56 protein-coding genes, 1 tRNA gene and 1 pseudogene (2 of these 58 only partly in view) are annotated in these 57,671 nt (G+C 62.0%); 31 read left to right on the forward strand and 27 right to left on the reverse strand.

Translation table 11 applies throughout. The features are described from left to right. The 6 genes from acs (AB7C87_RS01360) to AB7C87_RS01385 form a co-directional block, all read left to right on the forward strand. A protein-coding gene (gene acs / locus AB7C87_RS01360; protein ID WP_369727606.1) for an acetate--CoA ligase crosses the window boundary here: on the forward strand, positions 1–1,035 show its 3' portion. Its footprint begins 942 nt before the window's first position; only the last 1,035 of its 1,977 coding nucleotides appear in the window; its start codon lies off the left edge, out of view; the stop codon is at positions 1,033–1,035. A gap of 166 nt (positions 1,036–1,201) precedes the next feature. Next, positions 1,202–3,406, forward strand: coding sequence for a bacterio-opsin activator domain-containing protein (locus AB7C87_RS01365; RefSeq protein WP_369727607.1), 2,205 nt, complete (start codon positions 1,202–1,204; stop codon positions 3,404–3,406). A 297-nt stretch (positions 3,407–3,703) separates the two neighbouring features. Next, positions 3,704–5,680 carry an acetate--CoA ligase gene (gene acs, locus AB7C87_RS01370; protein ID WP_369727608.1) on the forward strand — a complete coding sequence of 659 codons (1,977 nt, stop codon included), beginning with the start codon at positions 3,704–3,706 and terminating at the stop codon, positions 5,678–5,680. Between the two features lie 52 nt (positions 5,681–5,732). Continuing rightward, positions 5,733–6,134 (forward strand): DUF4212 domain-containing protein, encoded by a 402-nt coding sequence (locus AB7C87_RS01375; protein ID WP_369727609.1) that lies wholly within the window; start codon positions 5,733–5,735, stop codon positions 6,132–6,134. Then, positions 6,134–7,819: a solute symporter family protein gene (locus AB7C87_RS01380; RefSeq protein ID WP_369727610.1), complete on the forward strand. Its 1,686-nt coding sequence runs from the start codon at positions 6,134–6,136 to the stop codon at positions 7,817–7,819. Before AB7C87_RS01375 ends, AB7C87_RS01380 begins: the two co-directional genes overlap by 1 nt. Before the next feature lie 2 nt (positions 7,820–7,821). Further along, positions 7,822–8,283 (forward strand): universal stress protein, encoded by a 462-nt coding sequence (locus AB7C87_RS01385; RefSeq protein ID WP_369727611.1) that lies wholly within the window; start codon positions 7,822–7,824, stop codon positions 8,281–8,283. A gap of 116 nt (positions 8,284–8,399) precedes the next feature. Here AB7C87_RS01385 and AB7C87_RS01390 read toward each other — a convergent pair whose 3' ends face one another. Continuing rightward, positions 8,400–8,630: a DUF8119 family protein gene (locus AB7C87_RS01390; RefSeq protein ID WP_369727612.1), complete on the reverse strand. Its 231-nt coding sequence runs from the start codon at positions 8,628–8,630 to the stop codon at positions 8,400–8,402. A gap of 116 nt (positions 8,631–8,746) precedes the next feature. Between AB7C87_RS01390 and AB7C87_RS01395 the strand changes: the two genes are divergently transcribed. The 8 genes from AB7C87_RS01395 (at position 8,747) to AB7C87_RS01430 (ending at position 13,138) form a co-directional block, all read left to right on the forward strand. Continuing rightward, a complete protein-coding gene (locus AB7C87_RS01395) occupies positions 8,747–9,298 on the forward strand; it encodes a tRNA (cytidine(56)-2'-O)-methyltransferase (protein ID WP_369727613.1) in 552 nt (183 codons plus the stop codon). 185 nt (positions 9,299–9,483) lie between these two features. Further along, the gene (locus tag AB7C87_RS01400) at positions 9,484–9,732 is read left to right on the forward strand and encodes a hypothetical protein (protein WP_369727614.1); all 249 of its coding nucleotides are present in this window, start codon (positions 9,484–9,486) and stop codon (positions 9,730–9,732) included. Between the two features lie 81 nt (positions 9,733–9,813). After that, positions 9,814–10,053 carry a hypothetical protein gene (locus AB7C87_RS01405; RefSeq protein ID WP_369727615.1) on the forward strand — a complete coding sequence of 80 codons (240 nt, stop codon included), beginning with the start codon at positions 9,814–9,816 and terminating at the stop codon, positions 10,051–10,053. 210 nt (positions 10,054–10,263) lie between these two features. Continuing rightward, the gene (locus tag AB7C87_RS01410; RefSeq protein ID WP_369727616.1) at positions 10,264–10,473 is read left to right on the forward strand and encodes a hypothetical protein; all 210 of its coding nucleotides are present in this window, start codon (positions 10,264–10,266) and stop codon (positions 10,471–10,473) included. Between the two features lie 279 nt (positions 10,474–10,752). Then, the gene (locus tag AB7C87_RS01415; protein ID WP_369727617.1) at positions 10,753–11,007 is read left to right on the forward strand and encodes an amphi-Trp domain-containing protein; all 255 of its coding nucleotides are present in this window, start codon (positions 10,753–10,755) and stop codon (positions 11,005–11,007) included. A gap of 130 nt (positions 11,008–11,137) precedes the next feature. Then, a complete protein-coding gene (locus AB7C87_RS01420; protein WP_369727618.1) occupies positions 11,138–11,662 on the forward strand; it encodes a transcription factor in 525 nt (174 codons plus the stop codon). Further along, positions 11,662–12,363 (forward strand): DUF2110 family protein, encoded by a 702-nt coding sequence (locus AB7C87_RS01425; RefSeq protein ID WP_369727619.1) that lies wholly within the window; start codon positions 11,662–11,664, stop codon positions 12,361–12,363. Before AB7C87_RS01420 ends, AB7C87_RS01425 begins: the two co-directional genes overlap by 1 nt. A 1-nt stretch (position 12,364) precedes the next feature. After that, a complete protein-coding gene (locus AB7C87_RS01430) occupies positions 12,365–13,138 on the forward strand; it encodes a DUF5803 family protein (RefSeq protein ID WP_369727620.1) in 774 nt (257 codons plus the stop codon). 116 nt (positions 13,139–13,254) lie between these two features. On the opposite strand, the gene AB7C87_RS01435 is transcribed toward AB7C87_RS01430, so the two are convergent. Next, positions 13,255–13,716, reverse strand: a complete 462-nt coding sequence (locus AB7C87_RS01435; RefSeq protein WP_369727621.1) for a chemotaxis protein CheW — start codon at positions 13,714–13,716, stop codon at positions 13,255–13,257. Positions 13,717–13,840: 124 nt separating this feature from the next. On the opposite strand from AB7C87_RS01435, the gene AB7C87_RS01440 reads away from it, so the two are divergent. The 9 genes from AB7C87_RS01440 (at position 13,841) to AB7C87_RS01480 (ending at position 24,589) form a co-directional block, all read left to right on the forward strand. Then, entirely contained in the window at positions 13,841–14,581 is a 741-nt protein-coding gene (locus tag AB7C87_RS01440) for a chemotaxis protein CheW (protein ID WP_369727622.1), read from the forward strand. Positions 14,582–14,728: 147 nt separating this feature from the next. Beyond that, positions 14,729–15,091 (forward strand): chemotaxis protein CheY, encoded by a 363-nt coding sequence (cheY, locus tag AB7C87_RS01445; protein WP_369727623.1) that lies wholly within the window; start codon positions 14,729–14,731, stop codon positions 15,089–15,091. After that, positions 15,088–16,266: a chemotaxis-specific protein-glutamate methyltransferase CheB gene (gene cheB, locus AB7C87_RS01450; RefSeq protein WP_369727624.1), complete on the forward strand. Its 1,179-nt coding sequence runs from the start codon at positions 15,088–15,090 to the stop codon at positions 16,264–16,266. Before cheY ends, cheB begins: the two co-directional genes overlap by 4 nt. Then, complete coding sequence (locus AB7C87_RS01455) at positions 16,259–20,005, forward strand: ATP-binding protein (protein WP_369727625.1); 3,747 nt, start codon at positions 16,259–16,261, stop codon at positions 20,003–20,005. The genes cheB and AB7C87_RS01455 overlap by 8 nt, the downstream gene beginning before the upstream one ends. Before the next feature lie 28 nt (positions 20,006–20,033). Then, positions 20,034–20,639 (forward strand): chemotaxis protein CheC, encoded by a 606-nt coding sequence (locus tag AB7C87_RS01460; RefSeq protein WP_149080464.1) that lies wholly within the window; start codon positions 20,034–20,036, stop codon positions 20,637–20,639. Further along, a complete protein-coding gene (locus tag AB7C87_RS01465; RefSeq protein WP_369727626.1) occupies positions 20,636–21,895 on the forward strand; it encodes a chemotaxis protein CheC in 1,260 nt (419 codons plus the stop codon). Before AB7C87_RS01460 ends, AB7C87_RS01465 begins: the two co-directional genes overlap by 4 nt. Next, complete coding sequence (locus AB7C87_RS01470) at positions 21,892–22,410, forward strand: chemotaxis protein CheD (protein WP_369727627.1); 519 nt, start codon at positions 21,892–21,894, stop codon at positions 22,408–22,410. The genes AB7C87_RS01465 and AB7C87_RS01470 overlap by 4 nt, the downstream gene beginning before the upstream one ends. After that, positions 22,407–23,258: a CheR family methyltransferase gene (locus AB7C87_RS01475; RefSeq protein ID WP_369727628.1), complete on the forward strand. Its 852-nt coding sequence runs from the start codon at positions 22,407–22,409 to the stop codon at positions 23,256–23,258. The genes AB7C87_RS01470 and AB7C87_RS01475 overlap by 4 nt, the downstream gene beginning before the upstream one ends. A gap of 68 nt (positions 23,259–23,326) precedes the next feature. Further along, positions 23,327–24,589, forward strand: coding sequence for a hypothetical protein (locus tag AB7C87_RS01480; RefSeq protein ID WP_369727629.1), 1,263 nt, complete (start codon positions 23,327–23,329; stop codon positions 24,587–24,589). Here AB7C87_RS01480 and AB7C87_RS01485 read toward each other — a convergent pair. The 14 genes and pseudogenes from AB7C87_RS01485 to tatA form a co-directional block, all read right to left on the reverse strand. Next, positions 24,565–25,317, reverse strand: a complete 753-nt coding sequence (locus AB7C87_RS01485) for a DUF7289 family protein (protein WP_369727630.1) — start codon at positions 25,315–25,317, stop codon at positions 24,565–24,567. The two genes, AB7C87_RS01480 and AB7C87_RS01485, sit on opposite strands and share 25 nt — an antisense overlap. A 50-nt stretch (positions 25,318–25,367) precedes the next feature. Further along, positions 25,368–25,838 carry a DUF7266 family protein gene (locus tag AB7C87_RS01490; RefSeq protein ID WP_369727631.1) on the reverse strand — a complete coding sequence of 157 codons (471 nt, stop codon included), beginning with the start codon at positions 25,836–25,838 and terminating at the stop codon, positions 25,368–25,370. Continuing rightward, positions 25,835–26,746, reverse strand: a complete 912-nt coding sequence (locus tag AB7C87_RS01495; RefSeq protein WP_369727632.1) for a hypothetical protein — start codon at positions 26,744–26,746, stop codon at positions 25,835–25,837. The genes AB7C87_RS01490 and AB7C87_RS01495 overlap by 4 nt, the downstream gene beginning before the upstream one ends. Continuing rightward, positions 26,740–27,381: a DUF7288 family protein gene (locus AB7C87_RS01500; protein WP_369727633.1), complete on the reverse strand. Its 642-nt coding sequence runs from the start codon at positions 27,379–27,381 to the stop codon at positions 26,740–26,742. Before AB7C87_RS01500 ends, AB7C87_RS01495 begins: the two co-directional genes overlap by 7 nt. A gap of 1 nt (position 27,382) precedes the next feature. After that, on the reverse strand, positions 27,383–27,934 hold the full coding sequence (locus AB7C87_RS01505) for a DUF7287 family protein (RefSeq protein ID WP_369727634.1): 552 nt from the start codon (positions 27,932–27,934) through the stop codon (positions 27,383–27,385). Position 27,935: 1 nt separating this feature from the next. Next, entirely contained in the window at positions 27,936–30,005 is a 2,070-nt protein-coding gene (locus AB7C87_RS01510) for a type II secretion system F family protein (protein WP_369727635.1), read from the reverse strand. A 281-nt stretch (positions 30,006–30,286) separates the two neighbouring features. Then, a pseudogene (locus AB7C87_RS01515) lies at positions 30,287–33,368 on the reverse strand (type II/IV secretion system ATPase subunit); the annotation flags it as partial. Positions 33,369–33,741: 373 nt separating this feature from the next. Further along, positions 33,742–35,907 (reverse strand): dipeptide ABC transporter ATP-binding protein, encoded by a 2,166-nt coding sequence (locus tag AB7C87_RS01520; RefSeq protein ID WP_369727636.1) that lies wholly within the window; start codon positions 35,905–35,907, stop codon positions 33,742–33,744. Positions 35,908–35,909: 2 nt separating this feature from the next. Next, complete coding sequence (nikC, locus tag AB7C87_RS01525) at positions 35,910–36,758, reverse strand: nickel transporter permease (protein WP_369728369.1); 849 nt, start codon at positions 36,756–36,758, stop codon at positions 35,910–35,912. Between the two features lie 47 nt (positions 36,759–36,805). Beyond that, positions 36,806–37,756 (reverse strand): nickel ABC transporter permease, encoded by a 951-nt coding sequence (gene nikB, locus AB7C87_RS01530; protein WP_369727637.1) that lies wholly within the window; start codon positions 37,754–37,756, stop codon positions 36,806–36,808. A 103-nt stretch (positions 37,757–37,859) separates the two neighbouring features. Beyond that, entirely contained in the window at positions 37,860–38,762 is a 903-nt protein-coding gene (locus AB7C87_RS01535) for a class I SAM-dependent methyltransferase (protein WP_369727638.1), read from the reverse strand. A 373-nt stretch (positions 38,763–39,135) separates the two neighbouring features. After that, a complete protein-coding gene (locus AB7C87_RS01540; RefSeq protein WP_369727639.1) occupies positions 39,136–40,614 on the reverse strand; it encodes an ABC transporter substrate-binding protein in 1,479 nt (492 codons plus the stop codon). 382 nt (positions 40,615–40,996) lie between these two features. Next, positions 40,997–41,069, reverse strand: a tRNA-Arg gene (locus tag AB7C87_RS01545). A gap of 15 nt (positions 41,070–41,084) precedes the next feature. Further along, positions 41,085–41,393 (reverse strand): twin-arginine translocase TatA/TatE family subunit, encoded by a 309-nt coding sequence (tatA, locus tag AB7C87_RS01550; protein ID WP_369727640.1) that lies wholly within the window; start codon positions 41,391–41,393, stop codon positions 41,085–41,087. A 246-nt stretch (positions 41,394–41,639) separates the two neighbouring features. Between tatA and AB7C87_RS01555 the strand changes: the two genes are divergently transcribed. Both AB7C87_RS01555 and AB7C87_RS01560 read left to right on the forward strand, forming a co-directional pair. After that, positions 41,640–42,116: a redoxin domain-containing protein gene (locus AB7C87_RS01555; RefSeq protein ID WP_369727641.1), complete on the forward strand. Its 477-nt coding sequence runs from the start codon at positions 41,640–41,642 to the stop codon at positions 42,114–42,116. 124 nt (positions 42,117–42,240) lie between these two features. Further along, positions 42,241–43,056: an HD domain-containing protein gene (locus AB7C87_RS01560; protein WP_369727642.1), complete on the forward strand. Its 816-nt coding sequence runs from the start codon at positions 42,241–42,243 to the stop codon at positions 43,054–43,056. Here AB7C87_RS01560 and AB7C87_RS01565 read toward each other — a convergent pair. Further along, on the reverse strand, positions 43,053–43,280 hold the full coding sequence (locus tag AB7C87_RS01565) for a MarR family transcriptional regulator (RefSeq protein WP_369727643.1): 228 nt from the start codon (positions 43,278–43,280) through the stop codon (positions 43,053–43,055). The genes AB7C87_RS01560 and AB7C87_RS01565 overlap by 4 nt on opposite strands. Positions 43,281–43,487: 207 nt before the next feature. On the opposite strand from AB7C87_RS01565, the gene AB7C87_RS01570 reads away from it, so the two are divergent. Beyond that, a complete protein-coding gene (locus tag AB7C87_RS01570) occupies positions 43,488–43,682 on the forward strand; it encodes a XapX domain-containing protein (protein ID WP_369727644.1) in 195 nt (64 codons plus the stop codon). A 299-nt stretch (positions 43,683–43,981) separates the two neighbouring features. Here the strand turns inward: AB7C87_RS01570 and AB7C87_RS01575 are convergent, their stop codons facing one another. The 5 genes from AB7C87_RS01575 to AB7C87_RS01595 form a co-directional block, all read right to left on the reverse strand. Further along, positions 43,982–45,817 carry an FAD-binding protein gene (locus AB7C87_RS01575; protein WP_369727645.1) on the reverse strand — a complete coding sequence of 612 codons (1,836 nt, stop codon included), beginning with the start codon at positions 45,815–45,817 and terminating at the stop codon, positions 43,982–43,984. Between the two features lies 1 nt (position 45,818). Beyond that, positions 45,819–46,694, reverse strand: coding sequence for a succinate dehydrogenase/fumarate reductase iron-sulfur subunit (locus tag AB7C87_RS01580; protein WP_369727646.1), 876 nt, complete (start codon positions 46,692–46,694; stop codon positions 45,819–45,821). Position 46,695: 1 nt separating this feature from the next. Then, positions 46,696–47,064 (reverse strand): succinate dehydrogenase/fumarate reductase transmembrane subunit, encoded by a 369-nt coding sequence (locus AB7C87_RS01585; RefSeq protein ID WP_369727647.1) that lies wholly within the window; start codon positions 47,062–47,064, stop codon positions 46,696–46,698. Next, the gene (sdhC, locus tag AB7C87_RS01590) at positions 47,064–47,495 is read right to left on the reverse strand and encodes a succinate dehydrogenase, cytochrome b556 subunit (RefSeq protein ID WP_369727648.1); all 432 of its coding nucleotides are present in this window, start codon (positions 47,493–47,495) and stop codon (positions 47,064–47,066) included. The genes AB7C87_RS01585 and sdhC overlap by 1 nt, the downstream gene beginning before the upstream one ends. A gap of 177 nt (positions 47,496–47,672) precedes the next feature. Then, positions 47,673–48,758: a succinylglutamate desuccinylase/aspartoacylase family protein gene (locus AB7C87_RS01595; protein ID WP_369727649.1), complete on the reverse strand. Its 1,086-nt coding sequence runs from the start codon at positions 48,756–48,758 to the stop codon at positions 47,673–47,675. Positions 48,759–49,026: 268 nt separating this feature from the next. Between AB7C87_RS01595 and AB7C87_RS01600 the strand changes: the two genes are divergently transcribed. From AB7C87_RS01600 to AB7C87_RS01615, 4 genes are all read left to right on the forward strand, one after another. Beyond that, on the forward strand, positions 49,027–49,776 hold the full coding sequence (locus AB7C87_RS01600) for a GNAT family N-acetyltransferase (RefSeq protein ID WP_369727650.1): 750 nt from the start codon (positions 49,027–49,029) through the stop codon (positions 49,774–49,776). 358 nt (positions 49,777–50,134) lie between these two features. Beyond that, on the forward strand, positions 50,135–51,604 hold the full coding sequence (locus AB7C87_RS01605) for a flippase (RefSeq protein WP_369727651.1): 1,470 nt from the start codon (positions 50,135–50,137) through the stop codon (positions 51,602–51,604). A 156-nt stretch (positions 51,605–51,760) separates the two neighbouring features. After that, positions 51,761–53,104 (forward strand): RimK family alpha-L-glutamate ligase, encoded by a 1,344-nt coding sequence (locus tag AB7C87_RS01610; protein ID WP_369727652.1) that lies wholly within the window; start codon positions 51,761–51,763, stop codon positions 53,102–53,104. Between the two features lie 126 nt (positions 53,105–53,230). Beyond that, complete coding sequence (locus tag AB7C87_RS01615; protein ID WP_369727653.1) at positions 53,231–53,464, forward strand: PRC-barrel domain-containing protein; 234 nt, start codon at positions 53,231–53,233, stop codon at positions 53,462–53,464. A gap of 60 nt (positions 53,465–53,524) precedes the next feature. Here the strand turns inward: AB7C87_RS01615 and AB7C87_RS01620 are convergent, their stop codons facing one another. The 4 genes from AB7C87_RS01620 to proC are packed head-to-tail and all read right to left on the reverse strand — an operon-like array spanning position 53,525 to position 56,925. Further along, the gene (locus AB7C87_RS01620) at positions 53,525–53,950 is read right to left on the reverse strand and encodes a hypothetical protein (RefSeq protein WP_369727654.1); all 426 of its coding nucleotides are present in this window, start codon (positions 53,948–53,950) and stop codon (positions 53,525–53,527) included. A gap of 51 nt (positions 53,951–54,001) precedes the next feature. Beyond that, positions 54,002–55,330: a glutamate-5-semialdehyde dehydrogenase gene (locus tag AB7C87_RS01625; RefSeq protein WP_369727655.1), complete on the reverse strand. Its 1,329-nt coding sequence runs from the start codon at positions 55,328–55,330 to the stop codon at positions 54,002–54,004. Further along, positions 55,323–56,156, reverse strand: coding sequence for a glutamate 5-kinase (proB, locus tag AB7C87_RS01630; RefSeq protein ID WP_369727656.1), 834 nt, complete (start codon positions 56,154–56,156; stop codon positions 55,323–55,325). Before proB ends, AB7C87_RS01625 begins: the two co-directional genes overlap by 8 nt. Continuing rightward, the gene (proC, locus tag AB7C87_RS01635; protein WP_369727657.1) at positions 56,149–56,925 is read right to left on the reverse strand and encodes a pyrroline-5-carboxylate reductase; all 777 of its coding nucleotides are present in this window, start codon (positions 56,923–56,925) and stop codon (positions 56,149–56,151) included. Before proC ends, proB begins: the two co-directional genes overlap by 8 nt. Before the next feature lie 301 nt (positions 56,926–57,226). On the opposite strand from proC, the gene AB7C87_RS01640 reads away from it, so the two are divergent. After that, positions 57,227–57,421 (forward strand): reverse transcriptase-like protein, encoded by a 195-nt coding sequence (locus tag AB7C87_RS01640; protein WP_369728370.1) that lies wholly within the window; start codon positions 57,227–57,229, stop codon positions 57,419–57,421. A gap of 138 nt (positions 57,422–57,559) precedes the next feature. Here AB7C87_RS01640 and AB7C87_RS01645 read toward each other — a convergent pair whose 3' ends face one another. Continuing rightward, a protein-coding gene (locus AB7C87_RS01645; protein ID WP_369727658.1) for a hypothetical protein crosses the window boundary here: on the reverse strand, positions 57,560–57,671 show its final stretch. 737 nt of this gene lie beyond the right edge of the window; the window shows 112 of its 849 coding nt (coding positions 738–849); its start codon lies off the right edge, out of view — the gene reads right to left on this strand; its stop codon occupies positions 57,560–57,562.

Here is a 57,671-nt window from a genome sequence, read left to right on the forward strand (position 1 = left end):
TGGATCACGGGCCACTCTTACATCGTCTACGGCCCGCTCGCGCTCGGAACGACCACCGTAATGTACGAGGGGACGCCCGATTACCCCGACCGCGACCGACTTTGGGAGATCGTCGATCGCAACGCCGTCGACGTCTTCTACACGGCGCCGACGGCGATCCGGGCGTTCATGAAGTGGGGCGAGGAGTACCCCGAACGCCACGACCTCTCGAGCCTTCGCCTGCTGGGCACCGTCGGCGAGCCGATCAGCCCGCGCCCGTGGGACTGGTACTACACCCACATCGGCGGCGAGGAGTGCCCGATCGTCGACACCTGGTGGCAGACCGAGACGGGCGCGGTGACGATCTCCACGCTCCCCGGGATCGGCGAAATGAAACCCGGCGCGGCGGGCCCTGCACTGCCCGGCATCGACGTGTCTGTGGTCGACGAGAGCGGGGCACCCGTCGATCCCGGTGAAACGGGGTATCTCACGCTGACGCGTCCCTGGCCGGGGATGCTCCGGACGCTGTACGACAGCGATGGCCGCTTTCTCGAGGAGTACTGGATGCAGTTTTCCGATCCCGGCACGGGGGAGTGGCGCTATGCGAGTGGCGACACCGCCACGGTCGACGAGGACGGCTACGTCACCGTCCTCGGACGCGTCGACGACGTCATCAACGCCGCCGGGCGGCGACTCAGCACGATGGAGATCGAGAGCGCGATCACCGACGTCGACGGCGTCGCCGAATCCGCGGTGGTCGGGCGCGCCAACGACCGCGGCGATACGGAGATCTACGCCTACGTCAGCACCGAGGGGTGGTCGGAGGCGGGCGCCGACGTGCGGGAGGCGATCGGAGCGAACGTCGAGTCGGCGATCGGGCCGATCGCGAAACCCCACGAGATCGTGTTCACGCCGGAACTGCCGAAGACGCGCTCGGGCAAGATCATGCGCCGACTCCTCGAGGACATCGCGAACGACGAGGAACTCGGCGACACGAGCGCGCTTCGAAATCCCGAGATCGTCGGGGAGATTCGTTCCGAACGGAGCAACCGGTAGTCGTTTTCGCGATATCTAGCTATCCGAAATGAAGGGTGGGTGAGAGAGCGTCGATTTCTCGCTCGAGAGTGTCGCTTCTGACGTCTGGTTCGTATCGGATCGAATCATCTCGTAATCACACCGGTTTGCGACACAATTATGTTCGCACTCCTTGAATGGCCGAAAGATGAACGTGGCGGGCGACGCGTCGACGCTCTCGAGTCGAGCGTACGAGACGGTACTCGACGGCGCCGAGACCTACCGCGAGGCGCTCGTCGTCCGTCTCTGTGGCGAAGTCGGGCTCAGGCCGGCGGAACTCGTTCGGCTGACGGTCGACGACGTCGAACAGGTTCGGATCGATCCGCCGCGATACCTCGTCAGGATTCCCGGGGACGAAGACCGCGGACGACGAACCGCCTACCTTCCAACTCACGTCGAACGGGAGCTTCGACGGTACGCCCGAAGCAACGGCCTCACCGCCGACGACCGGATCTTCTCCGTGACGCCGCGTCGCCTCCAGATGCTCGTCTCCGACGTGGCCGACCGGGCGAGCGAGTTCCACGACGAACCGGCCCTCGCCGACGTCTCGACGAACGATCTCAGACGGTTCTTCGCGCGACGTGCGCTCGTCGACCACGACGTCAATCCGCGAGCGGTGAAAGCCGCCGGCGGCTGGCGGAGCTTCGAGGCGCTCGAGACGTATCTGCGCGATCCGACCGACTCGGAACTCGTCGACGCCTTCGAAGCCGTCGAACGGCCATCGCAGATGCGCTCGGGGGAGACGAATAGCCGACCCGGTTCGGCGGTCAGCGACGACAGCGTCGTCCGCCTGTTGCTCGCCGCGAGCGATCGGTACGCGCTCGTGCGTCTCGACGCCGAAGGGTACGTCGACCGCTGGAACCGGAGCGCGGCCGCGCTGTTTGGCTACCGGGCCGGCGAGATCGTGGGCACACACGTCTCGACGTTTTATACCGACGACGCCGTCGACGACGGCGTCCCCGACCGCGTCCTCTCTACCGCACTCGAGGAGTCGGGTCACGAGGTCGACGGCTGGCGAGTCCACGAGGACGGGACCCGATTTCGCGCGACCGAAGTCGTCGTCGCCCTTCGGGATGACCACGGACGCCACCGCGGGTTCGCCGTCTTCGTCCGGGACGTCTCGAGGACCTACGATCGCATAGCGAAGCTCCGGGCCGACCTGGAGGAACTCGAGCGCCGGGAGCGCGTCGCCCGCTGTCACCGTGACGTCACCCGGGCGCTACTCGAATCGGACGATCACGAGGAACTCGAGACGAACGTCTGTACCGCCCTCGTGGCCGGCGACGTCTACGCGTTCGCCTGGATCGACCGATCGACGTTCACGGACGGCCGCCGGGAGTGGCGCGCCTCGAGTGGCATCCAACCCGGAGACGTCGATCGGATCATTCCGAAGGAGTGGAGAACGGACCGAAGCGGGCGCTCGAGCGATCCCGAAGGCCGTGTGACGGTTGCGAGTGGAGTGTCGGCGAAACTCGGCGGCGATGCGTTCGACGGGACACTCGCACGGGTCGCGCTGTCGTCGGGTGAGACGACCTACGGTACGTTGACGGTCGGCACCGACCGAACCGACGCGTTCGAGGAGGACGAACGCCGGTGGCTCGAGACGGTCGGACGGCAGGTCGGCGCCGCGATCGGCGCGATTCGGCGACGAACGCACATGCGTTCCGATCGCGTTGTCGAACTCGAGATCGCCTGTCGCGACGCCGATTCGTTTTTCGTCGACGCCTCGGACCGACTGGGGTGTCGGTTCGAACTCGACTCGCTCGTTCCGGTCGCCGAGTCGACCCAACTGTACTACCTCCAACTCGAGGGAGCCTCCCCCGCCGAGGCGTTCGATCTCGCGGTAGAAGACGCAAGCGTCGAGGAGTTTCGGCTGATCGACGCCGGCAAAAGCAGTTCTCGCGTCGAGTTCGTCCTCGAGGGTCCGTCGCCGGCGCTGACGCTGACCGAGTACGGCGCGACGGTCACGGAAGCGGTCTTCGAGGACGGAACCACGACGATCACCGCGGAGTGTGGCGTCGACGCCGACATTCGGACGATCGTCGACGGCCTCCGGGCCGTCTACCCGGACTCGAGTCTGATCGGCAAACGCGAGACCGAGCGAGCCGTTCGGACGGCACGTGAGTACAGAGAGGGTCTCGAGGATCGACTCACGGACCGCCAGGAGGCCGCGCTCCGGGCGGCGTACTTCGCCGGTTACTACGACTGGCCCCGCGAGAGCACCGCCGAGGAGGTCGCGGATGCGATGGGGGTCACCTCGCCGACGTTGCACAGCCACCTGCGAAAGGGCCAACACGAACTGCTTCGGACGTTCTTCGACGGCCTCGAGGCGACCGGTCCCGGCCCGTCGTGACGGATATCGGCGGAACTGTCGCATCCATCGACCGCCGGTGTCCATCCGATCGGACGCCTGTGGTGTGATCGGTGTCGAAATGGTTCGTCGATGCTATAACCTTCTAGAGTCCGACGGTCGTTCGCCGACGAACGTGCGCCAGAGATGATGGGAATTCAATCGTTCTCGAGTGAGAATCGGCATTTTCGCGACGAGTTCGACCGCAGACCGTCGCCAAATCCAGGTCGTTACCGCGAGGAATTTTGTACAACTAGAGGTCAGCTTTACTATCACGGTTGTGCATTGATTGGACGTAACATGACACAGGAGGAAGCCAGCCTCGAGGCGAGACTCGAAGAACAGGAGCAGTTCGAGCCCCCCGAGTCGTTCGTCGAGCAGGCGAACGTCTCGGATCCGGGAATCTACGACGAGTTCGAGGAACACTGGCCCGAGTGCTGGGAGCGGGCGGCGGATCTGCTCTCGTGGGACACCCCCTACGAGACGGTCCTCGAGGACGGCGATGCGCCGTTTTACGAGTGGTTTACCGGCGGCGAGTTGAACGCCTCCTACAACTGTCTCGACCGTCACGTAGAGGGGGGCGCGGAGGATCGCACCGCGATCACGTGGGAAGGCGAACCCGGCGAGACGCGGACGTATACCTACGGGGAACTCTTGGACGAGGTGGAGGCGTTCGCCGCGACGCTTCGCGATCTCGGCGTCGAGGCCGACGACGTCGTCACCCTCTACATGCCGATGATCCCCGAACTCCCGATCGCGATGCTCGCGTGTGCCCGTATCGGCGCGCCACACAGCGTCGTCTTCGCGGGCTTTTCGGCGGACGCACTCGCGACGCGGATGAACGCCGCCGACAGCGAGTACCTGGTCACCTGCGACGGCTACTACCGACGCGGCGACGCGCTCGACCACATCTCGAAGGCCAACGAGGGCCTCGAGGGCGTCGACCACGAGGTGTCGGACGTCGTGGTCGTCGATCGGCTGGACGACGCGCTCGAGCACTCGCTGGCGTCGAACCAACACGACTACGCCGAACTCGTCGACGAGCACGAGGGCGCCTCGGTCGAGCCGGTAACCCGGGACGCCGAGGATATGCTGTTCCTGATGTACACGTCGGGGACGACGGGCCAACCGAAGGGCGTCAAGCACACGACCGGCGGCTACCTCGCGTACACCGCCTGGACGAGCCAGGCAGTCCTCGACGTGAAACCCGAGGACACCTACTGGTGTGCGGCCGACATCGGCTGGATCACGGGCCACTCCTACATCGTCTACGGCCCGCTCGCGCTCGGAACGACGACGGTGATGTACGAGGGGACGCCCGACTACCCCGAAAAGGACCGACTCTGGGAGATCGTCGAGACCAACGAGGTCGACATCTTCTACACGGCGCCGACGGCGATCCGGGCGTTCATGAAGTGGGGCAAAGAGTATCCCGAGGGACACGATCTGTCCTCGCTTCGTCTGCTCGGAACGGTCGGGGAGCCGATCAATCCCCGGGCGTGGAAGTGGTACTACCAGCACATCGGCGACGAGGAGTGTCCGATCGTCGACACCTGGTGGCAGACCGAGACGGGCGGGATGATGATCACGACGCTTCCGGGAGTCAACACGATGAAACCCGGGTCCGCCGGACCGCCGTTACCCGGCATCGACGCCCGAGTCGTCGACGCCAACGGCGAGGAAGTCGACGCCGGCCAGGCGGGCTACGTGACGGTCGACAGACCGTGGCCCGGCATGCTTCGGACGCTGTACCAGAACGACGAGCGGTTCCTCGCCGAGTACTGGCAGGAGTACTCCGACGAGGACGCAGACGAGTGGGTCTACTTCCCGGAGGACGGCGCGAAGATCGACGACGACGGCTACATCACCATCCTCGGTCGCGTCGACGACGTGATCAACGTCTCCGGCCACCGGCTCGGCACGATGGAGATCGAATCCGCCGTCGTCGGCGTCGAGGGCGTCGCCGAAGCCGCCGTCGTCGGCGGCGACCACGAGGTCAAAGGCGAAGCCGTCTACGTCTACGCCATCCCCGAGGACGGCTACGACGCCGGCGACGAACTCGAGGAGCGTGCGATCCAGGGCGTCGTCGACTCGATCGGCCCCATCGCGAAACCCGAAGAAGTGGTCTTCACGCCGGAACTGCCGAAGACGCGCTCGGGCAAGATCATGCGCCGACTCCTCGAGGACATCGCGAGTGGAAACGAACTCGGTAACACCTCGACCCTGCGAAACCCCGACGTCGTCGACGACATTGCGGAACAGGTCGAAGACGACTAACCATTCGGCTTCTCCTTCGCTCGACGGTGGAGGGCCGGGACCGAACACAATAATGTCAAAAGATCAACCACAATCAGCCGACGCCGTCGAAACTGATGGCGGGGCTACGACGGAAGCGTACCTCGACGAGGAGATAAACATATTCAAGCCAGCGACGCCGTTCATGCGCGATCACCTGCGAGTGATCTGGCTCTCGTTCGTGGCGTGGATCCTCGTCGTCTTCGGCCCGACGACCGCAATTCTGGTCGCACCGGGTTTCATGACCGAGACGACGGTCCTCGGAGGATTCCCGCTTCATTTCTTCCTGGCGGCGATCGTCACGCCACTCGGTGCACTGTTGTTGTCCGTCGCCTACGCGACCCAGCGTGACAGACTCGACACCAAGTACGGCATCAGCCACGAGGCAGAGACGGACGCGAGTGACGCCGTCGCGACCGATGGAGGTGACGACTGATGCTCGAGGCGATAGCCGGGACGCTCCCGGGGATACTCGAACCGGTCGTGCTCCAGGAGACGGCGCTCGACGTCGGCGAGTTCAAGCTCGTTCCGGCGCTGATGGTCGTCGTGATGCTGGCGCTGTTTCTCGGCGTCGGCTACTTCTTCCGGGTCGCGGCGGTCGACGAACTGTGGGTCGCGGGACGATCGATCGGGAGCGTCGAGAACGGGATGGCGATCGGCGCCAACTGGATGAGTGCCGCGTCGTATCTCGGCGTCGCCGCGCTTGTCGCGACGCTTGGTTACTTCGGGCTGGCGTACGTCGTCGGCTGGACGACGGGGTATTTCATCCTCCTGATCTTCATGGCCGCACAGTTTCGCCGCTTCGGCAAGTACACCGCTCCCGACTTCGTCGGCGATCGGTTTTACTCCGACTGGGCCCGGGGCATCGCCGCGTTCACGACGCTCGCGATCGCGTTTACCTACGCGATCGGGCAGGCCAGCGGGATGGGGCTGATGGCCCAGTACATCTTCGGCGTCTCCTACGAGGTCGGCGTCGTCCTGCTCATGGCCGTGACGATCGGCTACGTCGCGCTCTCGGGGATGCTCGGAACGACGAAGAACATGGCGATCCAGTACGTCATCCTCATTATCGCGTTCACACTGGGCCTCTACGCCACGGGCTGGGTCGAAAACTGGTCGATCGCTCTGCCCTATCTCGAGGCCGGGCCCCAAGTCGCGGAGGCGGCGAGCCTCGAGGCACAGTTCGTCGAACCGTTTGCCAACGTCGGCTACTACGGCTGGATTGCGCTCGCCTTTAGCCTGATCGTCGGCACCTGTGGCCTGCCACACGTTCTCGTTCGGTTCTACACCGTCGACAACGAGCGGACCGCCCGCTGGTCGACCGTCTGGGGACTGTTCTTCATCTGCCTGCTCTACTGGGGAACGGCTACCTATGCCGCCTTCGGTGGATTGCTCTACGACCGCGAGGTCACGGACGGCGGCGGGTTCACCGGGATGTCCGGAGAGGAAGCCGACGCGCTCGTCGTGTTGACCACCCAGCTCGCCGGACTACCGGAGTGGCTCGTCGGACTGGTCGCGGCGGGTGCGGTTGCGGCGGCGCTCGCGACGACGTCGGGACTGTTCATCACGGCCTCCTCGGCGGCGGCACACGACATCTACACCAACCTCTACAGGGAGAACGCGACCCAACGCGAACAGCTGATCGTCGGTCGGACGACGATCCTGGCGATCGGCGCACTCGTGACGCTCATCGGGCTCAACCCGCCGGCGCTCATCGGCGAACTCGTCGCGATGGCGTTCGCGATCGCTGGCACCATCTTCTTCCCGGTGTTCTTCCTCGGTCTCTGGTGGGAGAACACGACGAGAGAGGGTGCGATCGCCGGAATGCTCGTCGGCATGCTCGTCTCCTTCGGCGCGATCGTAAACGACACCGCAATCCCGATGTACACCGGCGTCGACGAGGCGGTGATCCCGACGCTTGCGACCTGGGTACCGGGGACCTCATCGGCGCTGGTCGGCGTACCGATCGTCTTCGCGGTGATCATCGTCGTCTCGAGGCTGACGGACGATCCGCCACAGGAGGTCAAGCGTCTCGTCCGGCAGTGTCACAGCCCCGAACCGATGCACCGGATGGAAACGGCCGAAGACGTCGCCACTGATGGCGGCACCACGGAGGAGTAACCATGTACGATACGATCCTCGTTCCGACGGACGGAAGCGCGGTGGCGGAAAACGCGATCGAACACGCGGTCGACCTCGCGGCGACGTACGACGCCGATCTCCACGCGCTGTACGTCGTCGATCTCAGTGCCATGGACGTCGCGGTCGGCACCGAACAGATCGACCGCCTGAGACAGGGCGACCTGGACGACCTCCCGGAACTCCGCGAACGGGCGAACGACGCGGTCTCACACGTCAGTCAGGCGGCGGTCGAACGCGACCTGAACGTCACGGAGGCCATCGTCGCTGGCAACCCGCACAAACGAATCGCGACGTACGCCGACGACCACGGCGTCGATCTAATCGTCATGGGCTCTGCGGGCCGCGGCGGCGTCCGTCGTGCCCTGCTGGGAAGCGTCGCCGAACGAACGCTCAGGACGACAGACGTCCCCGTCCTCGTCGTGGACGTCCGGGAGGACGACTGACGGATTGGCGAGAAACGCGGGCTCGAGCCAGCGTCGGATTCGTAGCCCGGTTCGACTTCCGACCACGTCCGACTCCCGACCACGTCCCTCCTCGAGAAGGAATTTAACAGTCCGCCTCAGTTCTCCGGTCCGTCGCGTTCTTCCGTCGCGTGCTCGAGGCTCGTGACGAAGCCGAAGTAAGCGACGATCCCGGCGAGCATGAACACGTAATAAGCCCAGTCGGGCCCCTCGAGCACCGCAAAGAGGAGGTGAACCATCGTCACCCAGCCGACGGCGAACACGAGGTCGACGAACATCCCCCACCGCTGGGCTCTGGCCTCCTCGAGCCAGCCGCGAACAGACGTCACGGCTCGATCACCCTCGTTCGCTCGGATTCGGTCATCGACCGATCGATTCGGCGGGGTCGCGAAAAAGCCTGTCGGCAAAACGAAACCCCCTAACCTCGTCCCCGAGTTGATCCGGTATGCACGACGAACCCGAGGTCGCCGTCCTCCGGTTGGGCCACCGGCCCGGCCGCGACGAGCGGATGACGACCCACGTCGGGCTGACCGCCCGCGCCCTCGGCGCTGACCGCGTCTACGTCCCCGACAACGCCGGCCAGTCCCTCGAGACGGTCGCGGACATCACCGACCGGTTCGGGGGGCCGTTTACGGTCGAACTCACGGACTCTCCGAACGCCATTATCCGCGAGTGGGACGGCCAGGTCGTCCACTTGACGATGTATGGCGAACGCGTCCAGGACGTCGAAAGCGAGATTCGGACGGCCCACCGCGAGGACGGGGAGGCGCTGTTGCTCGTCGTCGGCTCGGAGAAGGTTTCCTTCGACGTCTACGAGGCCGCCGACTGGAACGTCGGCGTCACGAACCAACCCCACTCCGAGGTCGCCGGCCTCGCCGTCTTCCTCGACCGGCTGTTCGAGGGGCGAGAACTCGAGCGCGAGTGGACCGAAGCCGAACACCGAGTGATTCCGATGGAGACGGGCAAACGCGTCGAACCGGTCGACGACGATCGGTAGCTTCTCGAGTCAGCCTCACGCCAGTTCTGTCACGCCGTCCTCGCGTCAGGCTCGCCGAGTCGGGCGAAGCACGCGAACCGGCCGGAGAAGCCGTCGTCCGGCCGTCTGCAGGATGCCCGTAACGCCGGTCTCGCGTTCCTCGAGGACGTATCCGGTCCCGACGCGACCGATCGCCCCGACTCGCCGTGGATCCCGAGCAGGCGGTCGAGCTCCCCCGTGGTGAGGGTCGCCCGCGACCGGATTTCGTCGGCCGACAACGGATGATCGGCATCACGAAGCGTCTCGGCCAATCGGCGATTGCACTCGTTCAGTTCGGCGAGTTCCGCCCTCGAGAGGTCGTCTGCTTTCTCGGTTTCAGTCTCTCCGAGGACGTCGCCGTTTTTGGTCTCTCCAGGGACGTCGCTACAGGCCTCGTCGGTCCGAGCGTGGCTTAGGAGACGATCGAGTCCCTCGAGACAGAGCCATGCGCCAAGCGCGAGTAATGCCCAGCCGAGCCAGCCGACGCCACTCTGGAGGTGGCCGAGCCCTCCCCAGCCGACGACTACCCCCAGCGAGATTACGAGGTACCCGAAGTCGACGTCCTAACGTTCCACGAGGTAGCCAAAAAGCGGGGCGATCAGGACGACGGCGACGACCGATCCGACGAGGTCGGTCGCGGCCACCTCGAGGCCGAAAACCGAGAAGACGGCCACGACGAGAACGGCGACGACGATGCTGCCAGAGTCGAATCTGTCCCGTATTTGTCGAACTGCTGAACGGAACATCTGTCGAAGATGCGACTATTTCCCAGGTAAACGTACCGGTCGCTCACGCGCATCTCTCCCCGCGTTGGTCGCGGTGCGAAACGACCACCGTAGTCGGGTGCGCCGTGGCCGGGTCCGACGGCCGGCCGACGGATCCGTCGAGCCCGTCCGACCGCCATCGAATCGGAGTACTTTTTCATCCGTCCGGACCGCACTCTTCGTATGAGTTCGATCGCGTCGTTGCCGAGAACGGCCATAGAGTGGTACCTGTTCGGAGCGATCCTCGTCGTCGTAAACGTCGTGGGCCTGCTCGTGACCGGACACACGTTGCCCGCCGCGTTCGCGATGGGGCTGACGTCCGGGCTCACGCTGGCGCTCGTGGCGGTCTTTCTCGTCGTCGGCTGGCGAACGGTTCGAGGCGAAGACGATTGATACGGTCTGCTGTAACGATTTACCGGTGCGACCGCAGGACGGATCGCGGTCGCACCGAAAATGACTGACAGCAGACCGTATCAGTCATTGGCAGTGAACCGTAGGGCGGGTCGCGGTTGTACCGGTACATCGTTACAACAGACCGCACGAGAGTCGCGGGCACCGCCACACTGTCTCCTCTCAGCGGCTGTCTCGGCCGCCGAACGAGGAGATACCGGGCCGGTCGAACCTGCCTGTTCGTAGCCAAACTATTTGTGTCCGTTCGGTGGCACTCGATCCATGGGCGAAACCACCGCTCACGACGAAGAGGTCTCGCGCGACGAGGCGGCCGACCTGCTCCAGGAACTCGCCCGAGAGATACGCGGCGATACCCACGCCGACGTTCACGTCGGAAACAAGATGTTGACGCTCTCGCCGAGTTCCGTCCTCGAGTACAGGATCGAAGTCGACGAACGCTCGCCGATGCTCGGTGGCGACCGCGAGGAGATCACCGTTTCGCTCGAGTGGGAGGTACACGCCGGAGACGACGCCTGATCGACTGGCAGTCGGTTCCTCGCAGCCGTTGACGGGAGTCTACACCGGGACGCGACGCCGCCCGGCGAGCGGTGGTCGCTCGAGGCGTGGCTCAAAAGACTTAATGGCGATATGGCGCTACGGTTAGGTAATGGCTTTTGAGGACCTGCTCGAGGATCCGGTCATCCAGAAGTACTTACACGAGTTGGTCGGTCCAAAGGGGATGCCCGTCGCGGCCGCACCCCCGGACGGAGAAGTGACCGACGAGGAACTCGCCGAGGATCTGGATCTCGAGTTGAACGACGTCCGCCGGGCGCTGTTTATCCTGTACGAGAACGATCTCGCCAGCTACCGCCGGCTGCGCGATGAGGACTCCGGATGGCTCACGTACCTCTGGACGTTCGAGTACGACAACATCCCGGAGAACTTAGAAGAAGAGATGTACCGCCTCCACGACGCCCTAGAGGATCGTCAGGAGTACGAACGCAACCACGAGTTCTACCTCTGTGAGATCTGTTCGATCCGCTTCGAGTTCGGCGAGGCGATGGACTTCGGCTTCGAATGTCCGGAGTGTGGATCGCCGCTCGAATCGATGGACAACGACAGACTCGTCACCGCGATGGAGGACCGTCTCGCGGCGCTCGAGAACGAACTCAACATCGACGCGGACGCCTGATGGTTGTACTCGCAACGAAGCTGTACGTGGAGGGTGACGCCCGCGAGCGTGCGCTCGATTCGCTCAGGTCCCTGGTCGACAACGAGGTCGGCGACCTCGCAGTCGAGTTCGATCTCGGGGTCAGACACGACGAGTTCCCGTCGGTGACCATCGAAGGCGAAGACGCCACCGTCGCGCGAAACGTCCTTCGCGAGGAGTTCGGCGAGATCGTCCCCGACCTCGAGGCCGGCGAGACCTACGTCGGAACGCTCGAGTCGTGGGACGAGTCGGGATTCGTCCTCGACGCGGGACAGGGAGACGGCGTTCGGATCCCGACCGACGAACTGGGTCTCGGGCCCGGATCGGCCGAGCAGATCCGCGATCGGTACGGCCTAGTCCAGCACGTGCCCTTGCAGTTCGTCTACGGCGGTGCTGACGGGAGCGCGGACGATGACGCCGTCCCCTCACGACTCGCCGATGCTGAACGCGACCGACTCTACGACTGGAGTCGCGGAAACGGCCGGTTGAACGTCAACTGCGCGACGCGCGCGGAGGTTCGTGCGACGCTCAACCGGGCGGGTCACGCACAGGACTACGTCACCGTCGAACGACTCGGCCTCTTAGAACAGAGCGTGGTCTGTACCGAAAGTACCGACCCGCCGGGCTTGCTCGCGAGCGTCGGTGAGTATCTGCCCGCGGAGCTCCGGTGTGTCGTCCCCTAGTATGAACAAACGGCTCGTTCTCGCCGTCGTCGCGGTCGGGTTGCTGGTCGGCTTAGCCGGCTGTTCGATGATCTTTGGCGGCATCTCCGACGAGGAACTCGACCGAGAACAGGAGTACGACGACCTCCGCGATCGGGATGCCGACGTCGCCGTCGACATCGAAGGCGGCGGAATCATCGGAAGCGGCGAGTTCCGGGCGGTATACGACCTGAACGAAACCGAGGAGCTGTCGATGCACCGGTCGAACATCTACCGCGACGAGGCCCTCGACATCCACAGCGTTCGCTACTGGTATCCCAACGATACAGAACTCACCGGCTCGGAACTCGAGATCGATCAGAGTCGCTCGAGTACCGAGGTTCGCGTCCCGGACGGAAACGGGACGCTCGCGATCTCCGGCGAAGCTGGATCGCGCACGTTCCAACTTCCGGCGTACACCGACGGCTCCTACGACCTCACGATTCCCGAGGGGTATCGGACCTCGAACCTGCTGTTTGGCGACGTCAATCCTGGCGGGTACGAGCGAGATATCGTCGACGACCAGGAACGACTAACCTGGGAGAACGTCGACAGCACGGTCTCGGTCCGGTTCTACCGCACACAGGACATCCCGCTGTTCGCCGGACTCGTCGTCGTCGCGGTGGTACTCGGGGGTGCAGGAATCGGCTACTACTACCGACAGGTAAAACGCCTCGAGGAACAACGAAAGGAACTCGGTCTGGACGTCGATATCGAGGACGACGACAACGACGGACCGCCACCCGGCCTTCGGTGAGTCTCGATCGCCGCGACCGTCTCGAGCGCAAGGACAGTCCCGTCCACGGCGTCGACCGATGACCGAACCCGACGGCGGTCAACGGATACGCTCTTCAGTTTCGGGTGCGATTACCGCTACCGGTGCATCTCGTGTTCGTCGAGCCAGACGACTTCCTGACCGTCGAACTCGAAACGTCCCCTGACGAATCGGGCGCTCCTGCGGGCGGGCTCTAAATCCGCTGTCGACACCGTTCTCGTCACGTCGACGTCGTCGACCAGCCAGCCGTACCGGAGGTCGGCCGCGTCCGTCTCAGTGAGGACGAGCAGTTCGGAATCGTCGGCACGATCCGGGGTCCGGTTCGTCGCCCCGAAGATGCGCTGGAGGTCGACGACGCGGATCCGCTCGCCGTCGACCGTCGTCGATCCGGCGTTCCAGGGGTCTTCGGCGTCGTCTAAGGTGGTCGTATCTCCGACGCCGAGTACGGACACGACGGCGTCGACCCGAACGCAGTATCGCTGGTCGGCGAGGCCGAAGCTGAGAACGGTAACCCGGTCCGGTTCGCTGTCGTTTCCATCTCGTTTTGAGAACGATACCATCGTCATCTAACCCGACTCGAGTGTGTAAATAAGTGTTTTGATCAGGGGTGGTCGAACGTGTCATTGGGACATTCAAGCGAGAGTCAACGTTTTATGGCTGGGATTAGATACACGAGTAAGAACGATGGCCCCGGACCTACCCGAAAAGCTCCTCGGAATCGATATCGGTGCCGCGGAGAACCGAAAACAACCCGAAACGGCGAATCGAACGGAAAGGGCGGAGGAACTCGTTCGGTTGGTCCTGTTCGGAATCGGCGAACACAGACTCGCGGTCCCGGTCGACGACGTCAGAACGATCACCGACGTTCCGGACGATCTGACTCGGGTACCGCGTACGCCGCCTGCCATCGAGGGTATGACGGATCTTCGGGGGGAAATAACGGCCGTGATCGACATCACGGCCCACTTTCCCGTCTCCGAGGATCGTCCGGGCCGGGAACAGCTACTCGTCTTCGACACGCCCGGCGACGAACAGTCCGCCGCGGCCAGAATCGACGACGTTCTCAGCGTCGAATCCATCCCCGAACGCGACGTGTTGGCCCCGGACGACGTCGAAAAGCGGGGCTACTCGAGTGAACCGCTCGAGCATCCGTTGGTCGACGCGCTCGTCGAACGCGAACAGCGGTCGCCGCGGCGCCTCCGTAGCGACGAGCAGGCGGGATCGACCACAGAAGCTGTCGCCGGTGTCGCCCAGACAGCTTCGACGACTGATCTCGGCGACGAACCGACCGACGCCTCGACGTCGGGCCGTCCGGAACAGACGACACAGATCGTCGTCGACGTGATTCCGCTGGTCAACGTGGAGAATCTCCTCGCCGCGTCCGGCCACCTCGTCTCCGACCGGGCCACTCGCCGGGAGGCGTAATTCGTCTCTTCTCGCTCAGTCCCCACAGAATTACCGGAGCGATAGCGAGGCGTCGATTTTGGCGCTATCCGATTGTTATCACGATTGATAACCGGGAGACAGCATTTATAGTAGTTCTATTTGTATTATCGGTCGGTGTACTACTGAATGTCGACAGGGGTTCTCATCGTAGACGACTCTCATTTTATGCGGAATCTACTGCGACAAATTTTAGAGCAGGATTACCGCATCATTGGAGAGGCAACGAACGGTGCTGAGGCAGTAAAGCTGTACAAAGAACACGATCCCGACATCGTCATGATGGACATCGTCATGCCGAAGTGTAACGGGATCAAGGCCACCGCGGCGATCAAAAAAATCGACCCGGCCGCCCGCGTGATCATGTGTACGAGCGTCGGGCAACGGGAGAAGATGAAACTCGCGGTGAAAGCCGGTGCGGACGGCTACGTGACGAAACCGTTCGAAGAACCGAGCGTCAGAAAGGCTCTCACGGACGTCGCCGCGGCATGACGCGAGTACTCGTTGTCGACGACTCCCGGTTCATGCGAACGGTTATCGACAACGCACTCACCGGTGGCGGATACGAGGTCGAAACGGCCGAAAACGGAGTCGACGCGCTCGAGGCGGTGTCGACGTTCGATCCCGACGTCGTGACGATGGACGTCGAAATGCCCGAGATGGACGGGATCGAGGCCGTCGAGCGAATTATGGCGACGAATCCGACGCCGATCGTCATGCTCAGTGCGTATACGGAGGCCGGTGCGGAAGCGACCTTGGACGCACTCGAGCGCGGCGCGGTCGATTTTCTCTCGAAACCGGACGGATCCGGATCGAGAAACGTTGCCCACCTCGCGGACGAACTCCTCGAAAAGGTCGAGGCGCTCGACGACGCTGACGTTTCGTCATTGGCCGTCGCGCGAACGACGTCGACCGCGCGATCGGTCCGGTCGACCCAGTCGGGGCAAGTGACCGCGTCCGGAACCGTCACGCAGGCCGGGAGCGACGGGATCGAATCGAACCCGAGTGCCGGTCCAACCGGAACGCAGTCGGCCCAGACGCCGACGGTTCGTCCCGTCGACGTTCCGGCCAACTCGGACGCCGATCCGACCATCGTCGTCGGCGCGTCGACGGGCGGTCCGAAGATCGTCGAGCGACTGCTCGAACGACTCCCGAGAGAACTCGAGGCGAAACTGCTGATCGTCCAGCACATGCCGGCGGCGTTTACCGATCGATTCGCACGGCGCCTCGAGACCGTAAGCGAGTACGACGTTCGGGAGGCGGCCGACGGCGACCGGATCGGCCCCGGAGAGGTCGCCGTCGCCCCAGGCGGGAGCCACCTCGAGGTATCGAACAACGTCTGTGGAAACCTTCGGCTCCGCCTCGACGACGACGATCCGGTCCACGGTGTCAAACCGTCGATCGACGTCACGATGAAAAGCGTCGCCGAACGAGTCACTGACCCGATCTGTGGCGTCGTCTTGACCGGCATGGGCCGGGACGGTGCGGCCGGAATCGAAGCGATCGCCGCCGCCGGCGGACACACGATTGCACAGGACGAAGAAACGAGCCCAGTTTTCGGAATCCCCTGTCAGGCAATTCGGACCGGCTGTGTCGACGACGTCGTTCCTTCGACCGAACTTGCCGAGGAGATCATCGCCACATTCGCGGGTGAGACAGATGACTGAGTACTGGACGGACTTCGTACAGGAGAGTCACGAGCGAATCACCCAGTTGAACAACGCGCTGTTGACCCTCGAGCGGAAGCCGAACGACGAGGACGCAGTCGAGAACATCTTCCGCATCGCACACACGCTCAAGGGCAACTGCGGCGCGGCCGGCCTCGAGTCGGCAAGTGACCTCGCACACGCGATAGAGGATCTCCTCGAGGCAGTCCGCGCCGGCAAGATCGACGTCACGTCCGAACTGATGGACGACGTCTTCGACGCCGTCGACGAACTCGAGACGATGGTCGACGAGGTCGATGCCGACGGCGAAATCGAGACGGATCCATCGCCGACGATCCGGACGCTTCGTGATCATCTCGAGACGTCGGTGACGACGTCGGTCGACCCGCCGGGAGACGAGGAGATCCCTTCGATCCTGTCGCGATTCGATCCACCGGAAGACGGGAGCCACGACGCCTATCTCGCCCGGGTCGCGATCACCGAGGCTGACGTCGACGACTCCGCCCCGACGAACGGATCGTTGGTCGTCGACGCGTTGATCGACGCCTTCGATCTGATCGGGACGGTTCCCTCCGCAGAACGCATCACGGATGGGACGTACGGCGGCCAGTTCGACGCGGTGTTCGGCTGTGCCGTCGGTGAGCGTGCGATCGTCTCCGGACTCGAGTCCGTCGAGGAGGTGACGGCCTTCGAAATCCGCGAGGTGAGCGACGAACTCGCCGCCGCATCTCGAGACGACGATCAGAACCTGCCAGCCGAGGCCGGGATGCTCGCCGAAGACGTCGACCGTGCGGACATCTCTTCGGACGAGGCTCGAGATCTTGGCGTCGACGAACTCCTCGACGAGTTCGACGAGTTCGACGACTTAGACGAGAAAATAAAGGAGGTCGAAGCCGACGAGGACCTCGACGTCTTCGACGAGATGGGCGAGGCCGGTTCGTTCGACGACCTGTTCGAACAGGCCGAAGACGCGTCGGGCGAAGCGACCGACGAGTCCCCATCTCGAGCGGAGGATTCTGACTCCGTCGGCGACTCCGCGTCCGACACGGGCGCGGACGAAGAGGTCGAGGACGCCGAAGCCGTCTTCGCGGAGCTCAAAGAAGAGGTCGACACCGTCGGGTTCGACGAGCTTCAAGAGGAACTCGAGGAACTCGAGTTCGACGAGTTCGACGACGAGGAGGAAGTCAGCATGGACGAACTCCTCGGTGACGAGATAGAAGCGGACGACGGCGCCCTCGGCAGTGACGTTCCCGACGACCAACCGGAAGCGGAGTCGGTCGACGCCGAGGTCACGTTCACCGACGAGCACGTCGATGCTGAGCAGGCCAATCCGATCGAGGACGAGCAGGCCGATCCGATCGAGGACGAGCAGGCCGATCCGATCGAGGACGAGCAGGCCGATCCGATCGAGGACGAGACGGCTGGACCCGGCGATAGCGAAGAGGTCGAGCCGTCTCCCGAATCGGTCGCCGAGGCGGGCGGCGAGTGGACGGTACGCGACGATTCCGTCTCGTCGAATGCGACCAGTGAGGACGATCCCCTCGAGGCCGATTCGGTCGACGCCGGCGATTCGAGCGAGGACGCCGAGGCAGACGACGTCGAACCGACGGCGCCGGATTCGGAGCCAGCATCCGTCGCCTCCACACCCAAGCCTGACGAACCCGACGTATCGACCGAAGACGACGACCGAGAGAAATCCAGCGAACCAGCGGATCTGGCGGAATCGGACGACCGATCGGATCTCGAGGAGTCGGACGAATCCGGCGAATCGACGGACGAACCGTCGGACGAGGAGCTCCCGGACGACGAGTTCGGGGACGTCGCCGACTCCTACGAGCCCGAACTCGTCGATGCGGCGGTTTCGTTCGACGACTCCGAGGATATCAGCTCGCCGATCGACTCGTCGGACGACTCGTTCGGCGACGACGATTCGTTTGGCGACAGCGATGGCGATTCGTTCGGTGGTGTCGACAGCGGGTTCAGTCAGGCCGGTGACGACGGCTTCGACGAGGACGACTCGTTCGCCGCCGACGATAGCTTCGGTGAACCGGACGACTCGTTCGCCGCCGACGATAGCTTCGGTGAAATCGAAGATGACGGGTTCGACGAACCTGACGAGGAGTTCTCGGGCGACGACGGCGGCTTTTCGAACGACGGGTTCGACGAGAGCGGGTTCGCAAACGTCGACGAAACCGGTGGCGCCAACCTCGAGGACAACGAGGTCGACAGCTACTCGTCCTCGACGGAGTCCGACGGTTTCGACGACGCTGATAGCGTCGATACGAGCGCTACCCCTGATTCGACGGCCGACGCCGACGATCCAGTCGATCCCCTCGACCTCGTCGACGACACCCAAGATTCCTTCGAGGAGACCTTCGGCGAGGACGCATTCGACGAGGTGGACGACACCGAGTTCGGGGTCGGGATCGACGACGAGTTCCGCTCGTCCGACGACTCGGGAGAGTCGAGTGACGAACCGGACGAAAGCGAAACCGAAGCCGAAAAAGACGTCCCGAGGATCGTCGACGAACCGTCGCTCGAGATTCCGGATATCACGGTTCCGGACCCGTCCGAGGATCCGGACCGGGATCGGGATGGCGACGGGATTCAGTCCGTCCGGATCGACGTCGATCAGATCGACGAACTGATGACGCTCGTCGAGGGGCTGGTCACGAGCCGCGTCCGTCTGCGTCACGAGGTCGAATCCGACCGAGACTTCCAGGCGATCGAGACCGAACTCGACGATTTGGAAGGGCTGACGACGGAGCTTCAGGAGACCGTCATGGACGTCCGGCTCATCCCGCTCGAGACGGTCGTCAACCGACTTCCGCGGATCGTCCGTGACATCGCACGCGAACAGGACAAGGAAGTCGCTTTCGAGATACGCGGCGAGGACGTCGAACTCGATCGGAGCATTCTCGATCGGATTCGCGATCCGCTGATCCACCTGGTCAGAAACGCGATCGATCACGGTATCGAACCGCCGGACGAACGGGAGGCGGTCGGAAAGCCACGCGAGGGACGCGTCGACGTCACTGCGAGCCGATCGCGCAATCGGGTGACGATCACCGTCTCCGACGATGGAAGCGGGCTCGACCCCGACCGACTTCGGTCGGAAGCGATCGAAGCCGGCGTCCTCTCGGACGAGGAAGCTCGAGAGCTCCCCGACGAACGAACGGCCCACCTCATCTTCCAACCGGGGCTTTCGACCGCGAGTGAAGTCACCGACGTCAGCGGTCGCGGCGTCGGCATGGACGTCGTCAAACGGACGATCGAGGATATGGACGGTACGGTCTCGATCGATAGCGAACCCGGAGACGGTACGACCGTCACGATGACGCTTCCCGTCTCGATCGCGATCGACGACGTCCTGTTCGTCCAAAGCGGTGACGAGGAGTTCGGCATTCCGACCGAGGCCGTCCACGACATCGAAACGGCGGATGGAATCGAAACAGCCGGCGACGAACGGGTGTTTCCCGTCGGCGACGAGACGTACCCCGTAATCGATCTCGAGGAGAGCCTCGAGACGCCGGGGAGTCACGCGAACGGCGACGGTGTTGCGGTTCGGATCCGGGACTCAGTTCGTCCGGTCGTCGTTCACTGCGATGAAGTACACGGACAACAGGAGGTCGTCGTCAAGCCCTTCGAAGGGTTCATGAGCGACGTTCCCGGTTTGAGCGGTGCGACCGTCCGTGGCAGAGGTAAAGTCGTCAACATCATAGACGTAACAACACTATGAACGAACACGAACATTCACGGAGTATCCAATGACGTTGATGGTCGACATCCGAAAGTTGAGTTTCATTAACGAAATGGCCAAAGTCGGGACGAACGGCGTCGCCGACAACATGAGCAAGCTGACCGGCGAAAACGCCCAAATGGAGGTGACGAAGACGAACTTCGTCGACGTCGACGATATCGAAACACAGCTCGATCCCGGAAAACGCGTCGGCGTTCGGGTTCGCCTGCTCGATCCTCCCCACGGTCACATCCTCATCCTGTTCCCCGAGGCGAGCGCGAAGAAGATCACGGCGATCATGCTCAGCGACGTCGTCGACGACATGTCCGACGTCTCCGGGAAGATGGCCAGAAGCGCCGTCGAAGAGATGGGGAACATGATGGCGAGTGGCTTCATCGACGGCTGGGCCGACGTGCTCGGGCGGGTGATCGATATCGCCGCCCCACAGCTCGTCTACGCGCCCGGTGGAGACATCGTTACCCGAACGGCCGGCCTCGGGGGCGACGACCTCGCCCTCTTCTTCGACTCGGATCTGACTGTTCCAAGCTATCAGATCGAGGCCGAAATTTACGCGTTTCCCGACCTCGAGGAGTTCGTCGAAATGGTCAACGGTATCGAAGTCCAAACCGCATGAAACTCGACGTCAACGCACTCGGAACGTTCTATCGAATGGCCCGGGAGGGAACGGGACTCGCTGCGGGTCGGTTGACGCACATGACCGGCGTCGAGACCCGGGTCGGAGTGACGAAGTTAAACTTCATGCGCGGCCGGGAGATCCGCCGGGATTTTCAAACCGCAAACGAGAAGGTCGGTGTTCGGGTCGAACTCACCGGCGCGATCGAGGGCTACTCGCTGGTCGTCTTCGATCGCGAGAACGCGATTCGGATCGTCGAAACGCTCCTCGCGGAAGCGGATCCGGATTCCGAACTCGACGTCGGAACCGACGAGTTCGATCGAATGAGTCGGAGTGCAACGACTGAGGTCGGACACATCATGAACAGCGGGTTCATCGACGGCTGGGCCGACGTATTAGAGACCGTCATCGACGTCTCGACGCCCGAGTTCGTCGAAGGCGAGTCCGCGGACCCGTTTTTCGATGGCGTTTCCGGTGCCCCCGGAGACGACGACCTCGCGTTGCTCTTCCAGAGTCGAATCGAGGCCGTCGATACCCAGATCGGCTTCAACCACTACCTGTTCCCGAAACGCGAGTCGATGGGGGCACTGCTAGACCAGCTTCGAACGAGCGAGGGCATCGAGTACGACAAACTCGACGGCTTCGATCGAATGGCCGAACGCGGTGCCGAAGAAGTCGCTAAAACAGCGACGACGCTTACGGGCATCGAAACCAACGTCGAGATCCGCCGGCTGAACTTCGTCTCCCTCGAGACGATTCCCGAACAGGTCCCCGACGAAAAACTGGTGAGCGTCGCCTTCGAGTTCGATGGCGTCCCGAGTGGATACCTAATCTTTCTGTTCGACGAGGAGTCGGCACACGAGATCGTCGACGCGATGGTGCCGTCGTCGGTCGACGAGGACGGGTTCGGAGAGATGGGGACCAGCGCGATCAAGGAACTCGGGAACATCATGGCGAGTGGTTTTCTCGACGGTTGGGCGAACGTCCTCGATACTGCGATCGATCACTCGACCCCCGAGTTCGTCCACGATCTCGGCGCCGCGGCCGTCGATCCCGTCATCGTCAAGCTCGGATCGAACCAGGAGTTCGCGTTCGTCTTCGACACCCTCGTCGTCGCCGACGGTCGGGAGTTCGACTGTGAAGTGTACGCGATCGCGGACGAATCGGATCTCGAGCGTGCTTTGAACGACCTCGACGTCGATCGAATCGAGCAGACGCCGACGACGGCGGAGTTTCAGGAAGTCGATAACGCATGAAGACGTACGGAAGCGAACCGGGCGCGCCGTCTCCGGTCCAGGTCGGTATCTCCGAACTGGCCGTCAGCGACGGCGACGACACACTCAAATCCTACGGACTGGGGTCGTGTCTCGCGATCGCGTTGTACGATCCCGACGACGAAATCGGCGGGCTCGCACACGCGATGTTGCCCGACGGAGACGCGGCCGAAAACAGCGACAGAAAACCCGGCAAGTACGCTGATACCGCGATCAGGGCACTCCTTCGCCGGATGGTCGAACGGGGTGCGAGCTACACCTCCGTCGAAGCGAAGATCGCAGGCGGCAGTGATATGTTCGAGTTCGATAGCTTCGGCGAGGGTGTCGGACAACGAAACGTCGACGCCGCCAGGGAGGAACTCGAGAAACTCGGCGTCCCACTCGTCGCGGAGGACGTCGGCGGTGGCCACGGACGAACCGTCGAGTTTACCCCCGGGACGGGACGACTCCTCGTCAAGACGTCCGACGAGGAGGAAAACGGAGTGACGGAGTTGTGAGCGAGGACGCACTGAAGGATCTTCTCGCGTTCGTCGAAGACGAGCTCGCGTTCGCGACGAGTCACTACAACGACAGCTACCTCGACCGGCGCGTCTCCTCTCGGATGCGTCGAACGCGGTCTGAGACGTACGGAGAGTACTTCGAGTTGCTCCGCGGAGACCCCGACGAACAGACGGCGCTTCTCGAGGCGATGAGCATCAACGTTACGGGATTTTTCAGAAACCCGGACGTCTGGGCGGGGATTCGAACCGTCCTCAGAAACGTCGCCGGATCCAACGACGAAATCCGTATCTGGAGTGCCCCGTGTGCCGACGGCCGTGAACCGTACTCACTCTCGATGCTGGTGCGTGACGATCCCGAGATCGACGCGTCGAGCGTTCGAATTCTCGGGACGGACATCAGCGAACCGGCCCTCGAGACGGCTCGACGCGGCGTCTACACCGAATCACGGACGGTCGACGTCCGGGAACAACTCGAGTTTCTCGACGAGTACGACCGGTACGTCGACGTCGGTGACGACAGCACGTACCGGATTCGCGAGGAAACGAAACGAAACGTCACGTTCGAACGCCACGACCTGATCAACGACGATGCGAAATCGGGATTCGACCTGATCGTCTGTCGCAACCTGTTCATCTACATCGACAACGAGTACAAACAGCCCATGCTCGAAACTATCGCCCGGTCACTCCGGCCGAACGGCTACCTCGTCATCGGCAAGGCCGAGACGATTCCACCGAACCTGAACTCGGCGTTCGCCGTCCGCGATGCACGGCTTCGGATCTATCAGCGGGAACCAACGCCCGACTCGTCCGCTGGCCGCGCCGATCCGGACGCGAGTCGCTGAGCGCGGTCCTCTCTTTCCGTGAATTACGACCGACCATTACATGATCGTCGGCCAACTATCGACGGACGATGACCGGCCCGGACCTTCGTTCGTACGTCGTTCGCTCGCGGACGGTGATCGACGCTTCGGCGCCGACGACCGAACGCGAAACGCGAACCTGGATCGTCGAACCCTTCCTCGAGACGCTCGGCTGGGAGCTGAGTCGAGAGTCGACGACGGACGTCAGTATCGAGGACGTTCGGATCGAGTACGTCCTCTCGGCCGACTCGATTCCGGCCGTGTTCGTCGCCGTCGAACCCTACGACGTGTCACTCGAGGAGTCTCGAGCACGGGAACTTCTCGAGGCGATGTCGTGGACCGGCGTCGACAGGACCATCTACACGAACGGACGCGAGTTCTTCTTGCTCGCGGGGACGACCGATGTCGACCGACTCGCCTGTCGGCTCCCGTCGTTAGCCGACCACGAATCGTCGCTCGCACACTTTTCGAGGGACGTCTCCAGCCGACGCTTCGAGCGCCACTCGCGCGAGTACGTCGCCAGACAACTCGCACTCGAGCGCGACGCGCTCACCGAATCGATCGTCGATCAGTTGACGTCGGCGATCGGAAGCGGCGAAGCTTACGACGGGGAGTTTAGGTCCGCGACCGAACGGTTTCTCGACCGCCTCGTCGTCTCGTTTTCCGGCGACGAGCACGATCAGTTCGATCCCGACCCCGAGGACGTCTCGTTGCGATTTCGCGAACCGATGGCCTCGAGTGACGGTCACGCCTCGATCGACGGTCACCTGCCACGAGAAACGGAATCCGAACGAGACGAATCCTCCGGCGTGGATTCGCCGGCATCGACGAGAGATCTGCCGGACGACGGCGGAGACCAGTACGTCGAGACGGACTCCGATACCGATGCGGACGACCGCGCCGATATCGAGTCAGACGAGAACGAGGGTACCGGCGACGAGGCGGCGACTGCATCAGGTGACGGCGAATACGTCGCCCGATTTTTCAACGAGCGAGGGTCGATCGGTGCGATCGGCCACTCCCGATCCGACCAGGCGCTCGTCCACGCGGCGGAGTACCTCTTCGAGCGTGGACTCTACGGAATCAGGCTTCCCTGGGGCCCCGACGGCGATAGCACCGTCGTCAACGACGAGCCTCGGCGCGAGGACGGCACGCCGATGGACGCCCACCGACAGCTCTCGAACGGACTCTATCTCGAGACGAACGGCGACCGCGAAGACCACGCCGCCCGCGTCGAAGCGCTCACCGCTCGAGCGGGCCTGCGTGTGCTGTTGACCGGCGACTGGGATCAGTCGTCGTCAGGCGACTCGTAGTCGATATCGATCTCGACGACGTCGATGGAGACTCGTTCGGCGTCACACTCCCAGTGACTTTCGGAATCGTCCCAGTGTTCGTCGTTCTCGAGGTACATCTGCCAGCCGTCCGCGTACGGACCACCGTCCACTTCGATTTCGACGGAATCGACGTCGTCGTTGTCCTCGTCGAAATATTCTCTCGTGCTGTCTCGGTGTTCCATCTCGAACTCGGTCGGTTGGGCGCTCTGGATCGATCGGCCGTCGTCTTCGATTTTCACGAGCGAGATCATCGCCGTCTCCTCTCGGCAGGTAAACATCGGATCGGAGATCACGGCGCTCGAGCCGTCACTTTCGCGGAAGACACCGCCACCGACGTACGCGATCGTTTCGGAGGCGTCACCGCTATCGTAGACGAACGCGCCGAGATCGTCGGAGCCGTATTCGTCGTTCCACGACCACAGTTCGCCGCCGGAGTTGTCCCGGACCGTAACGTCGAGATTCGTCCCTTCCTCACCCGGTGAGATCGTCCCGCCTCTGACCCTGACGTCACCCGATCGGTGTGTCACGGCGTCACTTCGCACGAACTCGTTGCCGTTGTCGGCGAACGTATCGACGGCACGTTCAGCGTTTGCGAGCCGTTCGTTCTCGTGATAGTCCTCGATCGCCTGAAAGCCAACGAGTCCGACGAGAACGACGGACGTGAGGACGATCGCGAAGATCAAGATGAAGCTGAGTAACTCGCTCACCCCACGTTCGTCGTGAGGGCGCCCGTGGTCTCCTCTCGGCGTATTTCGGATCATTGGAGGCGGATCGTATCGTCGCTCTGGTCGTATCCGATCTCGATGGTGCCGGACGATGCCGAACTATCGTGGTCGATATCCAGATCAGCCGGCAACGGGACCAATACTTGCGTCCCGCCGCCGCCAGTCGTCAGGTTGAGACACTGTACCTCGTCGTTCAACAGCGGATCACCCTCACAGTTGTCCGATGGGTGGACGCGATACGTCGATCCCGCGACGGTTCGTGGGTGATCCGTGGTGATGTTCACCGCGTTCCCGTCGTCGGCCAACCGATCCACGTGTGCGATTTCGCCCGCCAACCGCTCGCCGATCGTCTCGAGGGACTGCTCTGTACTCCGTTCGGTCTGTGCCTCGAGCATCGCCCCCGAACTCAGGAATAGCCCGGCGATGAGAATCGTCGTCATCGCCATCGTGAGGACGTGCGTAATGGCACTCGAGAGGGCACGTTCATCATCGTGCCTTTTCATAGTGAACCCCCATAGAGATCAACTGTCGATGTTCTGTTTATTACAGCATCGTTCGACTCGTACGTGTAGACTACATGGAGTGTCGCCGGAAGCTCTTCGCCTTCTTCAATCTCACCGATACCAACAAGATCGTATTCTATTTGCCCATTTCTATCAGTTATTCTGATTTCCTCATACTCTTCGTCAGGGTCAATCACGGCCATGTCTTCACAATCAGATGGATTTACAGGATCTGTCTCACCAGAGACAAAATTCACTTCTTTGATATCGCTACAGTCGTTTCCATCTGCAGTAACATTGAACGTGTCAGAGTGTCCTGGGCCATCGTGTTCCATTTCGATTTCTATCGTAGTACCATCTGATTTTTCCACCTCGAAAGTGGTACCATCGACACTTTGTGGTGAGGATTCGTCTAACCCAATCTTAAAATAAAAAATCCGTTCACCATCATACAGTATCTCCTCAGGATTGCCGGTGAAATCTTGCGGATAAGTAATATCAGTTACTGCACCGAGATCTCCCTCAGTAGCATCAGTATCGAGAGTTGCATGGGTGATTTCCACTCGTTCACTGCTGGTGATAGTATTGTATAACTTTTGGTGGTTATTCAGCGTCTCTTCCCATTCTCCTTCATCCCGCAATATTTCGTCGATATCGTCTTCACTGTCTATGGCTCCGGCTAACCCATCCGGACCGAGATCCTCTTTGGCAATTTCCTGTAACGCTTGCTCGACTTCGTACTCGGCAACTTCTGCATCAGTTGCACTTTGTCCCGTCGAACTCGAGGACAGTTCCTCCGTATGAACGAGCCCGTTGAACGCGACGATCGTCGCGAGGATGACGAACGCGATGACGATCCCACCGATCAGGATCATCTGTCCCCGGTCACGAGAGTCAGTCCTCACCATGACGTCACTCGCACCTCCACGACGTTGTGGATCGGTTCCGTATCCGTATCTGGATCCGCTTCCAGTAGTATCTCACTCTCCGTGACGTTATGTTCGGTATCGACGACGGTTCCGTTCTCGATTGTGGTCATGTTCTGGTCCTCGTGTATCGTTACTATGTAACTCGCAGTCACGGCACCCGGATCGTCGGACGTGTACGTGTCCTCTTTGACGTACGTCTGGTTTCTCACGCTCTCGTTTTGATAGACGAACTCGATCGTGTAATCATCGCCAATCCCCGACCCCGAAAACTCTTCTTCGAGGACTTCAGTTAAAGCAAACGGGTACTCGCCGCTCTCGTTCTCGTCCTCGAAGTGTTCGTTCTCGAGGTATCCGTTCTGCGCCCAGTACAGAACCATCGACGAGAGGTTTCCTTCCTCGGCGTGTGCCGAGACGACGAGCCCGTCCTGTAGTTGTTGCTGGTGTTGTGCCTGAGCCGTCCGGTCGACTGCACCACCCGTTCCCGGCGCGATCACCACCGATTGCATCGCGAACAACAGTGCGAACAGTACGATCGCGGCCGCGGCGAACCCCTCGAGGGTGTACATCTGTCCGCGATCGCCTTCGTCGTCTCGTGATCGTCGTTTCCCGTTCATGTTACCACATCCGTACCTCGAGTCTCACTGGGGTTCCGTCGTAGTCCTCTTCGATGTATTCGACTGTGACGATTCGATTGATCTGTACCGCGGATTGATTGCCGTACCGATCACCAAATGCCAGTGGTTCGTCCTGATGTCGAGTCGAATCAGGTTCGTCGTTCGTTCGAAGCGGTCCGTCGTCGGACGTTGCATTCAGCGCCCGAACCGTGACGTTCACACGATCGAACCGATCGCCACCGTCCGTCTCTCGCAGCCCGAATTCCTCGTGTAAGTCGTCGTAGTTGTCGTCGTAGTCGATAATGGCGGTTCCGTCGAGTTCGTTCGGTGTCTCCGTCTCCGTCTCGCTCACGATCGTCGACGCGACTCGATCACCCTGTGCGAGATCCCCTCCGTCGAGCGATCCCGTCGGGGTTGCGATGAAGTTCGGGACCGTCATGAAGACGAACGCGACGGCGAGGACGAACAGCCCCAGTCCGACGACGAAATCCTGTGTCGTCTGTCCGCGTTCGTCGAGTCCGACCGAAACGGTTCGTGATCGCTTTCGACTCATCTCAAGCCACCATCGACCAGCCAAATAGCGCCACAGTCGACAGGATGACCACGTACTTCAACCCGCTCATGAGGTCCGCGTTCCGGATGTATCCACAGATGAATCCGGACATGATCCCCTGAAGCGTGATCGCGTGGAAGAACAACACCGACAGCATTCGAACGTCGACGTTCTCGCTTAGGTCCGCGTCCGCGAGTTCGCCGTCGCCGCCGGATGCACCGCCGTTACCGGTCTCGAGACCGGCCATCGTATCGATAAACTGTGTCTTGAGGATCGCGATCACGGCGAGAACCGTAATGAACGTCATGATGATGATGACGACCTGCATCCGGGTTCGGGAGCGTCGCTCACGCTCTAGATCGTCGTGGTTCTCGCTGGCCTGTGCGGCCGTCCGGAGCACGTCGGATATCTGGTTCGATGCCTCCTGTGCTTCGGTGATGAGCCGGGTCGTTCGGGCGAGTCTCGGGATGTGGTACTTGTTGTTGAACTCGATGAGCGACTCCTTTAGGCTCATTCCGTAGTTGACCTTCGCGTGCATCATCTCGAACTCCTGGGCCAGCTTTCCGCTGGTCGTATCCGAGACGGTCTTGAGCGACTCGAGGAGGGTTAGCCCGGTGTCGTTCGAACTCGAGAGCTTTCGAAGGTCCTCCGAGAGTTGACTGACGACCGCGTTTCGATGTCTGAGGTTCCACTCACTGAAAATCGCGAGTGGGATCGCCATGACGTACATGGGGATGTAGACGTAGATGACAGTTCCCCAGATCGGGTGATCTAACATCCCGCCGTGACCGCTCCAGGTCGTGGGTGCGGATCCGATAACGACCGCGACGGCGATGATCGCGATCGAAATGGGGGCAGTCAACGTGAGCGTATAGATCGGATTGTCACGGAAGAAGATGTGTGGCCGTCGCAAGACGTTCACCGTCTCGTGTGCGCCTTCCCGGTTTTTGATTCGGTCGAAGACGCTTCGCTCGCCGGTGAACTGGTTGACCAGACCGAGTTTGAGCACGCCCTGGTCGCGCGGATCCTGTACGCGACGACCGGTACCACTCATCGTCAGGTAGCCGTCGCCGGGTTCGTCGTGTTTGACCGTCGAGACGAGGACGATAAACGCGACGCCGATTAGCGGAATCAGCGCGTAGACGGTCATAAAGAGCAGACTATCCGCCACGTCGGCCTGCGGAATCATCTGCATGACGACCATGATGATGATCAACAGCAACGGGAACAGCGAGAGCGTCATGTACATCTCCCCGAACAGTTCGAGGGTCTCCAGCGTGATCTCCTGTTCCTGTTTGGCGGTCCGCATGTGTTTTTCCTTCTTGTCCTCGAGGAAACTCTGCATATCACCGCCGCTGTTGACGATCGAGAGCATGTCCGTCAGAAACTGAGAGAGTTCGTCGCTCGGCGTCTCGATCGCTTGCTTTCGGATAGCACTCCGGTAGTCGACCCCGAAGTAGTCCGTCTCTTTGACGATGCTCTGGAACTCCTTTGACACCTCTCCGTACGTGTCGTCGGCTTCGGCCATCGCCTCGATGATCTCGAGTTGGTTGAGCCCGCCGACCGACAGGGCGTACATAAACGAGACCGAGTCGGTGAGCAACATGTTGATCTCGCGTTTGCGATTCGAGACGCGCGAGTAGGGGATAGCGACGAGCGAGCCGAACCCGAGGACGAACCCGATCGTCCCGAACACGAGTCCCATGATGATCACGAGCGCGGGGGCCCGAAGCAGCTCGATGATCGCGAGTGCGGTCTCGTTTCCGACCGGAATACCGATGAGGTAGTCGACCTGGACCAGCCCCGTTCCGAAGATGCCCCAACCGAGGACCAGCCCGATCAGCCAGAGGGCGAATCCCGAAATGACACCGATGCCGAGCGCTCGCGAGAGGTAGAGCTCGACGGTATCGCTCATCCGTGCCTGCGCGAGTTTGGTCTCGACGTCGGAGACGAATTCGCTGTTTTCGTCGAAGAGACGGCGGTACAGCGGGAAGAAAGCATCGCCGAGCGTATCCGTACCCGCAGAGAGGCCGCCGCTCCCACCGACCCCGTCGTCGGTCTGAAGACTCATGTGTCGGTCTCCCCATCACCGTCGTTGGTCTCGTCGCTCTCGCCGTCGAACAGTGACTCGTCATCGCCTGATTGGTCGCCGAACAGGGACCCGCTGTCGTCGTCGCCGCCGTCGTCGCCGTCGTCTCTGAACGGAGAGTTCGGATGCGTTCCGAAGATCGATTCGGAGTCGTCTTCGGCCGTGACGTTGTGACCGTCCGCCTCCGTCGGCTCGGGTTCGGTCGCGGGGGTGTCCTCGAGTTCTCCGCTGAAGTCTGCCGAGGTCTTCTCGCCGTCTCGCTCGGGGTCGAACACCGCGTCGAGTTTCCCATCCGGAAACACCGGGTCGTTCTTGGCGCCTTCCCCGTCCTCAGTCTCGGAAGGAACACTGCTCCGTCCATCCATCGATTCCAACGTTTCGTCCATGTCGTCGAACAGCCCACCCAGCGTCTCGTCGTCCGGAACCTCCGTTCCACCTGCGGTATCCGCAGTCACCGGCTTCGTTTCGTCCGATTCCCAACTCGGTGAATCCGACCCCGGCGCGTCGGTGGCTTCTGTCCCCTCGGTCGTCTCCGCTCCCGCGGCTCGCGTCGGTCGTTCGCCGGCGGACTGATCTGTTGTCTGATCGACCGGCTCGAGTTCTTCGGTGTCCGCCGGCGTCCCGAAGTCGTCCTCGTCGCCGAACCACTCGGGTTCGTCGTCATCGTCGACGTCGCCACTCGAGTCGGACGCCGAATCGTCGTCCTCGAACGTCCACTCCGCCTCGTCGAGTCCGCTCGTAAAGTCGAACTCGTCGTCCGGATCGACTTCGACCGTCTCCTCGGCTTCGACGTCGCCGAGTGCGCTCGCGAGTCCGCTCGGTACTTTGCCGCGGTACTCGTCGAACAACGACTCCTCGGCTCGTTCCAGGATGTCCATCGAGAGGTTGTACGTCTCGTTCGTCGCTCCCGGCCGCGGAACCTGTTCCTCTTTCGCCTGGTCGACGTCGATCAGCACGCTTTCCATCTCTCGGAGGTCGTTCAGGCTGTCCTCGAGTTGGCCGTTGGCGATAAGCGTGAGGATCGTGTCGGGATCGTTGATGAACGCCTGGGCGGTCGCCGCAACCTCGGCGTACGTGTTCAACTCGTTTTTGATGAGGTACGCGAGGATCACTTCGCGCTTGAACAGCTCTTCCTGGAGTTTCTCCGTACTCCATCCGCGGTCGAACTGGATCTCCTCTAAGGTGTTCGAATCACCCATCTTGAGGAACTCGTCGGTCTCGGCCTGCCACTGGTAGACGTCCTGAACGTTGATCTCGTCGTGTTCGGCCTCGTAGTGGTTGATCTCGGTGAGCGATTTGTTTCGACGAACCTTCGTCCCCTGAACCCGCGTTTGCGTCTGGATCGAGACCAGATCGAGCGCGGTGAACATCGTCTTCGAGACGTTGATCGGATCCGTCGTGAACCGTTTTAACACCTCGTCGACGGAGTCGGCGTGGAAGGTGGTGTACGTGGTGTGACCGGTCGACATCACCTGAAACAGCGTTCGGCCTTCCTCACCACGGATCTCACCCATGACGATGTAGTCGGGTCGCTGTCGGAGCGCGGCCTCGAGGAGGTCGAACTCGTCGACGTCACCCTGTGCGTCGTCGTTGAACGAGGGGCGAGTGACGCTGGCGATCCAGTTGCGCTGTGGGAGTTCGACCTCGCGGGTGTCCTCGATGGAGACGATTTTCGCGTCACTTGGAATAAAGAGCGAGATGGCGTTCAGCGACGTGGTCTTCCCGGATGCGGTACCACCGGCGAAGATCAGGCTTTTGTGATTCTCGATCGCCAACCAGAGAAACGCCATCTCGTCCAAACTGAACGTATTCCAGTTGATGAGGTCGATCGGGGTGAACGGAACGTCCTTGAACTGACGGATGGTGTAGTTGGTTCCGTGGTCGGAAACCTCCTTGCCGAGAGTCAGCTGCGCACGCGATCCGTCCGGGAGTGTCGCGTCGACCTGTGGCAGTCGTTTGCTGATCCCTTTCCCGGATCGCTGGGCGAGTTTGACGACGAAGTCGTCGAGTTCGTCCTCGCCGTGATAGATGTTCGAGATGATCTGTTCGTACTCCGAGTGGTAGACGAACACCGGCGAGTTGTAGCCGTCACAGGAGATGTCCTCGACGTTGATGTCGTGTTTGATTCCGTCGATCCGTTCGTATCCGATGAAATCACGTTTGAGCAGGTACAGCAGTTTTTCGACCTGGTACTCGTTTAGCGTATCCGGATCTTCGTCGAGGATGAGCGGCTCCGGTCGAACCTCGATCCCGTCGAGATCGTCCGGTTGCGAATCCATCTCTTCGTCACTCGAGAGCGCCGACTGAAGCGACGCGAGAAAGCCCGATTTCGTGTTTCCGCTTACCTTCTCGAAGAGATCGTACCGCGTCAGCAGCCGTCTCGTCTTCGATGACTGTTCGACGCCCTTCCTCGCTCGCTTTCTCCTTGATCCCTTCCTCGGAGTATTTGATCGCCCGCCGGAGTTTGCCGGTGAGAAACTCCTTGAGTTCCAGTTCGATCTCGTTTAGATACGGCTCGATGACGTAGTACTTTTTCTCGTTTTCCCGCTCGGAGTGGAAGATGATGACCCAAGCGTAGGGTTTGTTCACCCAGTAGCGCTCGATCTCCTTGAAGTGGCTTTTCTTCTCGAGTGGCACTGCCTTCTCGAGGTCGTACCGGTTGGTGACGGTCGTGTTTCCGGCATCGGTCGAGAAGAACTCGTCCTCGTCGATCTCCTCTTGGACGGAGACCGTCCGTTCCTCGACGACCTCGTCTAGGGCCATCGCGATGTCGTCACCGAGTGAGAGCTGTTCTTCGACGCGGTCGGGATCGAACCCGAGCGCCTCCTCTCCGTCGAACGGGACTATCTCCCCGTTGCTGTCGCGTGGCCGACTGCCGTTTTCGTCGTAGTAGTTCTCCCACTTGTAGTGTTCCCACGACCAGACGTCCTTGACGACCGGCGTCGTCTCGGGATCACAGTGCTCGAGAAAGTGGTCGTGGAGGCGTTCGGATTTGGTCCCACAGATTGGGAGAATCTGTTCGGGAACGTCGTCCGGTTGAAACCCGAGATACGCCTCGGGATCGAACGCGACGCGGTCCCAGTCGTCGGCACGCGGCACTGCTCCGGTGCCTTCGTCGGTATCCAGTCCGAGTTGATCGCTGGGATCTCTGGAACCGGCCCCCGAATACAGCGTCGAAACTTCGTCGCCGTATCCGTACTCCTCCATGAAGTCAGCCCACGTATACTCGCCAACCCGAACGTGTGAGTCCACGCTCGGATCCGATCGTTCCCCCGACGCGGAATCGGATGCCTTGCCCTCGGAAAATTCCCCGGCATCCGATTGGTCGGCCTCGTCAATAGCCATTGGTACCATCCAAACCCCCACCCTTCAAAAAATTCATGTGCCCATTATCACCCATGATAATTAGATTGTCTTTTTGTTTTATCGAGAACTACCGCAATTGTATTTCGTCTCCTCGGTATTGTCTGAACGAATGTCCCACCAACAACCAATATCTTAGATAATTCCCTCTTCAATGGTCAAAAATACATATCTCAGAGTGCTAAAATTCACGACCCCACAATTGTTGTTCAATTGTAACGTTGGGCGGCCGAACGTGATACGGGAGCCGGGACCGGAAGCCGTGTTCCAGGCACTAGTGATATGAATTCTATATAAAAGGTAAGAATTTATTAAACCAAATTAAAATATAATAGCGAACAAATCCAACGGCCGGTCAGTGAGAATGCATCGAACTGGTTTCGTCCGTCGGCTCTGACGATTCGTCCGTCGACTCTGGCAATTCCCTCGCCGTTTCTCCCGATCGATCGGCGACGCTGGCGGCGAAGTGACAGCTCGACACCGCGTCTCCGACCCGCTCGAGTGATGGCTTGTCGGTCTTACAGGCCGGTTCGGCCATCGGACATCGCGTGTGAAAGACACAGCCGTCCGGCTTGTCGATCGCGCTGGGGACACCCCCCTCGAGCGGCCGTGCTCGTTGCGTGCCGTCGATGGTGGGAATCGCGTCGATTAGCGCCTCTGTGTAGGGGTGTGCGGGTCGGTCGAACAGTGTCTCCGCCGGCCCCCGTTCCATCACCCGACCGAGGTACATGACGACCACGCGATCGGCGACGTGATGGACCGTCTCGAGATCGTGGGAGATGACGACGTACGCGACGTCCAGACGATCCTGGATGTCGGCGAGGAGATTGAGGATCTTCGCCTGGATCGAGACGTCGAGCGCGCTGACCGGCTCGTCGAGGATCACGACCCGCGGTTCGAGTGCGATCGCCCTGGCGATCGCGACGCGCTGGAGTTGCCCACCCGACAGCTGATGGGGCCGCCTGTCGGCGCAGTCGGCTCCGAGGTCGACGAGATCGAGCAGTTCCGAGACCCGTCGGTTCCGTCGCGTCTCGTCCCACCCGCTCTCGTAAAGCGGTTCACCGATCGCCTCGCGGACCCGTAGACGGGGATTGATACTCGAGCGCGGATCCTGGAAGACGACGCCGACGTCGGTCAGCTGTTCGGCCGTCCGCTGGTCGACGGTGCCGACGCGTTCGCCGTCGATTCTAACCTCCCCACGCGTCGGTTCACAGAGTCCGGTGAGAACGCGGGCAAGCGTCGACTTTCCGCTGCCGCTCTCGCCGACGATCCCGACCGTTTCGCCGGGGTGGACGGCGAGGTCGACGTCTTCGACGGCGTGTAATCGTCGGCGATCGCCGAGCAACCGTTCCAGTCGCGAGTCGCTTACGTCGAACGCTTTCGAGACGCCCCGAAGTTCGACGATCGCTTTCCCACTCGAGCCGTCGAACGAAACCGATTCCGACGGATCGGCGGTCGGCACGTTGAGGTCGCCGGCCGATCGATCCGACCCCCGTCGAACCGACTCGAGTTCTGCACACGCGACGCGGTGATCGTCGGCGGGTTCGACGACCGGGGGATCAGCCGTTCGACAGGTATCCGTCGCGTACTCACAGCGCGAGGCGAACGGACAGCCGGGTTCTCGACCGAATCGCTCGGGAACCCTGCCGTCGATCGTCGACAACCGCGCCCCGTCTCGGTTCGACCGCCCCAGACACGAGAGTAGCCCGCGTGTGTAGGGGTGTTCGGGGCCGCTCAGGACGCGGTCGGTCGGTCCTGCCTCCATCACCTCGCCGCCGTAGAGGACGACCACGCGATCGCAGGTTTCCGCGACGACACCGAGATCGTGGGTGATCAACAGAACTGACGTCCCGAGATCGTCGCTCAGCCGACGGATCCGATCCAGAATCTGGGCCTGGGTCGTCGTATCGAGCGCCGTCGTCGGTTCGTCAGCGATCAGGAGATCGGGCTCGGTAGCGAGTGCGATGGCGAGCATCGCGCGCTGGCGCATCCCGCCGGAGAACTCGTGGGGGTACTCGTCGACCCGGTCGGCGGGATCGGCGATACCGACCTGTTCCATCAGCTCGATCGCCCGGCGTCGGTGATCGTCCCACGTCGATCGCGACCGAAACGGGGGGATCCCGAGAAACTCGAGCAGTGACTGATCCAGCGGGGACTCGTGAACCTGGAGGGACTCGGCGATCTGTTCGCCGACACTGAACACGGGGTTCAGCGTGGTGTTCGGGTCCTGAAACACCATCGACATCGCCGTTCCCCTGAGTCGACGCCTGGTCGCCTGGCTCGCAGTCGTGAGTTCGGTCCCGTCGTAGGTAATCGATCCGTCGACGATCTCCCCCGGCGAGTGAAGGCCGATGACCGAACGGGCCGTCACCGACTTTCCGCTCCCGCTCTCGCCGACCAGACCGACGACTTCGCCGCGACCGACCGAAAAGGACGCGCCGTCGACGGCGTACACTGGGCCTCGAGGTGTCCGGAAGCGAGTGTGGAGATTATCGACCGTGAGGAGTGGGTTGCCTGCCATCGTCACACCTCCTCCAGTCGACTCTGTTGTCGCGGGTCGAGCATATCGCGGAGGCCGTCACCGAGCAGGTTGAAGCCGAGGACGGTGAGCATGATCGCGATACCCGGGGCGTTGACGATCCACCACGCGCGTCGGAGGTGATCGCGTCCGCCAGCGAGCATCGTGCCCCACTCAGGCGTCGGCGGCTGGGCACCGAGCCCGATGAACGACAATCCGGCGGTCGCGAGGACGACGGTGCCGAGGTTCAACGTTGCGAGGACGATCACCGGATTGGCGACCTTCGGAAGGAGGTGTCGGGTCGCAATCCGGCGAGGCGGCGTTCCCAGCAGTCGCGACGCGTCGACGTACTCGCGCTCTTTGACCGAGAGGACGGTTCCGCGCACTACGCGTGCGTACGTCGCCCACCCGACGACCGCGAGCGCGATCATGACGTTCCGGAGGCTCGGGCCGAGAATGCCAGCGACGACGAGAGCAAGAACCAACCCCGGAAACGCGAGTTGCACGTCGACCAGACGCATCAACAGTTCGTCGACCCAGCCGCCGGCGTATCCCGAGACGATGCCGATAGCCGTTCCGATCGCGACGCGAATCGCCGTCACGAGGAGCGCGATACCGAGCGAGATTCGCGCACCGTAGACCAACCGCGTCAGGACGTCACGACCGAGTTGATCGGTCCCCAACGGGTGGGCCAACGACGGGGGATGCAACCGGTTCGCGAGATCCTGTGCGGTCGGATCGTACGGGACGAGCAACGGCCCGACGACGGCGACGGCGGTGAGGCCGACGACGATCGTCGCACCGGCGAGCGTAAACGGATTTCCGCGGAGTTCCGCGAGTAGCTGTGCGACGATCGTTCGCCGGTGTGTTGCGGTTCGATCACGGATCGCGTCGGCCGAACTCACGCGGTTTCACCCCCGAGACGAATCCGCGGATCGACGTAACGATACGAGAGGTCGACAGCCAGGTTCGTGAGAACGAATCCGACCGCAGTCACGAGGACGACGCCCTGGACGACCGGATAGTCCCGAGCGAAGATGGCGTCGACGAGGAGCGTCCCGAGCCCGGGTCGCTGGAAGACGATCTCCACGACGACTGCACCGTTCAACACGAAACCGAACTGGAGACCGACGACCGTGATGACCGGTATCAACGCGTTTCGAAGGGCGTGTTTGTAGATCACGATCCGCTCCGTCAACCCCTTCGAGCGCGCCGCGTCGACGTACTCCGTTTCGATCACCTCGAGCATCGACGTGCGAACGAGGCGGGTAACGATCGCGGCCATCCCAGTTCCGAGCGTTACCGCCGGGAGGACGAGGTGGCGGAGTCCGCCGCTTCCGGCGACCGGAAAGACGCCGAGGTGCAACGAGAAGACGATGATGAGCAGATAGCCGAGCCAGAAATTCGGCATCGAAACGCCAAGCAAGGCCGTCAACTGGCTTCCGGCGTCGATCAGCTCCCCCTGGTGGATCGCGCTCACAACGCCAGCCGGCACTGCCACTGCGAGCGCGACGATCATCGAGGCGACGGCGAGTTCGATCGTCGCGGGGAGATGCTGGACGATCATCGCCCCGACGTCTCTGCCGCTGTAGTAGGACTGTCCGAGGTCTCCGCGGAGCACGTCGCTGATCCAACTCAGATACTGGATCGGGAACGGTTCGTTCAGTCCGTGTTCCTCGCGAAAGGCGTCGATCGCCGCCTGTGACGGTTGCTGGTCGGTCTGTTGGATCAGGATCGTCTCCGCCGGATCGCCCGGCGTGAGATAGATCAATCCGAACGTAAGCAGTGACACTCCCCAAAGAACGACCGTCGCCGTCAGAGACCGATAGAGCAGATACGACCCCTTCGTCACGACGACGTCCCCTCCACCGATAGTTTCGAGAGCTCGAGGCCAACGTCGTCGAACGCCGACCGCATCGCCTTCGAGAGGACATTCCGTCGCGTGTTTGACTCTTTCACTGTATTCCCTCCGTCGATCCAAACGCCGCCGGATCGCCGTACTCGTCGGCAGTCCCCCAGCCCGCGCCTCCCCGCTCGCAGGTGATTATCGCGGCCGGTATGGTAAACCGGTAGTACCAGCGGCCATCGTCTCGCTCGAGCCAGGGCGACAGCGCATCGGCGTACGCCTGCGGGTCGTCCACCGAGTCCCCGAGCAAGTCCGTGACCAAGCCCGATCGCGTCTCGTGGCGCCGTTCACGCGTTTTCTCGACGATTCGGACCGTCGGATACACGCCCCGATCGGCCAACAGTCCGCAGTAGTAGGCGTGACGCGGCGGCGGGGACGGGAGTTCATCGCCATCGGCGATCGCGATCCGGCGGTGAGGCGGGACGGCCCCGGGGCTGTCGACGAGGACGAACCCGCAGTCTGCCGTCGCGAGGATCCGCTCCAGACAGGCCTCGATGTCGGGTTGGCGGTACAGCGACCAACCGGCGACGACCACGTCGTGAGAGTCGACGTCCGCGCGTTCCCAGGCGTTGGCAACGACGTCGACGCGATCCTCGAAACCGGCGTCGGCGAGGTTCGACGCGAGTTTTTCCCGCATCGCCGGCGAATCTTCGACGGCCGTCACTCGATCGGCGAGTCGGGCGAGTTCCCGTGTGTATCGGCCGGTTCCGGGACCGATCTCGAGGACGCTCCCCCCGTCGGAAAGCATCGACTCGAGGATCGGGACCCCGACGGGATCGCCGACGAACCGTCGCTCGTATGATTCCGCGTGGGACTCCCAGAAGGACCGTTCGGAAGCCTCCTCTGACCAGCGATTGCGTGGATCGTCGATGATCGTTTCCCAAGCGCCCGCAAAATCGACTGGACCGCTCGTCGTGGCCGCTGCCGGGACCCGTCGTTTCTCACTCGTCACCGGCCAACACCAGTTCCTTCACGCCGGTCTTTACGGCCGGAACGACCGCTCGAGTGTCGGTCGACTTCCCGTCCGAACGCGCTCGATTTCCGTGGTCACACCCGTCGACACGTCCGGCGTTTCGGTCGCGAGACGGTGTCCCCCGTTTCGAACGTATAAATCGCATTCGTCTTAGTAAGATACTGGAGTAAGTTAATAAATATTGCTAAGCTGTCTAAATTCGTTAGCTCCCGTCTCGAGCGATCGGCAACTGATACCGTTCCTCGGTCGAACCGTTCGACGGGTTCGACAACCGACAGTGGCCACACGAACCGAACTCCCGAGGACGGAGAGTACGATCACGACGGCCGAGGACGGATACCGGCAGAGAGCGTCAGTATCGAACGTCGCGCAGATCCACGTCGTACTCGATCGGATGAGGCCGAAAGCCCTCGAGTTCCTCGCGCGTTCCCGAGATGCGCGCGTAGTACGTGAGGAATGCAACCGGAACCTCTTCGAGGACGATCTCCTGGATCTGGTCGTACAGCGTTGCTCGCTCGTCCGCGTCGAGCGTTCGTCGTCCTTCTTCGATGAGTTCGTCGATGCGGGGGTTCTGGTAGCCGCTGTCGATCAGCGTCTCCGTCGAGTGGAAGTATCGGAGCATCCGATCGAGGTCACCGCCCATGATCGTCGCCCAAGACTCCATCGAGAAATCGAACTCTCCTTGCTGTTTCGCGTCGCTCAACGCGGCGTACTCCGTGATCGTAATATCCATCTCCACACCGACATCGGCCAGTTGAGACTGGAGTACCTCCGCGATGGCGGGAATTTCGTGTGAATCGTACCCCCGAAGCGTTACCTTGAACGTCTCGCCGTCCCGGCGTCGAACGCCGTCTTCGCCTGCTTGCCAACCTGCGGACTCGAGTAGCTCTGTGGCTCGATCCGGGTCGTATTCGTATCCCTCGAGATCATCGTTTGCCCACCGGGACAGCGACGGTGGCACCGGACCAACCGCGGGCTCGGTCAGCCCCTCGAGCGGGCCGGCGACGATCCCGTCCCTGTCGATCGCGTAGTTGATCGCCTTCCGAACGTCGAGATCGTCGAACGGCTCGTCGGCGTTGTTGAACACGAGAAACCGCATTCGTGGCACGTCATAGACGTGGAGGTCGACGTCCGAGTCCTGACGGAGTGTTGGGACGGACGATTCGGGGATCGATCGCGCGAGCTGGAGTTCGTCGTTCTGGAGTTTGAGCGCCCGCGTCTGGTCGTCGTGGACGAACTCGTACGTCACCCGTTCGACCGACGGTGCCCCATCGTAGTACTCCTCGAACGCGGAGACGGTGAGCGATTCGTCGGGCTCCCATGACTCGAACCGAAATGGGCCGGCCGAAACCGGTTCGACGAACGAGCCGTCCTCGACAGACGCCGGACTCACGATCCGTGCCTCCGCAAGCGTCAGATAACCCAGTAGCGGAGCGAACGGCTCCTCGGTGCGGATCGTGACGCGGGCACCGTCAGTGCCGACCGACTCGATAGGAACTGGATCGAACGCCGACACCTCCTCGAACGCACGCTCGAGCGACCATTCGACCGCGGCCGGTTCCACAGGTGTGCCGTCGTGAAAAACGCTATCCTCGCGCAGTTCGAACCACCACGTCCTGTCGTCGGCCGCGACTCCCCACGACTCCGCTAAAGCCGGAGTGAACTCTCCATCGTGATCGAGAGCGATCAACGACTCGTACAGCTGAACGCGACTTCCGAGCCCGGATACGATCGGGTCGAGGGAGTCGAGCACGCGCCACCCGAGCCCGACTCGTACCTCCTGTTCTGACCCGGTGTTGTCCCCTGCGAGACAGCCGGCAACCGCGGTCACGGCGGTTCCGCCAACCGAACTCAACATCAGTCTTCGTGATAGATCAGTAGCCACCCATATTAAGAATTTTTCTATGGTTAATAGTACTTGGCAATGTTGGCGCTTGCCCTATTATTTGGTTTCGAGCGGCACTTTTAAAATTGCCATCTGTCGGCCGAAGACGCCGCTCACACCGCTCTCGAGTGTCGCCTCGGCTTCGGCGACGCTCGGGGACGGAACCGGTCGTGTCGAATTCAATCGCACAGCATTGGTCACGACAGATGCTGAAATCGGGAAGTAGACGGACGTGACGAGATTCGAATCACGGTCGTTTCGCGTCGTCCCTCCCTGATTCGAATACCACCAATGCCGTTTTCACTGCTCGCTGTCGCTCGCAGGAAAACGGACGTGACGGGATTCGAACCCGTGATCAGAAGGTTAGGAACCTTCTGCCCTCTCCGCTAGGCCACACGCCCTTCCGAGAAAATACGTTAGCTCGATTCGGTTTCAGTTTCGGTTTCGGTTTCGGTTTCGGTCTCCGTCTCCTCGGTCGTCACCGGCTCCGTATCGACGAAATCGGTGTCGTCGTCCTCCTCGAAGTCTCCATCACGCATCTCCTCCAGTTCCGTTTCGACCTTTTCACGCCCCTTCTGGAATTCGCCCATCGCCTCACCCGTCGATCGAGCCAGCTTGGGGATTTTGTTTGCCCCGAACAGCAAGATGGCGATGAAAAGGATGATCAATAGTTCCGGACCCCCGGGTGCACCAGGGATGAACAGCGGTGCGGTTTCGGCTACCATCTCTATGCGTGGCTTACCGGCTGGCAATTATAACCTTTTTGCCTCGCACAGCTATCGAGGAACGTCCGAAAAAGCTGTTCGAACCCGAACGCGGCGAAATTCGCCACTCGAGTCGTCCGATAGGGGGTGTGATCTCCCGTGTGAGGCTCTCCAGTGTTTTCGCCCGGTCGTGGCCAGTTCCGTTCTGAGAACGAAACAATCCCGGGAACGAAACAATCTTTCCGGCTTGCACGTAAGGAGGAGACGATGCCTGAAACTGGCGACAACGCACCCGATTTCACCGCACCGCTCGCAAACGGCGACGTCGATTCGTTCACGCTCTCGGAGCGCTTAGAGGAGGCACCGATCGTCCTCGCGTTCTTCCCCGCCGCGTTCACCGGCGTCTGTACCGACGAGATGTGTACGTTCCAGGCCCGCATCTCGGAGTTCGAAGACGTCGACGCGTCGGTTTACGGCGTCAGCCGGGACTCGCCGTTTACCCTCAACGAGTTCCGCGACCAAAACGACCTCGAGTTCGGACTGTTGAGCGACTTCAACGCCGAGATCATCGCCGACTACGACATCGAGATGGACTTCGCGGACCTCGGCGTCTACGGCGTCGCCAAGCGCTCGGTGTTCGTCGTCGACGACAGTGGTGAGGTCGTCTACTCGTGGGTAAGCGACGATCCCGGCGTCGAGCCGGAGTACGCCGAAGTCGAAGCGGCCGTCGAGGACGCGGCCTGAAACCGACCGGGAGACGTCACCGGCGCACCCGTTCATCGGAGAACGGTGGCGGAACCGTCTCGTTCGATCTGCATTGTGAGTCCCGCGCCGCATCGTTTTTTACCTCGGCAACCGACGGCTACGTATGAACGATTCCGCCTCTGGAACCGATTCCAGACGCGTCTACGACCCCGACGCAGAACACGAGTTTCCCGACGAGAAACTGAACGCCGTTCTCGAGTACATCGATAGCGACGAGGAGATCACGACCTACCTCGAAGCTCAGAACGTCAACGCGGTCGATCGGATGCAGTACAACGACCACGGGACGAAACACATTCAGATCGTTCGAAACCGTGCACTCTGTCTGTACGACCTGCTCAAAGCGGGCAACGTCGACTTCAACGGCGCGCGCCAGCAAGGCCTCGACGAGGAGGACGAATCGGTCATCATCGCGCTCGCGGCGACGCTTCACGACATCGGCCACGTCGTCCACCGCGACGAGCACGTCTACTACTCGATCCCGCTGGCCGCCGACATCCTCGATCGTGTCCTGGATACGTTCTACGACCTCCCCGACGTCGTTCGGATGAAAGGCGAGGTGTTACACGCGATACTCTGTCATCACACCGCCGAGACGCCCCTGACGACGGAGGCCGGCGTCATCCGGGTCGCCGACGCACTCGACATGGAAAGTGGCCGTTCCCGAATCCCCTACGAACACGGCGGACGCGGGATCAACACCCTCTCGAGCCAGGCGATCAAACGCGTCTCGCTGTACGAAGGCGAGACCAGCCCGGTGATGGTCGAGATTGCAATGACGAACGCCGCGGGCGTCTACCAGGTTGACAACCTGCTGAAGGCGAAACTCCGCGGCTCCGGACTCGAAGACGAGATCCGCATCGTCGCCGTCAACACGAACGAAAATCACGAACAGCTCGTCGAACGGATCGAACTCTAATCGGCGAGTTCGTAGCGGCCATCCACCCGTTCGACCAGACCGCGTTCACGTAGCGTAGCGATGATCGAGAGTGTGTTTCCCTTGTTGAGGGCGAGATCCGTCCGAAGGTCGTCCGCCGTCGCACCGTCGTTCGTCGCGAGATAGTAGTAGACCAACTTCGCTCGCGGAGTAGTAACGTCACTCGGCACCGACACGTCGGCTCCTTGCTCCACTGTCGAGGTCATATTCGATCTCTGAAGTTCGACGATAATAAATCTGTGTTTCAACGATCGTCGATAATGGTGCCACCGTCACCGTGTTTCGACGACCTCGACGACGGCAATCGATCCAAAATCGCACCGATTCGAACCGACGCGTCCGATTTCGTCGTGTCCGACGATTGTACCGATCGTCGTATCGTTTTTGTACGTTCCCTGAGGACAGGGGACACGATGTCGACTCAGATTACCGTCCTTGCACTCCTGACCGGATTGTTGACCGGTGCCCTGTTTCGCTTTCTAAACGTTCCGATTCCCGCGCCGCCGGAACTCCCCGGCGTGGTGGGCATCATCGGGATCTACGTAGGGTACAAGCTCATCGACCACTTCGAAGTCGGCGTCGACGTCCTCGAGATGCTCGGTGCCTGACCGCCGAGAGTCGACCGCCCCCGTCTGCGGTCGTGTCGATCGAGAGGACGACCCGTTTCCGGTATCGCCTGTACAGACGATACGGAGTCGTTGAAACGATTTCCTCACCGCTTGCAGTTCGGCGGCCACACCGAACGTGCTAGCCGCCAATTCGCGAGCGGGAGTGCATTGACCGAAAACGGCTACGACAACTGAACTGATGTACACGCTGATCGCGTAGCGGTCTTCCCAGTGACTGGTCGGGAAATCTCCGGACACCGGTCCGAGAACAGCCGCGAAAACGAATTCCTGGAGAGTCGTCAGTAGCTCCGCACTTTCGGCTCGTAGGTTTTCTCCTCGCCCTCGAGGATGACCGGCCGGTAGTAGATGTTCGGCTCGCCGTCGTCCCAGGAGATGAGCGTGTGTTTGAGCCAGTTCTCGTCGTCGCGGATCTGGTTCTCCTGGCGCCAGTGTGCGCCGCGGAACTCGTTTCGCACGAGCGCGCCGAGGGCGATCGTCTCGGCGACGTCGATCAGGTTCCGGGTCTCGTAGGTCATCTGGAGGTCCGTGTTGAACGTCCGCGAGGGGTCGTCGACGTAGACGTCCTGGTACTGCTCGCGGCAGTCGCGGATGATTCGGAGCGCCTTCTTGATACCCTCTTCGGTGCGGAAGACGTTGACGTAGTCGGTCATCGCGTTCTGGAGTCTCGAGCGGATCTCGGCGTGCTGGATGCCGCTGTCTTTCTCCATCAGTCGCTCGACGCGCTCGCGTTCGCGCTCGACGGCGCGCTCGAGGGAGTCAACGCTGGCCGTGACGCCACCGTCTGCGGCGACGTCGCCGCTCGTCTCGAGGCCGGCCGCGCCAGGCTGGACGGGCAAGTCGGCGTCCGTCTCGTCCTCGACGTCGTCGCCGTAGCCGGTTTCGATCTCGGGTTCGCCGAGGTCCTCGCCGGCAGCGTGGCGACCGGCACGTTTCCCGAAGACGATCAGTTCCGGAAGTGCGTTGCCGCCCAGACGATTCCCGCCGTGGACGGAGACGCAGGCACACTCGCCCGCCGCGTAGAGGCCGCTGATACAGGTCTGGCCGTGTTCGTCGACGTCGATGCCGCCCATCGCGTAGTGCTGGCCGGGTTTGACCGGCATCGGCTCGACGAGGCCGTCGACGCCCTCGAAGTCCTCCGCGAGGTGGAGGATGTTCTCGAGGCGGTCGATAATCCGTTCCTCGCCCAAGTGGCGCATGTCGAGGTGGACGTACTCGTCGTCGACACCGCGCCCTTCGTTTACTTCGGTGAGTTCGGCGCGGGCGACGACGTCCCGTGAGGCGAGTTCGCCGTCGTTGTTCGCGTAGCCGTACTCGAACATGAACCGCTCGCCATCGTTGTTGTAGAGGATGCCGCCCTCGCCGCGGACGCCCTCGCTGATGAGAACGCCGGTCGAGGGAAGCGACGTCGGGTGGAACTGGATGAACTCCATGTCCTCGAGCGGCGCGCCGGCGCGATAGGCCATCGCGTGACCGTCGCCGGTACAGGAGACGGCGTTCGTGGTGTGGTCGAACGCCTGTCCGGGGCCGCCGGTGGCGAGGACGACGCCGTTGTTCGCCTTGAACCCTTCAATATTGCCGGACTGGACGTCGTAGGCGACGATCCCGTGACACTCTCGGTCGTTCGGATCGGGTTCGTCACTGGTCGCTAAGTTCATGACGTACCACTCGTCGTAGACCTGGATGCCGCGTTTGACGACCTGCTCGTACATCACGTGAAGCAGGTGATGGCCGGTCTCGGCGCCGGCGTACGTCGTCCGCGGGAACGAGAGGCCGCCGAACGGTCGCTGGGAGACCCGGCCGTCGTCCTCCCGGGAGAACGGCATTCCCCAGTGTTCTAAGGTGATCGTCTCTTCGGGAGCGTCCTGCGCCAGGGTCTCGACCGCCGGGGCATCGCCCAGGTAGTCCGACCCCTTCATCGTGTCGTAGGCGTGGAGTTCCCAGTCGTCGCCCTCCCGAAGCGCGGCGTTGATCCCGCCCTCGGCCGCGCCGGTGTGACTACGAACTGGGTGGAGTTTCGAGACGATGGCCGTGTCGGCCCCCGCCTCGTGCGCTGCGATTGCGGCCCGGAGGCCGGCGCCGCCGGCGCCGACCACGATGACGTCGTGTTCGTACATATTACCAGAACTTCAGGTTCTTCTTGACTGCTTCGCGCTTGAGCTCCTGAATGTGCTCGGTGAGCGGAATGTCCTTCGGACACACTTCGGTACAGGAGAACTGCGTCTGACACCGCCAGACGCCGTGTTCCTGCTCTAAGATCCGAAGCCGGTGTTCTTTGATCTCCTCGTCTTCGCGTTCGTCCATCGCGAACCGGTAGGCCTTGTTGATCGCCGCTGGTCCGAGATACTGGTTGTCCCCCGCGGCGATGTTACAACTAGACATACACGCCGCACACCAGATACACCGCGTCGACATCTTGACTTTCTCGCGGTTCTCCCGGCTCTGGCGCTGTTCCTCGAGTTCGCCTTCGGGAAGGTCCTCCTGTTTGAAGTACGGCTCGACGGCGTGCATCTGGTCGTAGAAGTGATCCATGTCGACGACCAGGTCCTTGACGACCTCCTGATGGGGAAGCGGTTCGATCCGAACCGGTTGCTCGAGTTCGGAAATCTGGGTCTTGCACCCGAGTTGCTGTCTGCCGTTGACGAAGAAGGCGTCGGAGCCACAGACGGCCTGGCGACAGGAGTGTCGGAACGTAAGCGAGGAGTCGAACTCGTCGCGGGCGTACATCACGGCGTCGAGGACGGTCATCCCCTTCGAGAAGGGAACGTGGAAGTCGTCGAATCGCGGTTCCTGCTTGCTCTCGACTTCGGGATCGTAGCGAAAGACCTTGATGTGGACCGTCTCGCCTTCGGCCTCGGCTTCCTCGTCCGACCGCTCCTCGACCATTCCCGCCTCTTTCTCCTTGAGTCGCCGCTGTTGGGGCGACTCGGCTCCCTTCATCTCGGGGTCTTCCGGTGCTTCCTGCGTTTCGGGTTCCTGCTGTTGAGTACTCATGTTAGTAGATCATCCCCGCCATGACGAGTGCAACGTAGATTCCCTGTGCGATGAGCGCCACACTTGCAATCGTCAGGACCGCGAGCACTACCTTCTTTGGGGTGCCGCTGAGTCCCTGGTTGACCAACGCGTTGTAGACGCCGTTGACGCCGTGGAACGTCCCCGCGATGAGAAACGACACCATCACGAGGAAGTAGCCGAGATTCTGCATCCGAATCTGGGTCCCCTGCCAGGTGACGTCGGCGGCGTGGTTGACGAAGTGGAGTTGGAAGAAGTGAAACGCCAACACGACGACGAGAAACGCCGCGGTGATTCGTTGCAAGAGCCACGCGGTTCCGCCGGGTGCAAACGAGGAGTAGCGTTCGGCCATTAGAAGCCCACCCCTCTCATGAAGGTCGGCACGCTCGCGACCGTGATGATGCCGGTCAGGATCAGCGAGGCGTAGAAGCTCTTGTCCTGTGCCTCGAGTCCGACGCCGAGATCGACCATCAGTAGTCGAAGCCCGTTCAGGATGTGAAAGACGGCGACCGCCAACAGCCCGACCTCGAGCACCCGAACGATGAAGAGACTCTCGAGTCCCTGGATCGTTCCGGTGTAGACGTCGACCTGCTCACCAGCTAGCATCATCGTTTCCCCCTGTGCGGCACCGATCGCGCTGCTCAACACGGCGATGTGGGTGAACAGATAGCCGATCAACATCCACCCGGTGAACTTGTGGAAGATCCATGCCCACATGCCGGCCGAGAACTCCTTCCAGCGGCCGTAATCCTCGATAAGGCCGCGATTGTAAGACTGACTCATACGCTCGTGTTGACGGTTAGACCGTGGAGGTATAGAAGTTACTTTTGTCTTTCCCGGCGGAGTGTCGCACAGATCTTCATTCGGGGAAGAATAAATCGCTTTTCCTGACAGACCCCCAATTTGTCGGGGCATCGACGTCGGTCCCAGCCGTGACCGGACGTGAAACGGGACGACACCTCACTGCCGAAGCTCGGCCTGGGAACGCTCTGTCATCCGCTCGCGCTCGAGTGCTGTTAGCGTATCCGAGGCGAGACCGACGAGGTGACACAGCGGGTTGCCGGGATAGACCACGGGATTCTCGAGGACGCCGACGATGAGTCCGGTGAAGGGTGCCTCGACGGTGACGATGTCGTCTTCTTCCTTGAACGGGTTGGTGATCGTACAGATAACCTCCCCTTCCTCCACGAGCGCGCCGCGTCCCCGTTTCATATCGACGATCCCGCCCGCGTCCGCGCGGAGCCAGGTCTTTTCGTCCTCGTCGCGGATGATCGTCCGCCAGCCGGGCCAGTGGACCGACGAATCTCGATGACAGCCGAACTCCGCGAGCACGCTCGCGACACCGGTCAACGCGCGGTCGATCAGCGGTCGCTGGAAGCGATGTGCCTCGCCCATCTCGACGGTGATCGTCGGAACGTCCGCTTCGGTCGCCTCCCGCCGGAGGGTTCCAGACGGGCCCTCGCCGCCGATGATGACGTTCGAACTGAACGCCTTGGCGAGGCGTCCGACCGTCGGATTTTCTACGTCCGCGCGGACGTGGAGCATGTTAGTCCGTCCACGCGTCGAGGTGTGGAAGTCGATACCGAGATCACACGGCTCGATGAAGTTCGTGAAGATTCTGTTTGCCATCCGTCGAGCGCTCGTCGAGCCCTCGCGGCCGGGAAACGAACGGTTCAGATCACGATCGTAGATCGGGAGATACCGCTCCTGGGCGAGAAAGCCAGGGACGTTCATCACGGGTAAACAGACGAGTGCTCCGTGTAGTTCGGAGTGATCCCAGTCGTGGGCGACCTCGCGGACGACTTCGATCCCGTTGAGTTCGTCGCCGTGGGCCGCCGCCGACAGAAAGATCGTCGGACCCGGCTCCGAGCCGTTGATGACTGTCACGGGAATCTTCACGGGATCGCCGAGATACGTTTCGCTGATGCTGTAGCGAATGTTTGCCGACTCGCCCGGGTCCACCCGCCCGCCGTTGTACGTAAACGCTTCTCCGCCGGCGTCCGCACGCTCGTCGGGCGGTTCGTCGCTCGAGTCGTCGTCGTTCATACACCACTCTCGGAGGGCACCGACGAGAGTCTTGTCGTTACGGACCGCCTCGGTCGACGACCGCTCGCGTGGATTGTCGAGACGGTCCGCTATACCGGCCAGTCCAAACGAGACGACCACGATTGGCCGGGCGGACTGACAGCGGGCCGTAAGCGTCGCAGTTCGCCTCTGTCGACCGCGGTTCGACTGTGCCGAAGCGAGGTGAGTCGGTGGACGGACGCCCGATCCGTGGGCATACGTTTTGTACTTTGGTATGTTATGGGTACGCATGGACATCCGTGAGGCAACCGAGTCGGACACAGACGCCATCCGTTCGATCGCCCGTCAGTCGCTTCGATCGACCTACACCGACTTTCTCGACGAGGAGACCGTCGACGACGCGATCGAGCAGTGGTACGGCGAGTCCTTCGGCGACGAACTGGCGGACGATCACTCACTCGCCCTGGTCGTCGAGCGCGACGGGGAGATCGTCGCCTTCTCTCAGAACGATTTGATCGGCCAGCAACACCGCACGGGTCGGATCCTCTGGTTGCACGTCGACCCCGACCACCGAGGGAGCGGCACGGGCGTCCGTCTGCTCGTACGCACCCGCGAGAAACTGCTTCAGGAGGGTGCCGAACGGATCCACTGTTTCGTCCTCGAGGACAACGAGGGCGGCAACGAGTTCTACCGCGAGCACGGCTTCGAACGGGCGGGACAACGCGAGGTCGACATCGGCGACGAGACGTTCGTCGAGAACGTTTACGCCGAAAGTGAGATCGGGGACGAAGGCTGGGGCGCGATCGACGAACTCGAAATCGACGGCCAGCGGCTGTACGTTAGCTACGGAGAGGCGGTCCGTGGATCGAAGTCTCCGTTTTACACCGCCTACGAGACCGCCGACCGGGACGAACGCTACGCGTGGCTCTGTGGCCACTGTGATTCGCTCGACAATGCGATGGACTCGATGGGACGAATCGAGTGCAACGCCTGTGGAAACCGCCGCAAAGCGACCCGGTGGGACGCCTCGTACCTCTAAGTCATCTCTCCGAGAGGATCACGTTTTCCACCGGTCGTGGACAACGGCCGTGACGCGAAGGTCTCGGGGTACGCCGTTTCTCACATCACACCACGGTGTACGTGGCCGTTTCCTCCAGATACCACGCGCGATTCGAGGGGATCTCCGCATACGACTGTATCGACCGTGTCCCCACCAGGCACCTGTAACCGGCCACTATCGTTCGCCGTCGAGCCGTATTCCGCTGTTGTGTCCACATTACAATTGTCCGATTGCGCTTTCTCCCCTACTGGTCGGGACGGCTCGAGGCGACCCTGGGCCGCTCGTAGACGTCGTCCCAGGTCTCCAGAGTGGGCCACACGACGAGTACACGATTATCATGAGTACACGAGAACACATCGTCCGCGGCTTCAAAGCGACGCTCGTCGCCCGAGCGGTCTACATGGTTTCGAGCGCGCTGTTGATGTTCGTTCTCGCGCGGTACCTGCTCGATCCCGACGGCTACGGCGCGCTCTACTGGGCGATCGGTATCCTGGCCGTCGTTCAGCTGTTTGCCGACGTGGGCCTCGGGAAATCCGCCGCGCGATACATCTCGGAGTATCGAGAGACGGATCCAGGACAGATCCCCCACCTCCTCCGATCGACGATCGCGTTCAAACTCGTCGTGCTCACGGTCGTCGCCTACGTCCTGTTGTTGTTCCACGAGCGGATTGCGGTTTTCCTGGGTGATCCGAGCGCCGCACCGTTTCTCGCGGTCGGAGTCATCTACATCACCGTTAACTCCTTCAACGTGTTCAGCCAGATCGTCTTCCAGGGGTACAACCGCCTCGAGTACAGCGCCGCGGTACAGGCTATCGGCGGCGCGACCCGCCTCGTCTTTGCGGTTCTGTTCGTTCTCGCAGGGCTCGGCGCACTCGGTGCACTACTCGGTTACATCGTCGGATACGCGATCGCCGCCGTCTTCGGAATCGCGGTCCTCTACTACCGGTTCTACCGCCCCACTGATCCCGCCCCAACGTACGAGGAAGGGCTCTCGAGACGCCTCGCCGAGTACAGCGTACCACTTACCGCGACCAGAAGCGCCAACGTCGTCGACAAGCAGATCGACACCGTCCTCGTCGGCGTCTTTCTTACGCCCGCGGCCGTCGCCTTCTACACCCTGGGTAAACAGATCACCGACTTCGTGCTCGCACCTGCCGAGTCGCTCGGATTCACGATCTCGCCGAACTTCGGCGAGCAGAAGGCGGCGGGAAAACTCGAGGAGGCCCGCAGGATCTACGAAACCTCGCTCACCCACACGATGCTGGTGTACGTGCCGGCGGCGGTGGGGCTTGCCATCGTCGCTGGCCCGTTCATCACGCTCGTCTTCGGTGGCGATTACGCGGGGGCGGTCCCGGTGCTCCAGGTTCTCGCGGCGTTCGTCGTGTTGCAAGCGATCACGAACCTGACGAGTGACAGCCTCGATTACCTCGGTCGGGCGCGTGCTCGAGCGGTCGCGAAAGGCGTGACCGCGGCGGCTAACTTCGGATTGAACCTCCTGTTGATCCCGACGATCGGGGTCGTCGGCGCCGCGATCGCCACGGTGGCGACACACTCCGTGTACGTCACAGTGAACCTCTACATCGTTCACACGGAACTCTCGCTTCGCCTCGTCCGTCTCGCGCGCTCGATGGCGATCATCTGCTCGATCACCGGTGCGATGGCCGTCGCCGTCTTGCTCGTGACGCCGATGGTCTCGAACGTCCTCATGCTGTTCGGCGTGATTGGTCTCGGCGGACTCGTCTGGGCCGTACTCGTTCTGGCCAGCGGATTCGTCGACCTGCGGGACGTCAGATCGGTCGTCGGGTAACCGAACCGTGGCCGACGTCTCGTTTTGGATCAGTGTTTCGCACTCGACGGTGCTGGTGCGTTCAACAGTGGATTGGGACACTGTGTCGTCCGCTACTGACTCGCTTCCTGCGGATTAACTGCGAATACTTATCCGCCGGCTTCGTGTTGGATACGTATGAGCGACGCCGACACCGTCACGGTCGGGGTATTGAGTTTACACACGAGTAAGGAGACCAAGGCTATTCTCAACGCGGTCGAGGCGCTGGGTCACGAAACGGAGTGGCTTCGAACCGAAAACACCGCGATCAGCGTCACCGACGGGAGCGTCGTCCTCGAGCCGTCGGTCGACGTTATCGCAAACCGAATGTTGCTCTCGAACACCGAACAGCCGGCCGAGGAACTCGGGCTCGCGAACACGTTCTCCCAACTCGTCCCGACGCTCAACGAGCCGAAATCAGTGCTGACGGCGATCCACAAGCTCTCGACGGCGACGACGCTCGCGGCCAACGACGTCCGGACCCCCGACGTCACCCTCGCGCTCAACAGCGAGGGGTTGAACGCCGCTCGAGAACGGTATGGCGAGGAGGCGGTGTACAAGACCGCGATCGGAACCCACGGCGGCGGCACCTGGAAAGTGGGGCCCGACGAGCCGGTCAACGCCAAGGTCGGAAACCGGTACGCGTTCTTACAGGAGCTCGTCGATCGCGACGACGTGAGACACCACGATGTCAGGGTGTACGTCGTCGACGGCGAGGTTATCAGCGCGATGTACCGATATGCGCCCGACAACGACTGGCGGACGAACGTCGCCCTCGGTGGCTCCGTCGAGAGCGCAATCGACGACCTCCCCGACGAAGTCCGAGAGATGGCCCAGCGAGCGGCCGATGCGATCGGGCTCGACTACGCCGGCGTCGACTTAGTCGAGAGCGAGGAGGGATGGTTCGTCCTCGAAGTCAATCCGACGGCCGGCTTCAAGGGACTGTACGAGGCCACGCACGTCAGTCCCGCCCCCTACATCGCAAAAGTCGCGATCGAACGCGCCGGCGGCGACGTCGACGACGAACGAGTGGAGGAGCTGTCCGCGGTGCTCGACGCCTCCCAGCCGACGGCACAGCCGATCCAGACCACACAGCCGAGCGAGGAGCCGGCCGTAATCGGCTACACCGAAGAGGTCGTCCTCTCGGGGACGAGCGGGTCGAAGTCCATCGTCGCGAAGTCCGACACCGGTGCGACGAGGACGAGCATCGACACGGCGCTCGCGGCCGACATCGGCGCCGGCCCGATCAAGTCGATCACCCGCATCAGATCCGGCAGTTCGAAGACCGCGAAGAGTCGGCCCGTCGTCGACGTCGTCGTCGGCGTTGGCGGCAACCAACACACCGTCACCGCGAGCGTCGAGGACCGAAGCCACATGGACTACCCCGTCCTCCTCGGCCGGGACATCCTCGAGAACTACCAGGTCGACGTCAGCCGCCGAATCGACGGCGACGGCGCGGACACCCCCGAAGAAGAGGAGTAACGGGCGCAAAACAACCCTCGACGGCTCTGGACGACTCGAGTCGAGGTACTCGTCGCCGGCACCGATCCAACCGGTGATTTCCCCCACCGATTATTTTATTGATCAGTTACGCTAACAGGTAGACGCATGACGACGGTCCTCGCATCCACGCTCTCCAACAAACCGGTGATGGGATCGGACGGCAAAGAACTCGGAACGGTTCACAACGTCACGATGGACGTCGAGACCGGTGCGCTCGAGCACGTGCTCGTCACGCCGAAGACCGACGACGTTCGACGCTTCGAGACGAACGACGACGGGACGTTACTCGTTCCCGCGGAGAAGGTCCAGAACGTCGACGACTACCTAATGGTCGAGTGACCAACGGCCCGTAGACGCCCGGCGAAACTCGACCAGAGTGTCCGGCAGAATCCGTCCGGGTTAGCGGTCGCGAGCGCGATCGGCTGCGGCCCTCGCCGCGATTCCGAATCCGGTCCCGATAGCCGCGATGGCGAGGCCGGTGACGGCAAACCCCAACGCGATGGCGACGAACGTGGAATCGCCGTTCCCGATGGCGAGTTCGTCGAAACCGAACGCATTCCCGAGGGCGCCGAGAGCGGTTACGACAGCGATCGGTACCGCACCCACGGCGAGTCCCGCCGGCACGCCACACCTCGCGTACACTCCGATGGTCGCGGCGAGTCCGGGACCGTAGAAGAGCAAAATCGCCGCGCCCACGGATTCGATCGGGCGACCGAGTGCGACCGAAGCGACGATTACAGCCGCGGCCACGACGGCGTATCCGCCGACGAGACCGAACCCTCGTCGCCAGCTACCAACGAGCAGAGCTCGGTCGAGTGATTGCACGGCCGAAACGTATTGGTATACAACAAAAACGCCGTCGGTACTCGACGCTCGTCACTCCGAGAGCGATCCCGGCGTCCACGAGCCGTCGAAGTCCTCGTGACGGTACTCCTTCCCGTCGGCGCCCGCGTAGGTGCCGACGCAGTGGCCGTCACCCTCGAGGTAGTACTGGTAGGTGGTCAGCCCCTCGAGCCCGACCGGGCCGCGGGCGTGGATCTTGCCGGTGCTGATGCCGACCTCAGCGCCGAGGCCGAACCGGTAGCCGTCGCTGAACCGGGTCGAGGCGTTGTGAAAGACCGACGCGGAGTCGAGGCTCCGCATGAACGTCCCCGCGCGGTCGGCGTCGTCGGTGACGATCGACTCGGTGTGTTTCGAGCCGTAGGTGGTGATGTGTTCGAGTGCTGCCTCGAGCGAGTCGACGACGCGGATCGAGAGGATCAGATCGCCGTACTCGCTCGACCAGTCTTCCGCGGTTGCGGTCTCGACGTCGACGATCGAGCGCGTGGTCTCGTCCCCGCGGACCTCGACGTCCGCCCCGGCGTAGCGTTCGACGATCGCCGGCAGGAACGTCTCCGCGACGGCCTCGTGGACCAGGAGGGTCTCGACGGCGTTGCAGACCGCCGGATACTGTACCTTCGCGTCGTAGGCGATCTCCTCGGCCATCTCGAGGTCGGCTTCGCTGTCGACGTAGACGTGACAGACTCCCTCGGTGTGGCCGAGGACGGGAATGCTCGTGTTGTCCTGGATGTAGGAGACGAACTCGGAGCTCCCGCGGGGCATGACGAGGTCGATCGCATCGTCCATCTCGAGGATCGTATCGACGTCCGCGCGGGCCTCGATAAGTTGCGCCCATCCGTCGGGCGCGTCGGCCGTCGCCTCGCGGATGATCTCGTACAGCACGCGATTCGACTCGCTCGCCTCGCTCCCGCCTTTCAGGATGACGGCGTTTCCGGACTTACAGCTGAGCGCGGCGATCTGGACGAGCGCGTCGGGGCGTGACTCGAAGATCGTCCCGACGACGCCGATCGGGACCGTCTGTTCGTACAGTTCGAGCCCGTCATCGAGTGTACGCGCGGTTCGGGTTCGGCCCAGGGGATCGTCCTGTTCGGCGACGCTCCTGACCATGTCGGTGATGCTCTCGAGTTTTGCCGGCGAGAGCTTCAGTCGGTCGACCAGCGCCTGGCTGTACTCGCCGGCCTCGAGGAGTTTCTCGCCCTCGCGGACGTCGACCGCGTTTGCCTCGAGGATTTCGTCGTGGCTCGCGTCGATCGCGTCGGCGATCGCGTGTAACGCCTCGGAGCGCCGCTCGTCGGAGTACTTCGCGAGTTCGAGCGCCGCGGCCTGTGCCTCCTCGACTTTCGTCTCCGTCGATTTCTCAGTCATCGATGACACCGTTCGTTGGGACGAATACGGTCCCGACCGTCTTCCCACCAGCGATCTTCTCGAGGACGTCGGACTCGGTCGACTTCGCGATAACGGCGGGGATGCCGTGTTCGCTGACCGAGCGCGCGCCGGCCACCTTCGTCTGGATGCCGCCGAAGGTCGCACTCGCACTGCCGTCGACGATCTCCTGGACTTCGGCGTAGTTTCGGCCGACGGCCTCGATCCGTTCTGCGTTCGGTTCTTCTTTCGGGTTGCCCGTGTAGACGCCGCCGACATCGGTGAGCGTGACGAGCAACTCGCTGTCGACGCCGACGGCGACCGACGAGGAGAGCATGTCGTTGTCGCCGATCCGGATCTCCTCGGTTGCGACGGCGTCGTTCTCGTTGATGATCGGGACGATGTCCCACTCGAGGAGCGTCTCGATCGTGTTCTTGAAGTTCGTAAACCGATCGGGGTTGTCCAGATCCTTCTGGGTCAATAGGATCTGGGCGACCTTCCGATCGTAGCGTTCGAAACTCTCCGTATACCGGCGCATGAGGTGGGACTGCCCGACCGTCGACAGCGCCTGGGACTCCTCGACCGTTTCGTCCGTGTAGCCGACCCGTCCCATCCCCGCGCCGACGGCCCCCGAGGAGACGAGCACGACTTCCTTATCGCGCGAGAGCAGATCGACGACGTCGTCGACGAGTTTGTCGAGTTTCTCGTCGTCCAGATTCGACTCCTCGTCGGTCAGCGAGTTCGTCCCCGCTTTGACGACGACGCGTTCGGCGTCCGCCGCGAGCCGTCTCGCTTCCTCGACGACGCCGAGTTCGACGGTCTCATTCATCGTCGAACGCCTCGGCTAACTCCGCGGATCGTTCCTCGGCCGCCGACACCGCCTCGCCGACCGCCTCGTCGGCCGTACTCTCCCAGAGGGCCTCCATCCCTTCGATCGTCGTTCCCTTCGGCGAGCAGACCGCGTCGATCAGCTCCGCGATGTCCCGATCGGAGCGCAAGACTGTCTCAGCCGCACCCTTGAACGTCTGGGCGGCGAGCACCTCCGCGTCCTCGGGCTCGAGTCCGGCGTCGACGCCGGCGTCTCGCATCGCGCCGATCAGGTAGAAGACGAACGCGGGACCGCTTCCGTTGACTGCGGTCGCGATATCCATCTGGGACTCCTCGACCTCGACGAACTCGCCGACGGCATCGAGAAGCGCCTTCACGTCGTCGGGGATCTCCGATCCAGTCGCCGCGGCCGCCATGTTCCCCGTCTCCGCGGCGAGATTCGGCATGATTCGGACGACCGCCGCGTCGGTGTACTCTTCGAGGGCCGTCGTCGGGACGCCGGCGGCGAACGAAATGAGCGTCTGCTCCGGCGAGAGATCGAGATCGGTCACGACGTCGAGGACGAGCCCCGGTTTGACGGCGACGACGACGACGTCGGTGTCGCTGGCGGCCGCCGGATCGGTCGTGGTCTCCGCACAGTCGTCCGATACCGCCTCGAGCGCCGCCGGATCGACGTCACAGGCGATCACCGTGTGCTCATCGATCCTCGAGAGGCCCCGTATCAGGGCGCTCCCCATGTTTCCACACCCAATGACGCTGGCACGTACCATTCTATGTATAGCACACGAAGCGAGGGGGACATAGCAACTTTGATTTCGACTCGAATCGGCCCCACCGAGATTTGAACCAACAGGAGACGTTTCGGGCATGCGGTGCTTCGACTCCCGAGCCTTCGTTTGCGGTGCTCACGGAGACGGGGCCTCTCCGAAGGCTACCGCACGTCCAGGTTATCTGACGACAATACGAATATAGTGACTGACGAGAACAACCTTCACATCTTCCCAGTGTACTTCGCTACTATACATCGAGGATATACGTTGATGGTGGCACTCGACCGACGAACTCCGATCCATCAGCTATTGGCTACATCATCAGTACAGACGACTCGACCGAGCAGGGAAGCTACTACATCGGAGAAGCGACCAACAACCAGCCGAGTATCACGCCCCAATCAAAGGGCTTCAGACGGCTCGACAGAGAGGGTGTACCGACATGGTGGTGAAAGGATATTCACAACCTGTTGTCAAACATATGAGGAGTGAGTAGAGGTGAACGACTCGGAGCTTCAAACCTTGTGGGAGCGTGTCACAAAGTTAGCCAACGGGTTTGAGGAGTTCGACACCCAACAGAGACCACCAGAATAGAACACGACAGTGGGTCGCCTGGTTAACTGTGCGCTTTCAACTATGTAGATGGCCAATCGTCAGATGCAAATTCTTGTAGGTCAGGGTGACCAATAACTGCTTTTGTGTCTTCGCTTAGTTTGTTAAAGTCATCTGTATGCTTAACTTCCATT

Origin of the sequence: Natrarchaeobius versutus, assembly GCF_041205745.1 — an archaeon.
Lineage (GTDB): Archaea > Halobacteriota > Halobacteria > Halobacteriales > Natrialbaceae > Natrarchaeobius > Natrarchaeobius versutus.

Bases quoted from the DNA above. Each gene is read 5' to 3' on its own strand.
- AB7C87_RS01365 (WP_369727607.1), top strand. From the start codon at position 1,202: ATGAACGTGGCGGGCGACGCGTCGACGCTCTCGAGTCGAGCGTACGAG.
- acs (WP_369727608.1), top strand. From the start codon at position 3,704: ATGACACAGGAGGAAGCCAGCCTCGAGGCGAGACTCGAAGAACAGGAG.
- AB7C87_RS01375 (WP_369727609.1), top strand. From the start codon at position 5,733: ATGTCAAAAGATCAACCACAATCAGCCGACGCCGTCGAAACTGATGGC.
- AB7C87_RS01380 (WP_369727610.1), top strand. From the start codon at position 6,134: ATGCTCGAGGCGATAGCCGGGACGCTCCCGGGGATACTCGAACCGGTC.
- AB7C87_RS01385 (WP_369727611.1), top strand. From the start codon at position 7,822: ATGTACGATACGATCCTCGTTCCGACGGACGGAAGCGCGGTGGCGGAA.
- AB7C87_RS01395 (WP_369727613.1), top strand. From the start codon at position 8,747: ATGCACGACGAACCCGAGGTCGCCGTCCTCCGGTTGGGCCACCGGCCC.
- AB7C87_RS01410 (WP_369727616.1), top strand. From the start codon at position 10,264: ATGAGTTCGATCGCGTCGTTGCCGAGAACGGCCATAGAGTGGTACCTG.
- AB7C87_RS01415 (WP_369727617.1), top strand. From the start codon at position 10,753: ATGGGCGAAACCACCGCTCACGACGAAGAGGTCTCGCGCGACGAGGCG.
- AB7C87_RS01420 (WP_369727618.1), top strand. From the start codon at position 11,138: ATGGCTTTTGAGGACCTGCTCGAGGATCCGGTCATCCAGAAGTACTTA.
- AB7C87_RS01425 (WP_369727619.1), top strand. From the start codon at position 11,662: ATGGTTGTACTCGCAACGAAGCTGTACGTGGAGGGTGACGCCCGCGAG.
- AB7C87_RS01430 (WP_369727620.1), top strand. From the start codon at position 12,365: ATGAACAAACGGCTCGTTCTCGCCGTCGTCGCGGTCGGGTTGCTGGTC.
- AB7C87_RS01435 (WP_369727621.1), bottom strand. From the start codon at position 13,716: ATGGTATCGTTCTCAAAACGAGATGGAAACGACAGCGAACCGGACCGG.
- AB7C87_RS01440 (WP_369727622.1), top strand. From the start codon at position 13,841: ATGGCCCCGGACCTACCCGAAAAGCTCCTCGGAATCGATATCGGTGCC.
- cheY (WP_369727623.1), top strand. From the start codon at position 14,729: ATGTCGACAGGGGTTCTCATCGTAGACGACTCTCATTTTATGCGGAAT.
- cheB (WP_369727624.1), top strand. From the start codon at position 15,088: ATGACGCGAGTACTCGTTGTCGACGACTCCCGGTTCATGCGAACGGTT.
- AB7C87_RS01455 (WP_369727625.1), top strand. From the start codon at position 16,259: ATGACTGAGTACTGGACGGACTTCGTACAGGAGAGTCACGAGCGAATC.
- AB7C87_RS01460 (WP_149080464.1), top strand. From the start codon at position 20,034: ATGACGTTGATGGTCGACATCCGAAAGTTGAGTTTCATTAACGAAATG.
- AB7C87_RS01465 (WP_369727626.1), top strand. From the start codon at position 20,636: ATGAAACTCGACGTCAACGCACTCGGAACGTTCTATCGAATGGCCCGG.
- AB7C87_RS01470 (WP_369727627.1), top strand. From the start codon at position 21,892: ATGAAGACGTACGGAAGCGAACCGGGCGCGCCGTCTCCGGTCCAGGTC.
- AB7C87_RS01480 (WP_369727629.1), top strand. From the start codon at position 23,327: ATGACCGGCCCGGACCTTCGTTCGTACGTCGTTCGCTCGCGGACGGTG.
- AB7C87_RS01490 (WP_369727631.1), bottom strand. From the start codon at position 25,838: ATGAAAAGGCACGATGATGAACGTGCCCTCTCGAGTGCCATTACGCAC.
- AB7C87_RS01495 (WP_369727632.1), bottom strand. From the start codon at position 26,746: ATGGTGAGGACTGACTCTCGTGACCGGGGACAGATGATCCTGATCGGT.
- AB7C87_RS01500 (WP_369727633.1), bottom strand. From the start codon at position 27,381: ATGAACGGGAAACGACGATCACGAGACGACGAAGGCGATCGCGGACAG.
- AB7C87_RS01505 (WP_369727634.1), bottom strand. From the start codon at position 27,934: ATGAGTCGAAAGCGATCACGAACCGTTTCGGTCGGACTCGACGAACGC.
- AB7C87_RS01510 (WP_369727635.1), bottom strand. From the start codon at position 30,005: ATGAGTCTTCAGACCGACGACGGGGTCGGTGGGAGCGGCGGCCTCTCT.
- AB7C87_RS01520 (WP_369727636.1), bottom strand. From the start codon at position 35,907: ATGGCAGGCAACCCACTCCTCACGGTCGATAATCTCCACACTCGCTTC.
- tatA (WP_369727640.1), bottom strand. From the start codon at position 41,393: ATGGTAGCCGAAACCGCACCGCTGTTCATCCCTGGTGCACCCGGGGGT.
- AB7C87_RS01555 (WP_369727641.1), top strand. From the start codon at position 41,640: ATGCCTGAAACTGGCGACAACGCACCCGATTTCACCGCACCGCTCGCA.
- AB7C87_RS01560 (WP_369727642.1), top strand. From the start codon at position 42,241: ATGAACGATTCCGCCTCTGGAACCGATTCCAGACGCGTCTACGACCCC.
- AB7C87_RS01565 (WP_369727643.1), bottom strand. From the start codon at position 43,280: ATGACCTCGACAGTGGAGCAAGGAGCCGACGTGTCGGTGCCGAGTGAC.
- AB7C87_RS01570 (WP_369727644.1), top strand. From the start codon at position 43,488: ATGTCGACTCAGATTACCGTCCTTGCACTCCTGACCGGATTGTTGACC.
- AB7C87_RS01575 (WP_369727645.1), bottom strand. From the start codon at position 45,817: ATGTACGAACACGACGTCATCGTGGTCGGCGCCGGCGGCGCCGGCCTC.
- AB7C87_RS01580 (WP_369727646.1), bottom strand. From the start codon at position 46,694: ATGAGTACTCAACAGCAGGAACCCGAAACGCAGGAAGCACCGGAAGAC.
- AB7C87_RS01585 (WP_369727647.1), bottom strand. From the start codon at position 47,064: ATGGCCGAACGCTACTCCTCGTTTGCACCCGGCGGAACCGCGTGGCTC.
- sdhC (WP_369727648.1), bottom strand. From the start codon at position 47,495: ATGAGTCAGTCTTACAATCGCGGCCTTATCGAGGATTACGGCCGCTGG.
- AB7C87_RS01595 (WP_369727649.1), bottom strand. From the start codon at position 48,758: ATGAACGACGACGACTCGAGCGACGAACCGCCCGACGAGCGTGCGGAC.
- AB7C87_RS01600 (WP_369727650.1), top strand. From the start codon at position 49,027: ATGGACATCCGTGAGGCAACCGAGTCGGACACAGACGCCATCCGTTCG.
- AB7C87_RS01605 (WP_369727651.1), top strand. From the start codon at position 50,135: ATGAGTACACGAGAACACATCGTCCGCGGCTTCAAAGCGACGCTCGTC.
- AB7C87_RS01610 (WP_369727652.1), top strand. From the start codon at position 51,761: ATGAGCGACGCCGACACCGTCACGGTCGGGGTATTGAGTTTACACACG.
- AB7C87_RS01615 (WP_369727653.1), top strand. From the start codon at position 53,231: ATGACGACGGTCCTCGCATCCACGCTCTCCAACAAACCGGTGATGGGA.
- AB7C87_RS01625 (WP_369727655.1), bottom strand. From the start codon at position 55,330: ATGACTGAGAAATCGACGGAGACGAAAGTCGAGGAGGCACAGGCCGCG.
- proB (WP_369727656.1), bottom strand. From the start codon at position 56,156: ATGAATGAGACCGTCGAACTCGGCGTCGTCGAGGAAGCGAGACGGCTC.
- proC (WP_369727657.1), bottom strand. From the start codon at position 56,925: ATGGTACGTGCCAGCGTCATTGGGTGTGGAAACATGGGGAGCGCCCTG.